Source organism: Streptomyces sp. NBC_01116, from assembly GCF_041435495.1.
Lineage (GTDB): Bacteria > Actinomycetota > Actinomycetes > Streptomycetales > Streptomycetaceae > Streptomyces.
The window spans coordinates 343704-400348 of record NZ_CP108644.1 but is presented as its reverse complement, the minus strand read 5'-3'; the positions used below and the strand labels follow the sequence as shown (position 1 = coordinate 400348).

At 72.5% G+C, this 56645-nt stretch carries 50 protein-coding genes (2 of these 50 cut by a window edge); 31 read left to right on the top strand and 19 right to left on the bottom strand.

Translation table 11 applies throughout. The features are described from left to right. The 7 genes from OG245_RS01630 to OG245_RS01600 all read left to right on the top strand — a co-directional run. Window positions 1–763 carry the 3' portion of a thiolase domain-containing protein gene (locus OG245_RS01630; protein ID WP_371621735.1) on the top strand. Its footprint begins 290 nt before the window's first position, so only the last 763 of its 1053 coding nucleotides appear in the window; its start codon lies beyond the left edge, outside the window; it ends in the stop codon at window positions 761–763. Next, entirely contained in the window at window positions 756–1922 is a 1167-nt protein-coding gene (locus OG245_RS01625; protein WP_371621734.1) for a thiolase domain-containing protein, read from the top strand. Before OG245_RS01630 ends, OG245_RS01625 begins: the two co-directional genes overlap by 8 nt. A gap of 77 nt (window positions 1923–1999) precedes the next feature. Then, a complete protein-coding gene (locus tag OG245_RS01620) occupies window positions 2000–2500 on the top strand; it encodes a hypothetical protein (RefSeq protein ID WP_003971159.1) in 501 nt (166 codons plus the stop codon). A 267-nt stretch (window positions 2501–2767) separates the two neighbouring features. Next, complete coding sequence (locus tag OG245_RS01615) at window positions 2768–4018, top strand: MFS transporter (protein ID WP_371621733.1); 1251 nt, start codon at window positions 2768–2770, stop codon at window positions 4016–4018. A gap of 80 nt (window positions 4019–4098) precedes the next feature. Continuing rightward, window positions 4099–4656 carry a TetR/AcrR family transcriptional regulator gene (locus OG245_RS01610; RefSeq protein WP_371621732.1) on the top strand — a complete coding sequence of 186 codons (558 nt, stop codon included), beginning with the start codon at window positions 4099–4101 and terminating at the stop codon, window positions 4654–4656. An 89-nt stretch (window positions 4657–4745) separates the two neighbouring features. Continuing rightward, entirely contained in the window at window positions 4746–6488 is a 1743-nt protein-coding gene (gene paaN / locus OG245_RS01605; protein ID WP_371621731.1) for a phenylacetic acid degradation protein PaaN, read from the top strand. 61 nt (window positions 6489–6549) lie between these two features. After that, entirely contained in the window at window positions 6550–7842 is a 1293-nt protein-coding gene (locus tag OG245_RS01600) for a LuxR C-terminal-related transcriptional regulator (RefSeq protein ID WP_371621730.1), read from the top strand. A 110-nt stretch (window positions 7843–7952) separates the two neighbouring features. Here OG245_RS01600 and OG245_RS01595 read toward each other — a convergent pair whose 3' ends face one another. The 6 genes from OG245_RS01595 to OG245_RS01570 all read right to left on the bottom strand — a co-directional run bounded on the left by OG245_RS01595 (window position 7953) and on the right by OG245_RS01570 (window position 22339). Continuing rightward, window positions 7953–8834: an SDR family NAD(P)-dependent oxidoreductase gene (locus OG245_RS01595; RefSeq protein ID WP_371621729.1), complete on the bottom strand. Its 882-nt coding sequence runs from the start codon at window positions 8832–8834 to the stop codon at window positions 7953–7955. Further along, on the bottom strand, window positions 8821–10023 hold the full coding sequence (locus OG245_RS01590) for an FAD-dependent monooxygenase (protein ID WP_371621728.1): 1203 nt from the start codon (window positions 10021–10023) through the stop codon (window positions 8821–8823). Before OG245_RS01590 ends, OG245_RS01595 begins: the two co-directional genes overlap by 14 nt. A 1-nt stretch (window position 10024) precedes the next feature. After that, the gene (locus OG245_RS01585) at window positions 10025–17218 is read right to left on the bottom strand and encodes an amino acid adenylation domain-containing protein (RefSeq protein WP_371621727.1); all 7194 of its coding nucleotides are present in this window, start codon (window positions 17216–17218) and stop codon (window positions 10025–10027) included. Between the two features lie 411 nt (window positions 17219–17629). Continuing rightward, the gene (locus OG245_RS01580; protein ID WP_371621726.1) at window positions 17630–19843 is read right to left on the bottom strand and encodes a germacradienol/geosmin synthase; all 2214 of its coding nucleotides are present in this window, start codon (window positions 19841–19843) and stop codon (window positions 17630–17632) included. A 208-nt stretch (window positions 19844–20051) separates the two neighbouring features. Then, window positions 20052–20726, bottom strand: coding sequence for a transglycosylase SLT domain-containing protein (locus OG245_RS01575; protein ID WP_371621725.1), 675 nt, complete (start codon window positions 20724–20726; stop codon window positions 20052–20054). A 476-nt stretch (window positions 20727–21202) separates the two neighbouring features. After that, window positions 21203–22339: an aminoglycoside phosphotransferase family protein gene (locus OG245_RS01570; protein WP_371621724.1), complete on the bottom strand. Its 1137-nt coding sequence runs from the start codon at window positions 22337–22339 to the stop codon at window positions 21203–21205. A 231-nt stretch (window positions 22340–22570) separates the two neighbouring features. Here OG245_RS01570 and OG245_RS01565 point away from each other — a divergent pair, with 231 nt between their 5' ends. After that, window positions 22571–24061 carry a hypothetical protein gene (locus tag OG245_RS01565; RefSeq protein WP_371621723.1) on the top strand — a complete coding sequence of 497 codons (1491 nt, stop codon included), beginning with the start codon at window positions 22571–22573 and terminating at the stop codon, window positions 24059–24061. 53 nt (window positions 24062–24114) lie between these two features. Here the strand turns inward: OG245_RS01565 and OG245_RS01560 are convergent, their stop codons facing one another. After that, entirely contained in the window at window positions 24115–25542 is a 1428-nt protein-coding gene (locus OG245_RS01560; RefSeq protein ID WP_371621722.1) for a PP2C family protein-serine/threonine phosphatase, read from the bottom strand. A 320-nt stretch (window positions 25543–25862) separates the two neighbouring features. On the opposite strand from OG245_RS01560, the gene rpmG reads away from it, so the two are divergent. Then, window positions 25863–26027, top strand: a complete 165-nt coding sequence (gene rpmG / locus OG245_RS01555) for a 50S ribosomal protein L33 (protein ID WP_044369837.1) — start codon at window positions 25863–25865, stop codon at window positions 26025–26027. 76 nt (window positions 26028–26103) lie between these two features. After that, the gene (locus tag OG245_RS01550; protein ID WP_371621721.1) at window positions 26104–26364 is read left to right on the top strand and encodes a type B 50S ribosomal protein L31; all 261 of its coding nucleotides are present in this window, start codon (window positions 26104–26106) and stop codon (window positions 26362–26364) included. Window positions 26365–26731: 367 nt separating this feature from the next. Here the strand turns inward: OG245_RS01550 and OG245_RS01545 are convergent, their stop codons facing one another. Next, window positions 26732–27232 (bottom strand): tetratricopeptide repeat protein, encoded by a 501-nt coding sequence (locus OG245_RS01545; protein ID WP_371621720.1) that lies wholly within the window; start codon window positions 27230–27232, stop codon window positions 26732–26734. A gap of 148 nt (window positions 27233–27380) precedes the next feature. Here OG245_RS01545 and OG245_RS01540 point away from each other — a divergent pair, with 148 nt between their 5' ends. Together OG245_RS01540 and OG245_RS01535 are read left to right on the top strand one after the other, a co-directional pair. Next, window positions 27381–28142 carry a VanZ family protein gene (locus OG245_RS01540; RefSeq protein ID WP_371621719.1) on the top strand — a complete coding sequence of 254 codons (762 nt, stop codon included), beginning with the start codon at window positions 27381–27383 and terminating at the stop codon, window positions 28140–28142. 111 nt (window positions 28143–28253) lie between these two features. Beyond that, window positions 28254–29051 (top strand): DUF4389 domain-containing protein, encoded by a 798-nt coding sequence (locus tag OG245_RS01535; RefSeq protein ID WP_371621718.1) that lies wholly within the window; start codon window positions 28254–28256, stop codon window positions 29049–29051. Here the strand turns inward: OG245_RS01535 and OG245_RS01530 are convergent. Continuing rightward, window positions 29024–30046: a helix-turn-helix transcriptional regulator gene (locus OG245_RS01530; RefSeq protein WP_371621717.1), complete on the bottom strand. Its 1023-nt coding sequence runs from the start codon at window positions 30044–30046 to the stop codon at window positions 29024–29026. The genes OG245_RS01535 and OG245_RS01530 overlap by 28 nt on opposite strands. A gap of 98 nt (window positions 30047–30144) precedes the next feature. Between OG245_RS01530 and OG245_RS01525 the strand changes: the two genes are divergently transcribed. From OG245_RS01525 to OG245_RS01500, 6 genes are all read left to right on the top strand, one after another. Beyond that, window positions 30145–30714 (top strand): DinB family protein, encoded by a 570-nt coding sequence (locus OG245_RS01525; protein ID WP_371621716.1) that lies wholly within the window; start codon window positions 30145–30147, stop codon window positions 30712–30714. A 67-nt stretch (window positions 30715–30781) separates the two neighbouring features. Next, window positions 30782–31882, top strand: a complete 1101-nt coding sequence (locus OG245_RS01520) for a winged helix DNA-binding domain-containing protein (RefSeq protein WP_371621715.1) — start codon at window positions 30782–30784, stop codon at window positions 31880–31882. A gap of 134 nt (window positions 31883–32016) precedes the next feature. Then, window positions 32017–32721: a DUF4230 domain-containing protein gene (locus OG245_RS01515; protein WP_371621714.1), complete on the top strand. Its 705-nt coding sequence runs from the start codon at window positions 32017–32019 to the stop codon at window positions 32719–32721. Between the two features lie 274 nt (window positions 32722–32995). Next, on the top strand, window positions 32996–33511 hold the full coding sequence (locus OG245_RS01510) for a lytic polysaccharide monooxygenase auxiliary activity family 9 protein (protein ID WP_371621713.1): 516 nt from the start codon (window positions 32996–32998) through the stop codon (window positions 33509–33511). A 205-nt stretch (window positions 33512–33716) separates the two neighbouring features. After that, entirely contained in the window at window positions 33717–33935 is a 219-nt protein-coding gene (locus tag OG245_RS01505) for a hypothetical protein (RefSeq protein WP_371627777.1), read from the top strand. 158 nt (window positions 33936–34093) lie between these two features. After that, window positions 34094–35122, top strand: coding sequence for an alpha/beta fold hydrolase (locus OG245_RS01500; protein ID WP_371621712.1), 1029 nt, complete (start codon window positions 34094–34096; stop codon window positions 35120–35122). Here the strand turns inward: OG245_RS01500 and OG245_RS01495 are convergent. Continuing rightward, window positions 35082–35453: a DUF1801 domain-containing protein gene (locus tag OG245_RS01495; RefSeq protein ID WP_371621711.1), complete on the bottom strand. Its 372-nt coding sequence runs from the start codon at window positions 35451–35453 to the stop codon at window positions 35082–35084. The genes OG245_RS01500 and OG245_RS01495 overlap by 41 nt on opposite strands. Before the next feature lie 47 nt (window positions 35454–35500). Here OG245_RS01495 and OG245_RS01490 point away from each other — a divergent pair, with 47 nt between their 5' ends. The 3 genes from OG245_RS01490 (at window position 35501) to lepB (ending at window position 37255) form a co-directional block, all read left to right on the top strand. After that, entirely contained in the window at window positions 35501–36010 is a 510-nt protein-coding gene (locus tag OG245_RS01490; protein WP_371621710.1) for a DUF664 domain-containing protein, read from the top strand. 123 nt (window positions 36011–36133) lie between these two features. After that, window positions 36134–36424 (top strand): hypothetical protein, encoded by a 291-nt coding sequence (locus OG245_RS01485; RefSeq protein WP_371621709.1) that lies wholly within the window; start codon window positions 36134–36136, stop codon window positions 36422–36424. A 108-nt stretch (window positions 36425–36532) separates the two neighbouring features. Next, window positions 36533–37255 carry a signal peptidase I gene (lepB, locus tag OG245_RS01480; RefSeq protein WP_371621708.1) on the top strand — a complete coding sequence of 241 codons (723 nt, stop codon included), beginning with the start codon at window positions 36533–36535 and terminating at the stop codon, window positions 37253–37255. Window positions 37256–37353: 98 nt separating this feature from the next. Here the strand turns inward: lepB and OG245_RS01475 are convergent, their stop codons facing one another. The 6 genes from OG245_RS01475 to OG245_RS01450 all read right to left on the bottom strand — a co-directional run bounded on the left by OG245_RS01475 (window position 37354) and on the right by OG245_RS01450 (window position 42519). Beyond that, window positions 37354–37785 (bottom strand): protein-tyrosine phosphatase family protein, encoded by a 432-nt coding sequence (locus tag OG245_RS01475; RefSeq protein WP_371621707.1) that lies wholly within the window; start codon window positions 37783–37785, stop codon window positions 37354–37356. A 61-nt stretch (window positions 37786–37846) separates the two neighbouring features. Further along, window positions 37847–38119 (bottom strand): HPr family phosphocarrier protein, encoded by a 273-nt coding sequence (locus OG245_RS01470; protein ID WP_371621706.1) that lies wholly within the window; start codon window positions 38117–38119, stop codon window positions 37847–37849. A gap of 46 nt (window positions 38120–38165) precedes the next feature. Next, window positions 38166–40235, bottom strand: coding sequence for a fructose-specific PTS transporter subunit EIIC (locus OG245_RS01465; RefSeq protein ID WP_371621705.1), 2070 nt, complete (start codon window positions 40233–40235; stop codon window positions 38166–38168). A 144-nt stretch (window positions 40236–40379) separates the two neighbouring features. Further along, entirely contained in the window at window positions 40380–41327 is a 948-nt protein-coding gene (gene pfkB / locus OG245_RS01460; RefSeq protein WP_371621704.1) for a 1-phosphofructokinase, read from the bottom strand. After that, window positions 41324–42085: a DeoR/GlpR family DNA-binding transcription regulator gene (locus OG245_RS01455; RefSeq protein ID WP_371627776.1), complete on the bottom strand. Its 762-nt coding sequence runs from the start codon at window positions 42083–42085 to the stop codon at window positions 41324–41326. Before OG245_RS01455 ends, pfkB begins: the two co-directional genes overlap by 4 nt. A 185-nt stretch (window positions 42086–42270) precedes the next feature. Then, entirely contained in the window at window positions 42271–42519 is a 249-nt protein-coding gene (locus OG245_RS01450) for a DUF6296 family protein (RefSeq protein WP_371627775.1), read from the bottom strand. A 197-nt stretch (window positions 42520–42716) separates the two neighbouring features. Here OG245_RS01450 and OG245_RS01445 point away from each other — a divergent pair, with 197 nt between their 5' ends. Next, window positions 42717–43517 carry a PepSY domain-containing protein gene (locus tag OG245_RS01445; protein WP_371621703.1) on the top strand — a complete coding sequence of 267 codons (801 nt, stop codon included), beginning with the start codon at window positions 42717–42719 and terminating at the stop codon, window positions 43515–43517. Between the two features lie 256 nt (window positions 43518–43773). Here the strand turns inward: OG245_RS01445 and OG245_RS01440 are convergent, their stop codons facing one another. From OG245_RS01440 to OG245_RS01430, 3 genes are all read right to left on the bottom strand, one after another. After that, on the bottom strand, window positions 43774–45072 hold the full coding sequence (locus OG245_RS01440) for a serine hydrolase domain-containing protein (protein ID WP_371621702.1): 1299 nt from the start codon (window positions 45070–45072) through the stop codon (window positions 43774–43776). 126 nt (window positions 45073–45198) lie between these two features. Further along, window positions 45199–45702 (bottom strand): GNAT family N-acetyltransferase, encoded by a 504-nt coding sequence (locus OG245_RS01435; RefSeq protein ID WP_371621701.1) that lies wholly within the window; start codon window positions 45700–45702, stop codon window positions 45199–45201. A gap of 73 nt (window positions 45703–45775) precedes the next feature. Then, window positions 45776–47809, bottom strand: a complete 2034-nt coding sequence (locus OG245_RS01430) for a regulator (protein ID WP_371627774.1) — start codon at window positions 47807–47809, stop codon at window positions 45776–45778. 210 nt (window positions 47810–48019) lie between these two features. Between OG245_RS01430 and OG245_RS01425 the strand changes: the two genes are divergently transcribed. The 9 genes from OG245_RS01425 to OG245_RS01385 all read left to right on the top strand — a co-directional run. Continuing rightward, window positions 48020–48730 carry an alpha/beta fold hydrolase gene (locus OG245_RS01425; RefSeq protein ID WP_371621700.1) on the top strand — a complete coding sequence of 237 codons (711 nt, stop codon included), beginning with the start codon at window positions 48020–48022 and terminating at the stop codon, window positions 48728–48730. After that, window positions 48727–48957: a hypothetical protein gene (locus OG245_RS01420; protein WP_371621699.1), complete on the top strand. Its 231-nt coding sequence runs from the start codon at window positions 48727–48729 to the stop codon at window positions 48955–48957. Before OG245_RS01425 ends, OG245_RS01420 begins: the two co-directional genes overlap by 4 nt. Before the next feature lie 121 nt (window positions 48958–49078). Next, a complete protein-coding gene (locus tag OG245_RS01415) occupies window positions 49079–49618 on the top strand; it encodes a DUF6630 family protein (RefSeq protein WP_371621698.1) in 540 nt (179 codons plus the stop codon). 173 nt (window positions 49619–49791) lie between these two features. After that, window positions 49792–49953: a hypothetical protein gene (locus OG245_RS01410; protein ID WP_179889959.1), complete on the top strand. Its 162-nt coding sequence runs from the start codon at window positions 49792–49794 to the stop codon at window positions 49951–49953. Between the two features lie 800 nt (window positions 49954–50753). Then, on the top strand, window positions 50754–52106 hold the full coding sequence (locus OG245_RS01405) for an ABC transporter substrate-binding protein (protein ID WP_371621697.1): 1353 nt from the start codon (window positions 50754–50756) through the stop codon (window positions 52104–52106). 7 nt (window positions 52107–52113) lie between these two features. Then, complete coding sequence (locus OG245_RS01400) at window positions 52114–53082, top strand: carbohydrate ABC transporter permease (protein ID WP_371621696.1); 969 nt, start codon at window positions 52114–52116, stop codon at window positions 53080–53082. Window positions 53083–53099: 17 nt separating this feature from the next. Then, window positions 53100–54053 carry a carbohydrate ABC transporter permease gene (locus tag OG245_RS01395; protein ID WP_371621695.1) on the top strand — a complete coding sequence of 318 codons (954 nt, stop codon included), beginning with the start codon at window positions 53100–53102 and terminating at the stop codon, window positions 54051–54053. 163 nt (window positions 54054–54216) lie between these two features. Continuing rightward, on the top strand, window positions 54217–55818 hold the full coding sequence (locus OG245_RS01390; protein ID WP_371621694.1) for a glycoside hydrolase family 13 protein: 1602 nt from the start codon (window positions 54217–54219) through the stop codon (window positions 55816–55818). Window positions 55819–56022: 204 nt separating this feature from the next. Further along, on the top strand, window positions 56023–56645 hold the 5' portion of the coding sequence (locus OG245_RS01385; RefSeq protein ID WP_371621693.1) for a lysophospholipid acyltransferase family protein. 43 nt of this gene lie beyond the right edge of the window; 623 of the gene's 666 nt are visible here — the first part of the coding sequence; its start codon is at window positions 56023–56025; its stop codon lies off the right edge, out of view.

Below are 56645 nucleotides of genomic sequence, written 5' to 3'. Positions count from 1 at the left end.
GACCGGCGAGGCGGACACCGCACTCGTCTACTCCTACGGCAAGTCCTCGCCCGGCCGGGTCCGCGACGTCCTCACCCGCCAGCTCGACCCCTACTACCTCGCCCCGCTCTGGCCGGACTCCGTCGCGCTCGCCGCCCTCCAGGCCCAGGCCCTCATCGACGCGGGCGCCACCGACGAAGGAGCCCTCGCCGCGGTCGCCGCCCGCAACCGCACCGCCGCCGCCGGCAACCCGCACGCCCAGCTCGCCGGCGACGTCCCCGCGGGCGACTACCTGGTGCACCCCCTGCGCACCGGCGACTGCCCGCCCATCGGCGACGGCGCCGCCGCCGTGGTCCTCGCCGCCGGGGACACCGCCCGCGCCCTGTGCGCGCGGCCCGCCTGGATCCGGGGCATCGACCACCGGATCGAGGCGCACGGCCTCGGCGTCCGCGACCTCACCGACAGCCCCTCCGCACGCCTCGCCGCAGAGCGCGCCGGAGCCTTCGAACGGCCGGTCGACACCGCCGAGCTGCACGCCCCGTTCACCTCGCAGGAGGTCGTCCTGCGCCAGGCGCTCCGGCTCGGCGACGACGTCCGCGTCAACCCCTCCGGCGGTGCGCTCGCCGCCAACCCCGTGATGGCCGCCGGACTGATCCGGCTCGGCGAGGCCGCCGCCCGCATCCACCGGGGCGAGTCCGACCGGGCGCTCGCGCACGCCACCTCCGGCCCCTGCCTGCAACAGAACCTGGTCGCCGTCCTGGAAGGGGAGAGCGCTCATGCCTAAGGAGCCCGTCGCCGTCGTCGGCATCGGCCAGACCAAACACGTCGCCGCCCGGCACGACGTGTCCATCGCCGGACTGGTCCGCGAGGCCGCCGTCCGGGCGCTGGAGGACGCCGGGCTCACCTGGAGCGACATCGACGCCGTCGTGATCGGCAAGGCCCCCGACTTCTTCGAGGGCGTCATGATGCCGGAGCTCTACCTCGCCGACGCGCTGGGCGCCGTCGGCAAGCCCATGCTCCGCGTCCACACGGCGGGCTCGGTCGGGGGCTCCACCGCCCTGGTCGCCGCGAACCTCGTCGCCGCCCGCGTGCACAGCACCGTCCTCACCCTCGCCTTCGAGAAGCAGTCCGAGTCCAACGCCATGTGGGGCCTCTCCCTGCCCGTCCCCTTCCAGCAGCCGCTGCTGGCCGGCGCGGGCGGCTTCTTCGCCCCGCACGTGCGGGCCTACATGCGGCGCACCGGAGCGCCCGACGAGGTCGGATCGCTCGTCGCGTACAAGGACCGCCGCAACGCGCTGAAGAACCCCTACGCGCACCTCCACGACCACGACATCACCCTGGAGAAGGTCCGGGCCGCCCCCATGCTCTGGGACCCCATCCGCTACTCCGAGACCTGCCCCTCCTCCGACGGGGCCTGCGCCATGATCCTCACCGACCGGGACGGTGCGGCCCGCGCGCCCCACCCGCCCGCCTGGGTGCACGGCGGGGCGATGCGCAGCGAGCCGACCCTCTTCGCGGGCAAGGACTTCGTCTCCCCGCAGGCGGGCAAGGACTGCGCCGCGGACGTCTACCGGCAGGCCGGGATCACCGACCCGCGCCGGGAGATCGACGCCGTCGAGATGTACGTGCCGTTCTCCTGGTACGAGCCGATGTGGCTGGAGAACCTCGGCTTCGCCGAGGAGGGCGAGGGCTGGAAGCTGACCGAGGCGGGCGTCACCGAACTCGACGGAGACCTCCCGGTCAACCCTTCGGGCGGTGTGCTGTCCACCAATCCCATCGGCGCGTCCGGCATGATCCGCTTCGCCGAGGCGGCCCTCCAGGTACGGGGGAGGGCCGGGGAGCACCAGATCGACGGGGCCTTGAGGGCGCTCGGCCACGCCTACGGCGGAGGGGCCCAGTTCTTCGCCATGTGGCTCGTCGGAGCGGAGCCCCCGCCCGGCTGAGGGAGAGCGGTGGGCCCGGTCCCGCGAGGCCCGGGCCCGGCTCCGCAAGGTGAGCCGGGACACGTAACATGGGCGGCATGTCCTTCCTCCGCCGCCGTAGCGCCGCAACACCTGCGGGCCCGGACTTCGACGTCCTGGCCATGGACCCCGGGGACTGGCCCGGCAACCTCGGCGCCGGTCTGCTCCCCGCCCCCGACGGCAGCTGTCAGGGCGTCTTCCTCCGTTACGACCTGTACGGCGGCCGGGGCCCGGCGATGATCATCGGCAATCTTCCGGAAGGCTCGCCCGCCCGCGAGACCGAGGAGGGCCAGGTCCCCTTCGAGGTGGCGCAGCTGCTCCTCGCCCTGGAGAACGACGAGCCGATCGAGGTCGTCAGCTCCGAGGACGTCCCCGTCATGCAGGGCGACAATCTGCTGATCGTCCGCCGCGTCAAGCTCTCCGAGAGCCGTATCGCCTGCGTCCAGTTCGACCGCAGCGACGGAGTCCTCGTGACCATCGCCAGCTGGGACCGGCCGATCACCGACGACCTGTACACCCTGCTCAAGCCTCTGCCCGCGGAGTTGTTCCAGCAGGGCTGAAACGTCCCTTCGCAAGGCCGTCCGGATGCGTCCGGGCGGCCTTCTCCCTGTCCGCGTCCCCTGTGCGTGCGCGCTCCCACGGGGGTGCCCGAGCCCTTGTCCGCGCAGGCCCGTGCGGCCCGAGCGGCCGATTCCCGCCCTGAACGCGACCGGAAATGCGCGTTGACACGGATGGCGGGGGACCCGCTACGGTGAGAAAATGTAACGACCGTTCAATGTGTAACAGTCGTTCAGATTCTTCTCCTTCCCGTCCGGAGGTCCATCCCCATGGCCAACCCCTACGGCGCCCTCTTCAAGGCGCCGGGCTCCGTAGCCTTCTCCGCCGCGGGCTTCGTCGCCCGTATGCCGCTCTCGATGGCCGGCATCGGGATCATCACGATGCTGTCCCAGATGCGAGGGGAGTACGGCCTGGCAGGAGCCGTCTCCGCCGCCTTCACCCTCTCCATGGCCCTCTGCGGCCCCCAGATCTCCCGCGTCGTCGACCGCCGGGGGCAGAGCAAGGTGCTCCTGCCCGCCACCGGACTCAGCGTCATCGCCATGGGCGTGCTGCTTCTCTGCGCCCGGTACGACGCCCCCGTCTGGACGTTGTTCGTCAGCGCCGTGGTGGCCGGGACGATGCCCAACATGGCCGCGATGGTCCGCGCCCGGTGGACCCACGTCTACCGCGGCTCCGACCGGCTGCACACCGCCTACTCGCTGGAATCGGTCGTCGACGAGCTCACCTTCGTCGTGGGACCCGCGCTCTCGGTCGCGCTGAGCACCGCGCTCTTCCCGGAGGCCGGGCCGCTGGTGGCGGCGGTGCTGCTCACCCTCGGCGTCCTCATGTTCGTCCCGCAGAAGCGCACCGAACCGCCGGTGATCCAGCCTGCCACCGACGGCGCCCGGAACGTCTCGGCGCTGCGCGGTGGACCGCTCCTCCTGCTGGCCCTCACCCTGGTCGCGGGCGGCACGATCGTCGGCACCGTGGACGTGGTCAGCGTCGCCTTCGCGGAGGAGCAGGGCTCCCCGGCCAGCGCGGGCATCGTGCTCTCCGTCTACGCGGTCGGCTCGGCCGGCGCCGGACTGGTCTTCGGCGCACTCAGGCTCACCACACCGCTGCCCCGGCTGCTCCTGATGAGCACGGCCGGCACCGCCCTGACGACGCTGCCGCTGCTGCTCGTCGGCAACATCGCCACGCTCTCGGCCGCCGTCTTCTTCTCCGGCATCTTCTTCGCGCCTACCATGATCGTGGTGATGGGACTGGTGGAGAAGACGGTGCCGCCCGCCGTCCTCACCGAAGGGATGACCTGGGCGATCACCGGCCTCAGTGTCGGCGTCGCGCTCGGCGCCTCGGTGTCGGGCAGTATGGTCGACCGCTTCGGTCCCTCCGGCGGCTTCGCCGTCGCCATCGCCGCGGGCGGCGCGACGGTGCTGCTGGCGCTGATCGCCCAGCGGCCCCTCGACCGTGGTCTGCGGGCGCGGACCGATGTTCCGGCGGACCAACCGGCGGACGAGGGACACGCGACGTCCGCCCGGTAGCCGCCGGTCCCAGCAGCCGCGGCGAAGAGGGACGGCCCGTCGTTCCCGTCCCGCCCCGACCACGACGCCCGGAGGGCACGATGCACACACCGCAGACCGACGGACGCCTGCTCAAGGGCGAGCTCCGGCGGCAGGAACTCATCGAGGCCACCCTCCAGGTGGTGGCCCGCGAGGGCGTCGCCGGCGTCAGCCACCGGGCGGTGGCGCGCGAGGCCAACCAGCCCGCCACCGCCGCCGCCTACTACTTCAAGAGCATCGACGACCTGCTCACCGCGGCGCTCACCGTCTGTATGGACCAGGACGCCGAACGGATGCGGCTCCTGGCCGAGAAGGCCGACGGCAGCCCCGAGGGCCTGACCGCCCTCGCCGATCTGCTCCGGGACGTCGTGTCGGGCCCCGGCCGCCTGCTCGCCGAGTACGAGCTCTACCTGCTCGCCGCCCGCCGGCCGGAGCTGCGCACCTCCACCGGGCACTGGCTGGACGCCATCGCCGGGTACGCGCACCGCTACACCACCGACCCGGTCCGGGTGCAGGTCTTCAAGGGCGTCATCGACGGCCTGCTCCTCCAGGGGCTGCTGACCGACACCCCGCCGACGGCGGCCGAGTTCGAGGCCGTACTGCGCCACGTTCTGCTCTGACCGCGTGGACCGCGGTCGCCGTACCGCTCGTCCGTCACTCCGCTCATCCCTCCTTCCTTGCCCTCCCCGGACCGATCCAAGGAGCTCGTGTGAACCCCATCCCCGTGCAGGACTCCTTCCCCGCGGGCGTGGCCGACGCCACCCGGCAGATCCTGGTCGACGCGCACCGGCCCACCCTGGAGCGTGCGGTGGAGACCCTGCGCACGCGGGTCCACTGGTCGCCCTACCCCGAGGACCCGGGCGCCTACGGCACGGACGCCGAGGCCGCGGGGGAGCGGGCGTTCCGCGCCCTGCTGGACCGGCCCTTCCCCCTCGAACAGCCCGGCCGGGACGGCACCGTGGGACCCGCACCCGCCGAGGGCGGCGAGATCTCCCCGTACGGCTTCTCCCTGGGCATCAGCTACCCGCACAGCGACCCCGGGACGTTACTCGCGTGCGCGGAGGCGGCCGCCGACGACTGGCGGCGGGCCGGGGCGCTGATCCGGGCGGCGGTCTGCCTGGAGATCCTCGCCCGTATCAACGCCCGTTCCGCCGAGTTCGCCCACGCCGCCATGCACACCAGCGGGCACGGGCCCGTGATGGCCTTCCACGCCGGAGCCGTGCACGCCCAGGACCGCGGCCTGGAGGCGGTGGCCGCCGCGTACACCGAACAGGACCGGCTGCCCGCGCACGTGCTCTGGAACAAGCCCCTGGCCTCCGGCGAACCCTGCGTCATGGAGAAGACGTTCACCCCCTCGGGCCGGGGCACCGCACTGCTCGTCGGCAACCGGATCTTTCCCGCCTGGAGCGGTTACGCCGGTCTCTTCGCCTCGCTCGCCACCGGCAACCCGGTCATCGTCAAGCCCCACCCCGCCGCCGTCCTCCCGCTCGCCCTGACCGTCGCCGTGGCCCGGGACGTCCTCGCGGAGGCGGGCTTCTCCGGCGATCTCGTCGCGCTGGCCGTCGAGCACCCGGAGGAAGGGCTTGCCCGGACGCTCGCGGTCCGTCCGGAGATACGGATCGTCGACTTCACCGGCACCACCGCGTTCGGCCGGTGGCTGCGGGACCACGCGCGCCAGGCCGAGGTCTTCACCTCCACCACCGCCGTCAACACCGTGCTGATCGAATCCACCGAGCACTACGCGGCCATGCTCGACAACCTCGCCTTCTCCCTCGCCCTCTACAGCGGCCAGCTCTGCACCAGCCCCCAGAACATCCTGATCCCCCGGGCCGGTATCCGCACCGACCGGGGGCGCAAGGGCTATCCGGAGGTCGTCGCCGACCTCGCCGCCGCCATCACCCGGCTCCTCGGCCGCGACGCCTTCGCCTGCGACCTGCTCGGGGCGCTCTGCGGACCCGAGGCGGCGGAGTCGGCGGAGCGGGCCGGCGCCGGCGCCTTCGGCCCGGTCGTCCTGGCCGGCCGCGCGGTGCACCACCCCCACCACCCCGGGGCCACCGTGCGCACCCCGACCCTTGTCGCGCTGGACGCGGCCCGCTCGGAGGACCGCGCCACCCTGGCACACGCACACCCCGGCCCGGTCTTCTTCACCGTGGCCGTCGACTCGGCCGACGACGGCGTCGACCTCCTGCTCGACACCGCCCGCACCGCCGGATCGCTCTCCGCCGGTGCCTGGACGGCCTCCGAGGACGTCGAGCACGCGGTCACCCACGCCTGCGCGGACGCCGGGGTCATGCTCTCCCTCAACATGACCGGTGACTGGTATCTGACCCAGAGCGCCGTCTACTCCGACCTGCACGGCACCGGGGCCAACCCGGCGTCCGACCACGCGTTCTGCGACGGCGCGTTCGTGGCACGCCGATTCCGCACGGTCGCGGTCCGCCGCCGTGTGTGACCGGTCCGCACACCCGCCTGTGCGGCGGGCGCCACGAAGTGCTCCGAGAGAGAGGCCCCACGTGTTACGTGCCCCGCTCGACCTGCCGTTCAGAGGACGCGACGACGAACTGGCCCGCGTCCGCCGTGTGCTCGACCACGCGTCGCGCGGCGGCTGTGCGCTCCTGGTCGTCGAGGGGCCACCGGGGACCGGCAAGACACGCCTGCTGCGGGCCTGCGCCCAGGAGGCGGCCCGGCTGGGCTTCCACATCCCCGGAGAGACCCGCGTACGCCGCCAACTGCCGTCCCTGGTGCGCAACAGGGGGACCGGCCCCGGCCGCCCCGGCCGGATCGGCCGCCCGGGGATGCGCCGCACACCGGTCCTCGTCCTGGTCGACGAGGCGGACCAGCTGGGTACGGACGCGGTGAACGCCCTGCTGAGGCGCGGTTCCGGGCCGCACGGCGTGCCCACCGTCTGGGTGGTCGCCCACCGCTCGGGGCGCGGCTGCGAGAGCCTGGCCGCCGCCCTCTCCACCCGCTGCGGGCTCGTCGAGCGCCTCACCCTGGGGCCGCTCGCCCCCGGCGTCGTCGCCGCCCTGGCCGCCGAAGCGCTCGGAGCGCCCCTGTCGCCTCCGCTGCGACAGCTGATCGAGAAGGCCGGCGGCCATCCCCGGCTCACGTCGGAACTGCTCCTCGGGCTCCAGGAGGAGGGCGCGGTCGAGACCGGCTCGGGGACCGCCCACCACACGGCCTCCCGGCTGCCCGAACGGCTCCACCGGCAGGTCGAGGAGACCATGGCCGGCTACTCGCGCGACTGCCGCCAACTCCTCAGCGTCGCCGCCGTGCTGGGCCGGGAGCTGGACTACGAGATCCTCGCGCCGATGCTCCGCACCGCACCCTCCGCCCTGATCCCGCTCTGCGAGGAGGCGTGCGCGATGGGGGCGGTGGCGGGCGACGGCGGGCGGACGGTGTTCCGCAACGAACTGATGCGGGAGCTCCTGGCCGGGGCGGTACCGGCCGCGCTCCAGCGGGCGCTGTGCCGGGAGGCGGAGGCGCTGCGCACGGCGCGTGCCGCCGGACCCCTCGTTCCCGTACGGGCCGGGATCCCCGCCGACCCGGCCGGCCGGCCGGAGGCGACGGCGGGGGTCCCGCTCAACGACCGGCAGGCCGCCGTGGTCCGGCTGGTCAGGGCGGGCCTGACCAACCAGCAGATCGCCCGCCGTCTCGACGTCTCCCCGCACACCGTCAACTACCACCTGCGCCGACTGTTCAGCAGCTTCGGCGTACGGTCGCGGATCGATCTGCTGCGCGCGGTCGAACAGCGCGTCCAGACCGCCCGGACCTCCCGGCCCGACACCGAGTACGCCCGCTCGTGACGACCGGCGGGCGGTTCGGAGGGACCGGACCGGGTCGGCGGGGCCGGGGTCGGCCGGACCGGGGTCGGCCGGGTCGGACGGACGAACCGGCCGACCCGGCACGCGGCCGGTCAGTCCGTGAGCGGCCGGAGATAGCGGTCCAGCACCGGATCCGGCAGCACCCGGGCCAGCACCCCGGCCCGCCGGGCGTCGTCCCCGACCCGGTAGCGGGCCCGGGGCCGCGCCGCGGTGAGGGCCTTCACCACTGCCGCGGCGAAGTCCCCGGGCCGTGTTCCGCTGGCCGCGGCCCCCGCCTCGTTCTGCCGCAGGAAGCGCAGGAACGGCACCCGGTACAGCTCCGCGACCGACTCCTCCACGCCGGCCAGCGCCGCCTCGCCGCCCGCCGACACCTTGCTCCAGATCGGCGTCATGATCGCGCCCGGCTGCACCACACTCACCCCGATGCGCTGGGACCGGAGCTCCCGGCGCAGCACATCGGTCAGGGCCTCCTTGGCGAACTGCGCGGCGGCGTAGGCGCCCAGGTAGGGCAGCGCGACGCTGCCCAGGCCCGAGGTCACGTTGACGATCCGCCCCCGGCTGCGCCGCAGGTCCGGCAGGAACGCCTGGGCGACCGCGAGCTGACCCACCACATTGGTGTCGAGCTGCTGCCGCAGCTGTTCGGGGTCCACGCACTCCAGCGGCGCCGAGACGCAGATCCCCGCGTTGTTGACCAGCCCCCACAGCGGCCGGCCACCCGTCAGGGAGGCGATCTCCTGTGCCGCCGAGGCGATCGAGGCCCGGTCCGTGACATCGACGCGGACCGCGGTGATCCGGCCGTGCGCCGACCGCCCGGCCAGCGCCTCACCGTCCGCCTCCTTCCGTACGCCGGCGAAGACACGGAACCCGGTCCGCTCCAGCCGCAGCGCGCACGCCTCGCCCAGACCCGACGAGGCGCCGGTGACCAGCACGGCCCGACCGGCCGGCGCGAGGGAGGGCTTCCTACCGGCCGCCATGGATGTCCTCCGATACGGAAGAGGCGTGGGGGAAGGTCAGCGCGCCCTCCAGCACTGCGGTGAGCCGCCCGGTGGGCAGGAACCTGAAGTAGGCGTCCCTGACCGGCCGCCGGACCGGATTCACCGACTGCTCGAAGGTGCTGATGGACCGGGAGGCGGCGACGATGCCCCGGGTGCGCTCGCGGCGCTCGTCCTCGTACCGGCGCAGCGCGACCGTGCTGTCGGAGGTCCCGGCCAGGTGGCGGGCGAGGACGACGGCGTCCTCGATCGCCATGCAGGAACCCTGCCCCAGACTGGTCAGCATGGGGTGGGCCGCGTCGCCCAGCAGGGTCACCGGGCCCCGGCCCCAGCGCTCCAGGAAGGCCCGGTCGCGCGAGGGGACGGCCAGGATCGACTCCTCCGGCGTCCGCGCGATGGCCTCCCGCACCACCTCGGCCCACCCGGCGAAGGCGCGTCGCACATCCGCCTTGGACCCCTGCCAGTTGTTCGACTCCTCGGAGGGCATGTTCTTCGTGCCCCACCAGTAGAGGGTGCCGCCGCCCATGTCGACGAGGCCGAACCGCTGCCCGCTGCCCCAGAAATGGGTGACCGAACCCTGGGAGAAGTCCGGGTGCTCGAACGGAACGAGAGCCAGCCAGCAGATGTAGCCGCTGTCCCGGGACGGCTCGTCCGGGCCGGTGAGCTGGCGGCGGACGGCCGAGTTGAAGCCGTCCGCACCGATGAGGACGTCACCGTCCGCCCGGGTGCCGTCGGTGAAGTGCACGCGCACCCCGCCCCCGGGCCGGTCCGGGTCGAACCGGTCCGCCTGCGCCCCCAGCACGATGGGGATGGACCCGGCCGCCTCCAACAGGGCGGCCTGGAGCGCGGAACGGGTGATCAGGACGCTCGGCACCCCGAGCCGCCCGATGATCTCGGGGAACGGGAACTCCCGGATCAGCCGCCCCCGAGCGGTCCTGACGTGGTACGACTCCAGGACCTGGCCGCGCTTCTCCAGACCCAGATCGATTCCGGCCGAGTCCAGGGCGGCCAGCGCGTTGCTCATGACGGAGAGCCCCGAGCCGGCGGCGCCCAGCTCGGCCGCCCGCTCGTACACCTCCACATCGAGTCCGGCCCGGCGCAGGGCCACGGCGGCCGTCAGGCCGCCGATGCCCGCACCTATCACGATCGCCTTGCGGCGTGCTTGCGTCATGTCACTCTCCGATCAGTTCGGTGACGACCCGGGCGAGGTGGGCCACATGGGGCTCCTCCATGATGGTGAGGTGGTCGCCGGGCACGTCGATGACCGTCAGTTCGCCGCGGGTCCGCTCCCGCCAGCCGTTCGCCGGGTCCCGGTGCAGTGACTCGATGGCCGTGTGCATCGAGTCCAGGACCTCGGGCAGCGGCTCGGAGGCGTGGACCAGCACCATGTCCTGGTCGACCGGTTCCGGCCGGTAGGCGAAGGCCGCCCGCCAGTTGGCCTCGTACACATGGAAGAGACGCCGCACCACCGCTCCCGTGCTCCCCGCCGGCAGCACACCCTCGTCGATGGCCAGCCGGGCGATGAAGTCGAACTTCTCCTCCAGCGTCCCGAGCCCGGCCGGAATGGCCTCCAGGGGGGAGTCCCCGCCACGCTGGAGCCACAGCAGCTCCCAGAAGAACCAGCCCAGCAGGGCGTCGTCGTCGGTGGTCAGCCGCCGGCCGGGGTTGAGCGCGGTGGTGTCCAGCAGCACGAGACGCGCGATCTCCTGTCCCTCCCGACGCAGTTGGCGAGCCATCTCGAAGGCGACGAACCCGCCGAAGGACCAGCCGCCGATGACGTACGGTCCCTCGGGCTGGACCCGCCGGATGGCCTCGACGTATCCGGCGGCGATCTCCTCCACGCTGCGCAGCGGCTCGGTGCCCGCGTCGACCCCGACCGCCTGGAGCGCGAACAGCGGCTGCTCGTCCGGGAGGTACTTGGCGAAGCGGACGTAGCACAGGACGTTGCCGCCCATCGGATGGACGAAGAACGCCGGGCGCCGGTCGCCGCCGGGGCGGATCGGCACCAGCGGGTCGAACGCCGCGCTCACACCGCCCGCCCGCAGCCGGTCGGCGAGTTGTGCCACGGTGGGCGCGGAGATGAACTCCGAGAGCGGGATGCTCACTCCGTACCGCTGCTCTATGAGCATCACCAGCCGCATCGCCGTCAGCGAGGTGCCGCCCAGATCGAAGATGTTGTCGTGGACCCCCGGCACCGGCAGCTGGAGCAGCTCGCCGAGGAGGTCGGCCAGCGCGTGCTCGTACGCGTCGCGCGGCGGCGTGTCGTCGCCCGCCCGTCCCGCGGTCAGCGGGATGCGGCGCAGCGCGGCGTCGTCGCGCTTGCCGCTGGGGGTGAGCGGCAGCCCGGGCAGCCACTCGTAGTGCGAGGGCAGCATGTACTCCGGCAGGACGGTGCGCAGTTGCTTGCCGAGCTGACCGAGATCGGTGTGCTCGCGCTCACCGACGAGGAACGCCGCGAGGAAGGAGTCGTTGCCCTCGCGCCGCCGCGCGACCACCGCCACGTCGGCGAGTCCGGGGTGATCGGCGCCGAACCGGCCCACGGCGAGCTCGACCTCGGCCGGCTCCACCCGGAAGCCCCGCACCTTGACCTGCGCGTCGGCGCGGCCGAGGCAGACCACCGAACCGTCCGGCAGGACGACACCGAGGTCCCCCGTGCGGTAGAGGCGGCGGCCCGGCGTGCCGTCGGGGTGGGAGACGAACCGCTCGCCGGTCAGCTCCGGCTGGTGGAGGTAGCCGTCGGCCAAGCAGGTGCCGCCGAGGTGGATCTCCCCCTTGACGCCCGCCGGGACCGGTCGCATCGACGCGTCGAGGACCAGCACCTCCGAGCCCGTCACCGCCGTCCCGATCGGCGGCAGCGGCGGCCACGAAGCGGGGTCGCCCGTCATCGTGAAACTCGTCACCACATGCGACTCGGTGGGGCCGTACTGGTTCTCCAGCAGCACCCCGGGCAGCGCCGCGCAGAGCCGCCGGATATCCGGGGTGACACGCAACTGCTCGCCGGAGGAGACCAGCGTGGTGAGTGCGCGGGGGAAGATGCCGAGCGTGGTGGCCGTCTCGGCCAGTTGCTGGAGGGCGACATAGGGCAGATACATCCGCTGTACCCGCTCCCGGTCCAACAGCCGCAGCAGCGCGGGCAGATCGCGCCGCTCGGTGCCGGAGAGCAGCAGCAGGGTGCCACCACCGCAGAGCGTGGAGAAGATCTCCTGGAAGGAGACGTCGAAGCTCAGCGGCGCGTACTGCACGGTCGTCCCGCCGACCGCCCCGCTCGGAACGCTGTTCTGCCAGGCGATCAGCTGGGCCAGCGAGCGGTGCGGCATCGCCACGCCCTTGGGCCGCCCCGTCGAGCCGGAGGTGAAGAGCACATAGGCCGTACTGTCCGGCGCCACGGCGGGCAGCGGTCCATCGCCGTCCGGCCCGGCGAGGGCGTCCTCCGCGAGGAGGACGGGCACGCCGTCCGGCAGCAGCTCGCTCCGCGTCCGCTGCGCGACCACCCGCAGCGGCCGGGCCTGCTCCAGCATCGCCGTGAGCCGCTCCTGCGGGTAGTCGGTGTCCAGCGGCAGCGCGGCGGCCCCCGCCTTCAGCACGCCGAGGATCACCGCGACGGTCTCGGGGGAGCGGTCCATGGCGATGCCGACACTGTCACCGGGAGCCGCGCCCAGGGCCAGCAGCCCGCGCGCCACCCGGTCGGACGCCCGCCCGAGGTCGGCGTACGTCCAGCGCTCCTCGGCGAAGGCCAGAGCGACCGCGTCCGGGGTCTGCTCCACCCGCTCCCGTACGGCGGTGACCACGTCCACCGGCACGGTGGCGGGCCCGGTCGGCACGGGCGCCAGGCCCGGGACGCCGGCCCGCAGCGCGGCGTGCGGCGGCTCCTCGGGGTGGAGTGCGAGTCGGCCGAGGACCGTGCCGAAGCGCGCCGCGTACAGCGCCGCCTGGTCCGGGGTGAAGACGCTGCCCCGGAAGTCCATGCGCAGCCAGAGACGGCCGTCCGCCGGATCGGCCACCGCGTTGACGAGCAGGGCGAAGTTGGTCTCCTCCCAGGCGTGGAAGGCGTCCATCCGCACACCGGGGAGCGACAGGACCGGGGCGAGCTGCCGGAAGTGGATGTAGTTGAACGCGGTGTCCAGCACCGTGGTGCCCAGCTCCTCCTGGACGGCGCTGAGCGGGTAGCGCCTGTGCGGGTGGCTGAGCTGCTCCTGCCGAAACGTTTCGCGGGCCACGTCGAGGAGGCTCTCCCGGTCGGTGGCCAGGCGCACCGGCAGGGTGTTGAGGAACAGGCCCACGATGCGTTCGGCGCCGTCCGTGTCGGGCCGGCCGTGGGTGACGAGCCCCGTCGTGACGTCGGTGGTGCCGGTGAACAGACCCAGGGTCAGGCAGTGCGCCGCGAACAGCACCGACTTGACGGGCAGCGCGTGCTCCCGCGCGAACGCCCGCAGAGAAGACGCGAGTTCGTGCGGAAGGTCGATCCGGCGGGTGATGAGCTCCTCGCTGCCGGGTGCCTCGTGCGGCCGGAAGCCGTCGAACTGGGGGAGGACGGAACCCTCCAGGTACCGCGACCAGTACGCCCGGCTCTCGGCGGACTCCAGCGCCGCGCGCTCGGCCGCCACATGCCCGGCCGCGGACGGCAGCCGGCCGCCGGGCACCGGTCCGATCCCGGCCCCGATCGCGTGCAGATAGTCCTGGAGCAGCTCGCCGACCACGTTGGCCACACTGCCGCCGTCCAGCAGCGCGTGGTGGAAGTTGAGCACCAACTCCACGCTGTCCGGCAGGAGATGGGCGCGGAAGTGGTAGAGCGGGGCGTCGGTGAAGACGTACGGGTGATAGCGCCGCTCGGCGACGTACCCCGCGATCTCCTCGCGTGCCGCCTCGGAGGGCAGCCCCCGCAGATCCCGGACGGAGAGCCCGCCTTCCACCTCGTCGTGGACCAGTTGCAGCGGCTCGGAGAACAGGCCGAGGTCGAAGGAGGAGCGCAGCGCCGGATGGCGGGCCACCAGCCGGTCGAAGGCCGAGCGGAACGGTCCCTCCTGCCAGGGGAGGCTCAAGGAGTACTGGAAGACGTCGCGGTAGACGGCGGACGCCTCCTCGGCACGGCTGTGGTAGATCAGGCCGAGCTGGAGGCGGGAGAGCGGCTGCGCGTCCTCGATGCCGGGCGTGCCTTCGAGCCGGGCCACATCGACCCGGGAGACCAGGGCGAACGGCTCGTACCCGCTCTCCTCCGGAGCGGCGGGCCCCTCGGTCACCACCGCGGCCAGCTCCGCCACCGTCGGGTTGCGGATCAGGTCGGTGAGCGAGAAGTGCAGCCCGAGCTTCTCGGCGGCGGCCCGCACCCGCAGCATCAGGATCGAATCACCGCCCAGCGCGTAGTAGTTGTCGTGGATCCCCACGTCGCCGCCGTCCAGCAGCCCGGCCCACACCTGGGCCAGCAGCCGCTCGGTGTCATTGCGCGGAGCGGTCGCCGCACGCGGTGCGCCGCCCTCCGCCGCCGGCTCGGGCAGCGCGCGCCGGTCGGCTTTGCCGTTCGGGGTGAGCGGGACGGCGTTGATCCGCACGAAGTGCGCCGGGACCATGAAACCGGGCAGCGTCGCGGCCAGGGCCGACCTCAGCGCGGCGTCGTCCAGGGCGACGTCGCAGACGTAGTAGCCGACCAGGTACGTGCCCCGGGCGGCGGAGTCGCGGTCCACGACGACCGCGTCGCGGACGCCGTCCACGGCGGCCAGCGCGCTCTGCACCTCGCCCAGCTCCACCCGGTTGCCGCGGATCTTGACCTGTCCGTCGATCCGCCCCAGGTACTCCAGCGTCCCGTCGGCCAGCAACCGTGCCAGGTCGCCCGTGCGGTAGAGCCGGCCCTCGCCGGAGAACGGGTCGGCGGTGAACCGCTCGGCGGTCAGCTCCTCGCGGCCCAGATAGCCGCGGGCCACCTGCACCCCGCCGATGCACAGCTCACCCGGCAGCCCGGGGGGCTGCTGGTTCCCGGCCGGATCGAGAACGTAGAGCTGGGTGTTGTCGACGGGGCGGCCGATCGGGACCCGGACCTGCGGCGTCCCGTCCGGCGCACCGGGCAGATCCTGGTAGGAGACGTCCACGGCCGCCTCGGTCGGCCCGTACAGGTTGACCAGCAGCGGACCGGAGCCGGCGGAGTGCCGGCCGAAGACCCGGTGGAACTGGTCCACCCGGGCCGGCGGCAGCGCCTCCCCACTGCAGAAGACCCGGCTCAGCGAGGCGGCGTCGGCACGGAGGGCGGGGTCCTCCTCCAGCAGGTCGAGGAAGGGGCCGAGCATCGACGGCACGAAGTGCAGGGCGGTGACCCGCCGCTCCCGCACGGTCCGCAGGATGTCCCGGGGGTCCTTCTCGCCGTCGACCGGCAACAGCGCCAGGGACGCCCCCTCGACCGCCCACCAGAACAGCTCCCACACCGATACGTCGAAGGAGATCGGCGTCTTCTGGAGCAGGACGTCGCCCGCCCCGATCGGATAGCGGGCCTGCATCCAGGCCAGCCGGTTGACCACCGAGCGGTGCTCGACCATGACGCCCTTGGGGCGGCCCGTCGAGCCCGAGGTGTAGATGACGTACGCGAGGTGGTGCGGCCCGGCGGCCGGCGGCAGCGGACCGGACGGCCCACGCAGCAGGTCCTGCACGGTCAGCACCGGTAAGGCCGGGTCCACGGCCGGCGGCAGCGGCTCGCCGGACGTCAGGACGACGCCCGCCCGGCTGTCCCGGAGCAGAAAGGCGATCCGCTCCTCCGGGTATCCCGGGTCGACCGGAACGTACGCGCCGCCCGCCTTGAGGACACCGAGGAGTGCGGCCAGCAGGTCGGGGCCGCGCCGCAGGGCCACGGCCACCCGGTCGTCCGGGCCCACGCCCCTGGCCCGGAGGGCACGCGCGACCTGATTGGCCCGCGCGTCCAGCGTCGCGAAGTCGGTCCGCTCCCCGGTGGCGTCGTCCACGACCGCCGTACGGCCGGGGTTCGCCGCGGCCTGCTCCTCGAACAGGCCGTGCAGCGTCCGGTCCGTCGGGTGGGGGACGTCCGGCCCGCGTGCCGCCCGCACCAGTTCCGCCCGTTCCGCGTCGTCGGTCAGAAGGAGGGCGGAGGCGGGCAGCTCGGGCGTCTTCGCCGCGCCCTCCAGCAGCCGGCGCAGCCCCTCGGCCACACCCGTGACCGGGAGGTCCTCGTCGAAGACGTCCAGGGCGTAGTCGAGGGCCACCCGCAGGGAACCGTCGCCCTCGTCGGCGTGGACCGTCACCGCCAGGGCGTCCTGACGGTGCACGGGAGCCAGGATGGATGCCACGCGCGTGATCCCCGCGGGGACCTCGACGGCCGGGAACCGTACGTACGACAGGGTGATGTCGAAGAGCCCGCGCGCACCGCCGGGCAGCTCCCCGACCGTGCGCAGCACCTCGCCCAGGGCGAGTCGCCCGTGGTCGCGCAGCTCCGCGGTTCTCTTCCTGACCTGCTCGGCGAGATCGTGCAGGGACGCGTCCGGGGTGAGATCCACCCGCAGCGGCAGACTGTTGGCGAACTGCCCGACGACGGAACGCGTCCGCTCGTCCGGCCGGTTGAGGAACGGCACACCGAGCACGATCTGCTCACTGCGGTGCACCCGGGTGAAATAGGTGGCGAACGCGGCGGCGACGTGGCCGAAGGGCGACCCGCCGCCTTCCCGTATTCGGTCCACCAGCGACGCGTCGACGCGGAACCCGTACCGCGCCCGGCCCGGTCCGGCGGGGGCCTCGGCGGCCGCGGAGCGCGGGAAGAGCGCGGGGACGGTGTCGCGGTGGGCGTCGCGGTGGAAGGCGAGGTCGCGCGCGTGGGCCGCCGATGCGCGGTAGGCGGCATCGGCCTCCACCACCACGCTGTGGGGGAGCGGGACCGCGTCCGTGCCGCCCCGGGCGTAGGCCTCCCACATCTGACCGCTCACCACGTTCAGGGCCCAGCCGTCGACGACGAGGTGATGGGCCTTCAGCGCCAGGTGGACCGTCCCCGCGTTCTCCCGGACCACCAGGGCGGAGACGAGCGGGGAGTCCTGGACGGTGAACGGCTCGGCGAGGAAGCTCTCCAGCCGGGCGGTGACGGCCGCCGCCGGGTCGCTCTCGGCCGACAGGTCCTCGTCCGGCACCCGGACGTCGGACCACGCCCCGGGATCGGCGGACCACTGGAACGGTATCCCCTCCCGCTCACCGAACCGGAGCCGGAAGGCCTCGTGGCCGCGGAGGGTCCGGTTCAGCGCCTCGCGCAGCGCGTTCGTGTCCACGGGGCCGGTCAGCCGCTCATGCTGGACCACATTGAACTGCGGGTCGCCCGGCGTCCTGGATTCGGCGGCCCAGATGTCTTTCTGATAGGCGGTCAGAGAAATCTCACGGTGCGTACTCACGGGTTCTCCCATTCGTCGGCACTCAGGTGCGCATCGATCAGGTCGATTCGTCCGGAACGATAGGCATCCGGTGATCGGCGAAACCACTACTCGAATAGGTAGGGGCCGGGTGCGCGCCCGGGGCAGAGCCACGTGTTACTCGTGTGAGCAGCGACAACGGCGGAACCAAGGGGAGAACGAAAGTCGTCGCTGTGGAACTGTTCACGCCCGCTTCACGATTCTCGCCATGCATGTCACGGGAGGAAACATGAGGGCGAGGAAGCGTGGCCTTCGGTCATGGCGATCGAGGACCGCATCCATTCGGCCGCGGTCCGCCGTGAGGTTTTCACGGCGGACCGCATTCCCGGAAACCGGATCTCCCGCGACGCCGCGTACGGGACTCCGTGAGCCCGGCACGATCCAGACGTGGAGTCAGACCCTGCTGCCCGCCAGTTCGGCCATCATCCGGGTCACCTGCGCCGCCGAGGTGCCCAGCCCCGTGGGGCCGCTCAGATGCCAGGGGGTGTCGTTGCCCTGTCGCAGGTCCTCCTCGCGGTAGCGGCGGCAGCCCCGGTGCCAGATCAAGATCCCCGCGATCCAGTGCTTCAGCTCCTGCACATAGCCCGCCAGAACCTCCCGTGCCTCGGCGTCCAGGCCGAAGTCGTCGTACAGCACGGGAAGTTCGACCTCGGCGACATGCAGGAACTGCCGGAGCCGCGAATTCATCAGGTCGTGCACGATCGCCACGCCGGTCGGATAGTCCACCCCGAAGAAGTTCTGCACGACCAGGACGCCGTTGTGCACCTCGCCCTCGTACTCGATCTCCTTCTGGTACGAGAAGAGGTCGTTCATCAGGCACGCGTAGTCCGCCGCCGCGTTCTCCAGGGAACGCATCGGACCACTGCGGTAGACCTCGTCCGGAACCTTCCTGCCGTGCCCGAGCCGGCACAGGCTCATCGTCAGGTCCGAACCGAACGTCGCCCGCCGCATCTCCACGTAGTCCACCGGATCGGGGATGCGGTTCTGCGCCTGGTTCGCCAGCTCCCACAGCCAGCTCTCGGTCATCGACTCGATCGCCGTCCGGAAGGCGCGCCGTCCGCTCGGATCCATCGGAGCGGACGTCCTGCGCCACAGATCGCCCAGGCTCCGCTCCAGGGCGTTCACCGGCTCCGGCGTCCCCTCGCCGTCCAGCGGCATGAACAGCGACAGCCGCTCGTTGGCGAGCCGCGCCCCCGCCAGGTCCCGGGCCCGCCCGTGCACCACCGGGAACCAGTCGTCGCCGTACGTACCCCAGGCCAGCCACCCCGAGGACAGGTCCAGCTCCTCCGGGGTCGCGTCCGGATCCAGGCCCGCCGCGCACAGCGGCAGGTCGATCGCGACGATCCGCCGCTCGTCCCAGATGTGCGAACCCGGCACGCCCGGCTGGGCCTCCAGGATGCCCATCCGCCGAGCCCAGTCGACGATCCGGACCCGCGCCCCCTCCAGATGCGGGCTCAGCGTGGTCCCGAACGGCAGGTCGAAGTCCGGCAGCAGCGAGGGGCCCACGTGCTGGTACGGCACATGGCTCTGGCTGCGGGCCCGCGCGGTCTCGGAGCGGACCGTGAACCTGATGGAGGCGGCGGACATGCCGAAGCCGGCGGCCGCCCCGCCCGCGCCTCCGCCGTTCATGTAGCGGCTGGAGCGCATGTGCCACTCGTGGCCGCCGGACTGCCAGTCCTGGAGCCCCTTGACGTACGCCAGCACGGCGGCGGCCTGGGCCGGATCCAGGCCCCTGCCGGCGCAGAGCGGGCCGAGTTCGGTCAGCGCGGTGTTCTCGAACTGCTGGAGCCGTGAGGTCAGCAGGTCGTTGACCGCCTCGGCGGCCTCCTGCGTGGAGCAGCCGAGGAACTTCTCCAGCACCAGCACGCCGTTGCTGTTCTCCCCCTCGTCCTCCACCTCACGCTGGTAGGAGAAGAGGTCGTTGCGCAGATGCACCCCGTCGGAGAACGCGTCCCGCAGAACCCGCAAGGGGCGGGCGTCGGCGACCGACGCGGGGACCTCGGCGTTCGCCGCGTACTCCACCAGCCCGGCGGACCAGGGCGCGCCGCCCACTTTGCGGCGCATCTCGATGTACTCGACGGGGTTCGCGATGCGGCCCTCGTGGATGTTGGCGAGCTCCCACAGGGACTCGTTGAGGAGGTTCTCCGTCGCCTCCGCGAACCGGGCCCGCCAGGCGTCCGACATCGAGGGGACCGTGCGGGCCCACAGATCGGCGAGCCCCGCCTCGACGGGGTTCCCGGGCTCCGGCGTCGGGGCGCCGCGCTCCATCGGCATGAAGGCCGGGAGGCGGTCGAGGTACCGCTTGCCGCCCTCCCGGTCGGGCGTGCGCTTGAACAGTTCCAGGAAGTGGTCGTCGAAGAAGAAGACCCACACATACCAGTCGGTGACCAGAGAAAGGGCCTCGGCCGAGCAGTCGGGGTGCGTGTAGGCGCACAGGAGGGCGTAGTCGTGCGCCTCCAGGTCCTTCTCCTCCCAGATGCCGGATCCCTCCAGCATCCCCATGGAGCGGGCCCACGACCTGGTGTGCGTGCGTGCCGCCTCCACATGAGGGTTGAGCCGCGCCGGATACGGAACATAGAAGTCCGGCAGTGAGAAGGGCTGTGCCATGTGCGTCAGGCCTTTCCAGAAGCCTCCGCGCGGGGAATCGCGCGGACCGGTGGTGTCCGCGCAGCACTACCCTTCGGCCACACGGAGCACGCACGACGGCGATTAGTCAGATAATCGCGGCGTTGGTGCGTGCTCGAAAGGCCTTCGTTCGGATGTCGGTCGCTCGGCAGCCGTTCGCCCAGTAGGCGTTCGCCCGGCAGCCGGTCGCTCAGTAGGCGGAGTCGACGTTGTCGATCGAGCCGTACCGGTCCGCGGCGTAGTTGGCGGCGGCGGTGATGTTGGCGACCGGGTCGGTGAGCTTCTTCTCTGTGCCCTTGACGTGGTAGGCGTCGAAGGTGGGCTGGATCACCTGGAGGAGGCCCTTGGAGGGAATGCCGTTCTGCGCGTTGATGTCCCAGTCGTTGACGGCGTTCGGGTTGCCGCTGGACTCGCGCATGATGTTGCGGTGCAGCCCCTCGTAGGAGCCGGGGATGTTCTTCTTCTCCATGATGTCGAGCGACTCGCGGATCCAGCCGTCGAGGTTGTTCGCGAACTTCTTGGGCGTGACCGCCTTGCGCTCGGTGGAGCGGTTGGCGGCCTGCTTCTCGGAGCGCTCCTCCGCGGCGTCCTTCTCCGCGGTCGCCTTGCGGGCGGCGGCGGCCTTCTTCGCGGCGGCCTCCTTGGCGGCGGTCTCCTGAGCGGCCTTCTTGGCCGCCGCGTCCTTCGCCGTGGGGATGCCTGCGGCGGCTACCGGCTCCACGGAGACGGAGGACCGGGTCGCCGTGGTCTGCGCTTCGCTCGGGCCGCCGGTGGCGGCTATGGCGCTGACGGAACCGGCCGCGACGAGCACGGCGGTGGCGATCTTGTGCGAGCGGGTGATGCGCAGGGTGGAGATGCGGGGCATGCGTGAGCTCTTCCTATGGGGGACGGGCTTCGCGGCCTTCGCGCCGCGTCGGCAGGAACCGGGATGTCCGGGCCGCGTTCGCCGGTGGGCGATCGGCGCCGACTCGTACTCGGTGCTTGCCGGGATCCATGGTTAGCGGGCACCGACATAGGAAGCAATGACCGCCTTTACTACTCTTCATCGTGAGATGCCAATTTATGAGCCATATGGGCGGTTCGTTACGCCGGACGGGAGGGCTCACGCCTCCTACCGGAGGTCGTAGGTGACGTGGGTCTCGTGGCGGGCCTCACCCGCGCGGGACCCCGGGGCGGCACAGGGTCAACGCCCGGTCACGGGGAGGTGCGGCCCGGAACGCACAACAGCGCGCCGCGGGACCGGTGTGTCGGCACCGGTCCCGCGGCGCGCTTCTTCTTCACAGTGGTCTCGTCACTGTGGTCCTTGTCGGGCGGGCCGTATCCCCGCTTCCTCGTCCGGTCTCAGCGTGTGCCGACCGCGGCCCGCACCGCCCGCCGCGCCATGGCGCAGTCGTCGTGCAGCCTCCGGAGCAGCAGCCGCTGCTCCTCGCCCGAGGAGAGCGCGCCGGGCCGGTCGGCCCCCGCTCCCACCGCGGGCGCTTCGCGCATGGTGCGCTGGACCGCCGTCTCGTAGTTACGGATCTCGCGGGTCAGCACCAGCATCAGGTTCACCAGGAACGCGTCCCGTGCGGCCGGCCCTCTGGCCTGCGCCAGCTGGCTGATCTGGCGGCGCGCCACCGGGGCGTCGCCCAGCACCGCCCACAACGTCGCCAGGTCGTACCCCGGGAGATACCAGCCCGCGTGCTCCCAGTCGACGAGCACCGGCCCGGTCGGCGACAGCAGGATGTTGGAGAGCAGGGCGTCCCCGTGGCAGAACTGGCCCATGCCCTGCCTGCCGCCCGCGTGGGCCAGACCGTGCAGCAGCTTCTGCAGGTCACCGAGGTCACGGTCGGTGAACAGACCGAGCTCGTGGTAGCGCGCGATCCGCGACGCGTAGTCGAGCGGCGCCTCGAACAGTCCGGGCGGCGGCCGCCAGGCGTTCACCCGGGCGATAGCTCCGAGCGCGGCCCTGATGTCGGCCCGCGGCGGCGCCTCCGCCGGGTGCCGGGTGAGGGCGGCGACCCGGCCGGGCATCCGCTCGATCACCAGCGTGCAGTTCTCCGGATCCGCCGCGATCAGCCGGGGCACCCGAACCGGGGGGCGGTGCCGGACGAACGCGCGGTATGCCGCTATTTCGTGCCGGAACCGCTCGGTCCACGCCGGCGAGTGGTCCAGTAAACACTTCGCGACGGCGGTGGCCCGCCCGGTGGTTCCGACGATCAGGACCGAACGGCCGCTGCGGCGCAGTACCTGGACCGGGTTGAACTCGGGGCAGATGCGCTGCACGGAGGCGATGACCATCCGCACCTGCGCGCCCTGGGGCCCGGACAGGTCGATCCTTCCGCTGAGCGGTCCGGCGCCCGGTCCCGCGGCCCGTCGGGCCCGGCCCGGACCCTGTGCCGGTGCGCCGGCGTGAGGAGCGAGATAGGGCCCGCCGCCCGCGCCCATCGGGCGGAGCGGACGGGGCGGGGCGGACACGGAGGACGATGCTGTGTACATGGGCGAGACAGATCCCTTCGTGCGCCGACAAGGTACGTGCGCCAACCCGGCCGACGGCCGTTCGGCACCCTGGGGAGTACCTAGGGCTGCCGGGCGGGGTGGCGCTTTCCTACCTGACACCGGAGCGCGGGTGGCAGACCATCTGGCGGACCCTGGCGAACCCTGGCGAATAGTCACAGCGCATCTGACAGGGGGTTAGTGTCAAGTCAGCCGAGAACCTGGGGGCTTGAAGTGACCGGAGAACCCAACACCCGCCTTTCTGACCTGTTCGGCCTGGCCGGCTGGTCCAAGGGCGAACTCGCGAGAATGGTGAACCGGCAGGCGGCGGCCATGGGCCATCCGCAGCTGGCCACCGACACCTCGCGGGTCAGGCGCTGGATCGACATGGGGGAGTCCCCCCGTGATCCCGTGCCCGAAGTGCTGGCGGCTCTGTTCACCGAGCGGCTCGGCCGTGTCGTGACCATCGAGGACCTCGGGTTCGGCCGACGCGGGCGTGTGGGGAAGCGGCGTGACTCCGGGACGGAAGACGATCCCGATCAATTGCCGTGGGCGCCCGAGCGGACGGCAGCGGTCCTCACCGAATTCACGGGAATGGACCTCATGCTCAACCGACGTGGCTTGGTGGTGGGTGCGGGCGCCGCGCTCACCGCCGGCTCCACCATCGCCGGCCCCATGCGCGACTGGCTGCACAGCGACCCCGCTCCGGCCGCCGACGCCCCACGTGCCAACGATCCCCTGCACGCCGACACAGCCGGTCTCGACCGGTACGAGGCCGCACCGGTCGGCTCCGAGGAGATCGAGGCCCTGGAGCATTCGGTCGAGGTGTTCCGCGCCTGGGACGCCTCCCGGGGCGGCGGACTCCAGCGCAAGGCCGTCGTGGGCCAGCTCAACGAGGTGGGCGGCATGCTCGCCTACCGTCACCCCGACCATCTCCAGCGCCGTCTGTGGGGCGTCGCGGCCAACCTCGCCGTCCTGGCGGGCTGGATGTCCCACGACGTCGGCCTCGAACCCACCGCCCAGAAGTACTTCGTCATCGCCGCCCACGCGGCCCGCGAGGGCGGCGACCGGCCGCGCGCCGGAGAGGCGCTCTCCCGGGCGGCACGCCAGATGGTGCACCTGGGCCGCCCCGACGACGCACTCGACCTGATGAAGCTCGCCAAGTCCGGATCCGGCGACGAGACCCTGCCCCGTACGCAGGCGATGCTGCGCACCATCGAGGCCTGGGCCCAGGCGTCGATGGGGCGCGGACAGGCCATGCGGCGCACCCTCGGCGAGGCCGAGGAGCTCTTCACCTCGGACAAGAGCGATGTGCCGCAGCCCAGTTGGATGCAGATGTTCGACGAGGCCGATATGCACGGGATGCAGGCACTGGCCTTCCGTACCCTGGCCGAGCACGAGCAGGGCGCCGCGATCATCGCCCAGCGCCACGCCAAACAGGCGCTGGAGCTGCGGGACAAGGATCGCCGGCGGTCGAAGATCTTCGACTACATCTCGCTGGCCTCGGCCTGCTTCATCGCCAACGACCCCGAACAGGCCGACCGGTACGCCCGGCTCGCGCTGGTGTCGATGGGGGAGACCTCCTCGCACCGCACCTGGGACCGGCTCCGCGAAATGTACCGGCTCACCGGTCAGTTCGCCGGATACGCGGGGATCCAGGATCTGCGCGAGGAGATCGAGCTGTCGATGCCGAGCCAGAAGAAGGCCAAGGACACGCGGATCTGACCCCCGGCAGCGTCACTTCGCGCTCACTCACGCCCTGACACGTCCGCGCTTCCTCACGCTCCGATGCGGGCGACCAGCACGCACGCGTCGTCCGGGCGCTCGGTCCCGCCGAACTCCTCGACGACGCTCCGGACGCACTCCTGTGCCGTCCGGGCCTCTGCGAACCGAGGGGCGAGGGCGAGCAACGCCTCCGGGCCCGCACCCCGGTCGCCGCGTCGTGCCAGGCCGTCGGTGTGCAGGACGAGCACGTCACCCGGGCACAGCCGTACCTCGTCCTGCTCGAAGACGACGTTGGACGCGGCACCGAGCAGCATCCCGTCCGGCGGGGGCAGGGGCCGTCCCGAACCATGGCGGAAGAGCAGCGGTGCGGGATGTCCGGCCTGCGCCCAGGACAGAACGGAGGTGGCGGGGTCGAAGCGGCAGCACAGGGCGCTGCCCAGCGCGGGCTGCACCGACGTTTCGAGCACCTGGTTGAGGTGCCCCATCAGCGCGCCCGGCTCGATGCCGGCGACGGCCATGCCGCGCAGCGCTCCCAGCATCATCGCCATCGCCGAGGTGGCGGGGATGCCGTGCCCGGTGAGGTCGCCGACGGTGAGGAGGGTGCGTCCGTCCGGCAGTTCCATGGCGTCGTACCAGTCGCCGCCGATGAGGCCGCTCGACTCGGAAGGGAGGTAGTGCGCGGCGATGTCCAGGGCGCCGGGGCCCTGCGTCGGGAGCCGCAGCGATCCGCGCCACGGGGGCAGGACGGCCTCCTGGAGCTCCACGGCCATGCGGTGCTCGGTGCGCTCGATGTGCTCCTCGCGCCGCACCGACGCGCGGTTCCTGCTCACGGCCTGCTCGCTGCGGCGCAGCTCGCTGACGTCCCGCAGGACCGCCCACATGGAGGCGGTGCAGCCCTCGGCGTCGAGGACCGGCTCGCCCGTCATGTGCAGCGTGCGTGTACGGCCGTCGGGCCGCACGATACGGAACTCGCCGTCCATCGGCCGGCCGTCGACGAGGCAGCCCGTCACCATGGCGGTCAGCGCCGGCTGGTCCTCCGGCAGCAGGACGGACGGCAGGTCGTCCAGGGAGAGGGGTGTGGACCCGGGCGGCCTGCCGAAGATCTCGTACAGCTCCTCGGACCAGCTGGACTCGTCGGTGAGGAGGTTCCACTCGGCGCTGCCCACCCGGTTCAGCAGGGAACCGGCCGCTGGCTCGTCCGGGACCCCGACGGCCCGGGGGACGTCGTCGGGGCTCCGGTCCGGCAGGCCCGCCCGGAGCTGTCCCAGATGCTCGTCGAGGTTGTCCAGGTGCTGCACGGCGAGCTCGCACAGAGCGTGCTGCCAGCGTCTCTGGGGGTCGTCCTCGTCGAACACGACGGCGTCCCGCCGTACGGCGTCCACGTCCCCCCGCAGCCGACGCGTCCGGTGGATCAGGGCGTCGACGGCGTCGGGCGCGGGCGCCTGTGGTGCGGGGCGGTCCGCGAAGAGGGGGGACGGCATCTCGTACTCCGATACGGGCGCGGCCTAGCCGGTTCTGAAGGGTGGACCGCTACCGACTGTCGCACAGGGCCGGGCGAGCCGTAAGGGATTTGGCAACACTCGATGCGTTCTTGCGTCTGGCATATGCCAGCGGCTCTCCGAGGCGGTGGCGATCCGAACAGGCTTACGGATGACGGCAGTTGACGGCGCGCTGCGGAGTGCGGGGCGTGGTGGGCATCGGGCGGGAATGCCGGGGGAGTGGCTCGTGTTACCTCACCAGAACGAAAACGAATCCCATTCTCGATAGGAGAGCGGGGTCGGCAGAGGCAGAAGGAGGCGCCATGGCGCGCAGTGAGACCAGGCCGGTCGTCACTCTCCGGTCCACCGTGGGCACGGGCCGGAGCTATGTGACACGCAAGAACCGTCGCAACGACCCCGACCGGCTGGAGCTCCGCAAGTTCGACTCCGCGGTCGGGCGGCACGTCCTGTTCCGTGAGGTCCGCTGACCGTCCGGAAGCGGTCCACGCCCCGCACGTCCCCCTTGTACGTCACCGCTGTCCGCGGTGAGGAAGGAACGCATCGATGAAGTCCCGAATCCACCCCGTCTCCCGTCCCGTGGTCTTCCGCGACCGCGCGGCCGACGTCGCCTTCCTGACCCGTTCGACCGCCGACTCCGGCGAGCGCGTGGCGTGGGAGGACGGCAACACCTATCCCGTCATCGACGTGGAGACCTCCTCGGCGAGCCATCCGTTCTACACCGGCGGCGGCCAGGTGCTCGACACGGCGGGCCGCGTCGAGCGGTTCCGGCGCCGCTACGGCACCGGCGAGACGCCCGCGAGCTGACCGAACGAGCGCTGACCAGGCGGGACGCCCGGGATTCCGTGCCATGGATCACATCCGTGGGGGCGGACTCCCGGGAAGGACCCGGGATGGTTTATCGTTCATCTATACGTGGGAGTGAGAGGGGCGGTGTCCCCGGGCCACACCAGCAGCCCACGGGGAAGATCGCACCGGCCAACCCCGTGGAGCCCTCCGCCGAGAGGCGACCGCCCTTCACCCCGCACATGAGCCGCCCCGGCTGGATTCCCCCGATCCGGCCGGGGCTTCCCCCTGTCCGGCGCCGTGAGCGCCGCACAGGAAGACGGACACGCGCCCGCCGCGCCGGAGTCCGCGGACGGCGGGAGCGGCGCGGCGCACGGCCCCGCACGGGTCACTCGATCTCGTCGAGGTCCTTCGCGTAGTGCTCGATCGCCCGCCGGTACCGCTGGACGTACGGGTCCTGGCTGGTCGCGGCCGTCAGCTCCAGCAACAGCCGCATCGCCTCATGGTGCTCGTCGGTGTTGTACAGGGCCATCGCCAGGAACGTCCGGAGCGAGCCGTCGTCCGGGAACTCCCCGACGCCCCGGCGCAGCGTCTCCACCGCCTGCCCGTACCGCCCGAGGGTCCGGTACGTACTGCCCAGCCCCAGGAGCGCCCCGCGCCGGTCCTCCGCGGCCAGCTCCGGATGGGCCAGAGCGCGCTCGTAGTAGGGCACCGCCTCCGACTCCAGGCCCAGCACGTCATGGATCCACGCCGTCCGGTAGGCGACCTCCGCGTCGTCGGGGTGCTCGGCGGTCAGGGCGAGAAGCCGCTCGCGCGCCTCCTCGGGCCTGCCCTCCGTACGCAGCCGGTCGGCCTCGTCCATCAGGTCCCTCTTATTGCGTGCGCTCATGCCGCACATCGTCGCAGGCGGGCGTGGACGTCGCGTGGAATTTTCGCTCCACGGTGCCGTCCGGGCGTGTGGTCCGGCCGGTCGGGGGCATCCGTCGCCCATGACAGCAGAGGCGAATCCCCCTACACGCCAGGGGACATGGGTACGTGTGCTGGTGCGCGGGGCGGTCCTGACGGTGGCGCTGCTGGGACTGGTGGCCTTCTCCGTCCTCCTGGCCAAGGTGACGCTCACGCCCTCACCGGCCTCCGAGGACCTCGTCACCTCCAATCTCCGCCCCGGGCGCTCGCTGCGCCAGTACGCCGAGGACTACACCTTCCTCGCCGCGTGCAAACAGGCGGGCGGAAACCTGCTGCTCGGCGTGCCGTTCGGACTCCTGCTGCCGTTCTTCGTGCCACGGCGCCTCCGCATGATCCGTACGACGCTGCTGACCGCCCTCGCCATGGTCGTCGTCGAACTGATCCAGGGGGCCCTGGTCGAGGGGCGCGCCTTCGACATCGACGACGTCATCCTCAACACGACGGGCGCGCTGCTCGGGTACTTCGTGCTGGGCCGCCGGATCAGCCACCGCTACTACACCTACACCGAGGACAAGGGCTCCCCGGGCCCGAAGGCGGAGGAGCCCGCGGCAGAGCCGCGGCGCACGCCGAAGCCGGCCGGCCGCACGGAGGACTCCGACGCGAAGGCCGCCCTCACGAAGGACTCCCGTACGAAGGGCTCCACGGCGACCGCCGCCACGAAGGCCGCCCGTACCGAGGCAGGACAACGGGCCCGGCCGAAGCCGGCGGCCGCGACTCCGGCGAAGGAGCGCGGCTCCCGCGCCGGGAAGCCCGACGGCCCGGCGAGCGGCGGGCGGAACACCGCGGGATCCGGCGCCGTCCGCGGCCTGCTCGGCCGCCTCCGCGGGCGCTGAGCCGGGCACCCGTTCGGGCCGGGCCGTTTGCGGGCGGCCCGGCCCGGACGCACGGTGGGGACACGTCCTGCGCGCGGATGCCGTACGGATCCCCTGCCGAGGAGGAGCGACATGGCCGAAGGCCAGTGGAGCCCGGGTCGCACGGAGCCGGACGCGGACGAGTTCCGGCCCGTCCTGGACATCGTCGAACCGGCCCGCCAGCGACGGCTGACCGTGTTCTTCCGACTGCTGCTGCTCGTCCCGCACTTCATCGTGCTGTTCGTCCTGCACATCGCGGCGTTCTTCACCGTGATCGTCGGCTGGTTCGCCGCCCTGGTGCTGGGACGGCTGCCCGACCCCGTCTTCCGCTTCCTGACCGGTGTCCTCGGCTACGACATGCGCGTCTCGGCCAGCGACATGCTGCTCATCGACCGCTACCCGCCCTTCGCCCTGACCCCGCCGGCCGACTACCCGGTGCGGATCGAGGTGCGGCCCACCCCGCTCAACCGCCTCGCGGTGCTGTTCCGCGTCTTCCTGATGATCCCGGCCGCGATCGTGCAGAGCCTCGCCGTGTACGGGTGGTGGGCGCTGGCGTTCGTCTGGTGGCTGATCACGCTGTGCCTCGGCCGGATGCCCCGGCCGCTGTTCGAGGCGACGGCGGCCACCCTGCGCTACCGGATGCGGTTCTCCGCGTACGTCATGATGCTCACCCCCGCCTACCCCAAGGGGCTGTTCGGCGACGACGACCTCGCCGTGGCCCCGGAGCGGTCGCGCTCCGCCACCCGCCCGCTGGTCCTGAGCAGCGCCGCCACATGGCTCGTGGTGCTGTTCCTGGCGCTGGGCCTGGCGGGCCACATCGCCTCGTCCGTGACCGCTTCGACGTCCGACGACATCGACGACACCTACGACACACGTCTTGTGGGCTCCTGAGGGCCGCCGCGCCCCGCCCCCGCCGCGTCGGCGTACCGGCGGGCCAAGAGGGCGAAGGCGTCCCTGAGGTCGTCGGGCCCGACGACCTCCATGCCCACGTCGAACCTGCCGAGTTCGGCGGCGAGGCCCGGCCACGACCAGGCGCCCAGGACCACCCGGCAGCGGTCCGGACCGTGCTCCTCGACCACCCCGTCGCGGACGTGGCCGGCCACCGCGGAGGCCGGCGCGTCGAGGATCACCTCGCCGCGGCAGGGCCACGCGCCGGGGGCGTCGGAGCCCTGGAACCGGGCGGCGACGAAGGCGGCCACATCACCGCCCGGCACCTCGCGCGGCGTGAACCTCGGGCCCGTGGGAGTGCGCGGGGTGATCCGGTCCGCGCGGAAGGTCCGCCAGTCCTCGCGATCCAGGTCCCAGGCGACGAGATACCAGCGCCCGCCCCAGGTGACCAGGCGGTGCGGCTCCACCCGCCGCACGGCGGGCGGGGCCTCGGCGGCGTCCGGCGCGTACGCGGGGGAGTGGTCGAAGCGCAGCACCTCGCGGGCGTGCACGGCGGTGCTCAACGCCACGAGCACCCGCGGATCGGCCTGCGGCCGCGGCGGGCCTCCCGTGCGTTCGACGGCGGTGACCCGCAGCGCGTCGACGCGGTGGCGCAGCCGGTCGGGCATGACCTGCCGGACGGTGGTGAGCGCGCGGGCGGCGGCCTCCCCGATCCCGGCGCCGGTCGCGGCGGCGGTCCGCAGCGCGACGGCGAGCGCGACGGCCTGGTCGTCGTCGAACAGCAACGGCGGCAACCGGGCGCCCGCGTCCAGCCGGTATCCGCCGTCGGGCCCCTTGGACGCCGCGATGGGATAGCCCAGCTCCCGCAGCCGGTCGACGTCACGCCGCACCGTGCGCCGGCTGACCTCCAACCGCTCGGCCAGCAGCGGGCCCGGCCAGTCCCGGCGGGTCTGGAGCAGGGAGAGGAGAGCCAGCAGTCGCGCTGAAGTCTTCGGCATGGCGCCAGTATGAGCCGAGAAGAGGACACATCCTGACCTCTTCCCTTGAGATGGTTGACCCGTACCGCACGACAGGAACACCGGAAGGCCCGATCACGATGACCACGCACCCCACCTCCCCCGACGCCGAGCGCACCGACCTGCTCGCCGCCCTCGCGGACGCCCGGACCGCCCTGATCCGCTCGGTCGAGGGCCTCGGCGACGAGCAGGCCGGTGAGCGCCCCACCGTCAGCGCGCTGTGCCTGGGCGGCCTCGTCAAGCACGTCACGGCCATGGAGGAGAACTGGCTGAAATTCGCGACCGAGGGCCCGTCGGCGATGTCCTTCGCCCTGCCCGAAGGAGTCACCTGGGACGATCTGGCGGCCGGCACCGCCGTCGAGTACCCGAAGTGGGCGATCGAGCGGGAGAAGGAGTTCCGGATGCTGCCCGGCGAGACGACGGCCGGGGTCCTCAGCGCCTACGCGGAGGTCGCCGCCCGCAGCGAGAGGATCATCCTCGCGGTCCCCGACCTCTCGGCGACCCACCCGCTCCCCGAGGCGCCCTGGAACGAACCGGGCGCCGAGTGGAGCGTGCGGCGGGTGCTGACCCACGTCGTCACCGAGACGGCCCAGCACGCCGGGCACGCGGATATCCTGCGCGAGACGCTCGACGGGCGGCGGGCGACCTGACCGCAGGCGCATCGCGCGAGGACGCGCGGAATCCGACGGCAGGCGACCGAGAAGGAGAGACCACACGGTGACCGTCCTCGACAACAGGGCGCTCAACCGCGCCATGCTGGCCCGCCAACTGCTGCTCGACCGGGCCGATCTGCCGGTCGTGGACGCCGTGGCCCACCTCTGCGGCCTCCAGGCGCAGGAACCGCAGGAGCCCTTCGTCGGGCTCTGGTCCCGGCTGACCGCCTTCGATCCGGCGGTCCTCTCGGACCTGCTGACCCGGCGGAGCGTGGTGCGCACCCACCTCATGCGACGCACGGTCCACCTCGTCACCGCCGACGATGTCCTCGCCTGGCGGTCCCGCCACGACGCGATGCTGCGCCAACGCGTGCTCGGCGTCTACCGCGACGACCTGAGAGAGGTCGACCTCGACGCGCTCGCCGCGGACGCCCGGGAGCTGATGGCCGACGGCGAACCCCGTACCGCGGCCGGGATCGTCGCCGCGCTTGCCGGGCGCTGGCCCGGCCCGGGGCCCCGACCGCTGGGCGAGGTGGTGGTCGCCGCCCTCGTCCCCATGGCGCAGGCGCCGCCCCGGGGGCTGTGGCGCGCGAAGGGCGGGGTGCGCAACGTCGCCCTCTCCTCCTGGCTGGGCCGCCCGGTCGACCCGCCCGCACCCGACGGCGCCGACCCGGTCGGCCGGGCGCTGGTCCGGCGCTATCTTGCCGCCCACGGACCGGCCGCGACGGCCGACCTGCGCGCCTGGTCCGGGCTGGCCGGACTGCCCGGCGCGGTGGCCGCCGTCCGCGACGAGCTGGTCGGCTTCCGCGACGAGCGGGGACGGGAGCTGCTCGACCTGCCCGACGCGCCGCGCCCGGACCCGGACACTCCCGCCCCGGTGCGGTTCCTGCCGGCCTTCGACAACGCGATCCTCGGCTATCAGGACCGCGGCCGGATCATCGACGACGCCCACCGCGGCCTCTCGGTCGCCGGCGAGCGCGTCGTGCTGGTCGACGGCCGCGTGGCGGCCACCTGGCGCGTCATCGACGAGGCCGTCACGGTGGAACCCCTGCACGCGTTCTCCCGGTCCGACCGCGACGCGGTGGCCGACCAGGGGAGGGAGCTGGCGTCGTTCCTGACCGACGGCGTGAGCGATCGCGTACGGGTGGCCGCCGCGCCGCGCTGAGCGCACCCGGCCCGCCGGGCAGCCGCCCTCGTGTCTGCCCGGTCGTACCGGAACGGGCCTATTTTGTACGGTGGTTCCTTCCGGATCCGGGAGCAGCCGGACTGAAACCACCGGTCGCGGGTCACACGGTGAACATGACGTCCAGCGACGTAACCACAGAGCCCGCGCCGCACGGCGACAGCAAGCGCGACACCCGCCGCTCCCGTAGGTGGCCGATGGTCCTCGGGGCCGCCGCGGCCGTGCTGGTCCTGCTGTTCGCAGGCAGCCGGCTCAGCCTGCTGCCGGGACTCGACGACCTCTTCGGCGAGGAGACCCACGACCGTTCGGGCCCCGCCGTGCTCAAGTCGATCCAGGACATGAGCGCGTACGAGGCCGCCTCGGGCAACTTCCAGGTCGTCGTCGATCTGGAGAAGGACGCGAAGTTCGTCCCCGACGCCCTGCGCGGCACCCGCACCCTGTTCGTCGGTGCGGGCACGGTCGGCGCCTCCGTCGACCTGGGCAAGGTCACCGGGAGCGGCGTCGTGGTGAACGAGGACCGCACCACCGCCGAACTCCGCCTGCCGCACGCGGTGCTGGGCAAGCCGGCCCTCGATCCCGACCGGTCCTACGCGGTGTCCAAACAGCGCGGTCTCCTCGACCGGCTGGGCGACCTCTTCTCCGACAATCCCGGCAGTGAGCAGGCGGTCAACAAGCTCGCCGTCCACCACATCTCGGAAGCGGCGAAGGAGAGCGAACTGACCGCCCGCGCGGAGAAGAACACCGCCGACATGCTGAAGGGACTGCTCGGCTCCCTCGGCTTCGAGCGCGTCACGGTCCGATACGTCGACGACCAGGGATGATCGCGTCGCACGGGCGGCCGCGCGGGATGCGCGTGCCGCCCGCGCGGCTCGGAGCGGCGGGCCGCCCTCCCCTCATCGCCCTTGACGTGAACGCGTCCGTGGGTATGGTCTAGTCCAAGTGCAAGGCCTTTCCGGACACCTGGCATCAGGCTTGTCCGGTAAGGGACTTGCAGCCCTTCGCGCCTCGTTGGCCCCACACTCGCGAGGCCTCGCCGTCGAAGCCGGGCCCCCCACGGCCCGCCACCGCGCGGTGCGGTCTCTGTGAAGGAGAAGCATGCACACGAAGAGGAAGACCGCTCTCGCCGTCGGCGCCATGCTCGCCCCGGTCCTCGCCCTGAGCCTCCCGGCGAGCTCCGCCAGTGCCCACGGCTACATCTCCAACCCGCCGAGCAGGCAGGCGCAGTGTGCCGCGGGCACGGTCAGCTGTGGTGCGATCACGTACGAACCGCAGAGCGTCGAGGGCCCCAAGGGGCTCACCAGCTGCAGCGGCGGAAACAGCGGCTTCGCCGAGCTGGACGACGACTCCAAGGGCTGGTCGGTCACCCCGGTGAACCGTTCCCAGCAGTTCCAGTGGAAGCTCACCGCACGCCACTCGACCAGCACCTGGCAGTACTTCGTCGGCGGCCAGAAGATCGCCGAATTCGACGACGGCGGCGCGCAACCCGGCGCGACCGTGACCCACCAGGTCGACTTCGGCAACAAGACCGGCAAGCAGAAGGTCCTCGCCGTCTGGAACGTCGCGGACACCCCGAACGCCTTCTACGCCTGCATCGACGTCAACGTCAGCTAGGCGCCGCGTCGGTCGGGCTCCACGGCCCTCCGTCCACCACGCCCCGGTCGCGCATCGTCGCGGCCGGGGCGCGGTGCTGTTCGCGGTGGCCGGAAAGCGGCATGGCGCGGAAGCCTCGGGTAGTCGAGCCCGGCGGTGATGCCGAGCGCGGCCAGTACGGTACGCATGCGGTTCATTCAGAAGTCCCCTCGGGCACTGATGATCAATCAGGACGGCTGACGTCGAGGCGCGGATCCCCGGCGGCTACTACCGGATCGAAGGTGTCCACGAGCCCGCTCCCACCCCGCCGGACTTCCTCTTCGTCCGGCGGGGCGAGGGCGGTTGCTGGGAGACCGGGGCGTTCGAGCGCGGCGCCTACGAAGTCCTCGCCCAACACCCGGACGAGGCCGCCGCCTGCGCCCACCTGCTGAGCCTGCTCGTCTGAAGCCGATCCCCGCCCCATTGTTTTGCCGGAACGGCAAATATCCTTGTCCGTGCGGTCGTACCGGCCGAATGATCGTGAGCGGGCGGCAGGGCTCCTGCCCGGCCGCCCGTCGAAGCGTCACGACCGCCCCGCCCGCACGGGGCGCCCGAGGAGGATCCATGCCGGAGCCCGCCCCCGTACCCACGCCGTCCGCAGACCGGGCCGCCCGCCCCTCCATCCTCCTGCCCGGCGCGACGCACCGGACGGTCGACGTCCCCGGCGGCCGGATCCACTGCGTCGAACAGGGCACGGGCCCCCTCGTGCTCCTCGTCCACGGCTTCCCCGAGTCCTGGTACTCCTGGCGCCACCAGCTCCCCGCCCTGGCGGCCGCCGGATACCGGGCCGTCGCCGTCGACGTACGCGGCTACGGACGCTCCTTCGCCCCCGCCGCCGTCGACGCCTACCGCATGCTCGCCCACGTCGCCGACAACACCGCCGTCGTCCACGCCCTCGGCGAGGAGACCGCCACGGTCGTCGGACACGACTGGGGCTCGCCCATCGCCGCGAACAGCGCCCTGCTCAGGCCGGACGTCTTCACGTCGGTCGCGCTGCTGAGCGTCCCGTACGCGCCCCGGGGAGGCCCCCGCCCCACCGACGGCTTCGCGGGCATCGGGGGCGAGGAGGAGTTCTACGTCAGCTACTTCCAGACCCCCGGCCGCGCCGAGGCGGAGATCGAGCCCGACGTACGCGGCTGGCTCGCCGGCTTCTACGCGGGTCTGACCGGAGGCACGCTCGCCCCCGCCGACCACGGCAGGCTCTTCTTCGTGCCCACTGGTGGGCGGATGGCCGACCGGTTCCCCACCGGCCTGCTCCCCGGCTGGCTCGACGAACGGGACCTCGACGTCTACGCCGAGGAGTTCGAGCGCACCGGACTGACCGGCGCGCTCAACCGCTACCGCAACGTCGACCGGGACTGGGAGGACCTCGCCGCCTGGGACGGAACACCCGTCACCCAGCCCTCGATCTTCATCGGCGGCGCCCTGGACGCCTCCACCACCTGGATGTCCGACGCCATCGACGCCTACCCGCGGACCCTCCCCGGTCTGTCCGCCGCCCACATCCTCGAAGGCTGCGGCCACTGGATCCAGCAGGAACGCCCCGACGAGGTCAACCGCCTGCTGACCGACTGGCTGCACGGCCTGCGCTGAGGGCCGCCCGGGCCGCGACGCCCCCGCGTCCGCGGGCCGCCGCCGTCGCCCGCAGCAGATCGCGGACGAGTGCGAAGTCGATCCTCCCCGGGTCGCGGAAGCGCAGGCAGCCCTTGCCCATATCGTGGGAGGCCAGCCGGTCCGTGAACGCGTCGCGTACGTCCGTACGCATCAGGTAGAACGAGATGTACTGCTTCTGGTCGGCGAAGGCGATCTCGCCCGTCCCGTCCCGCTCGTAGGCGGGCATGCCGTACGCCATCACCTCGCCGAACCCCGTCAGCTCCTCCCGGCACAGCGCGCGCAGCGCCGTGAGCGCGGCCCGGCGGGCCACGGTGTGTCGCGCCCGGGAGCCGAGGGCCCCGGGGCGATGGTGGACGGATGAACACCGCAGGCATGCTGGCCGAAGCGTTCGACCGGGTCGCGGAAGCGGTCCACGCGGCGGTCGAAGGACTCACACCCGACGACCTCAACGCCCGCGTCGACGCGGGGGCGAACTCCATCTCCTGGCTGGTCTGGCACCTCACCCGCGTCCAGGACGACCACATCGCCGACGTCACCGGAACCGGACAGATCTGGCTCACCGAAGGCTGGGCGAACACCTTCGCGCTCCCGTTCGAGGAGACGGCGACGGGCTACGGACACCGTGCCGACGAGGTCGCCGCCGTCCGCGTGGACTCCGCCGGACCCCTCCTCGGCTACTTCGACGCCGTGCACGAGCGGACCCTGGACTTCGTCGCGGGACTGGAGGGCCACGCGCTGGACCGGATCGTCGACGAGGGCTGGTCACCCCCGGTGACGCTCGGGGTCCGGCTGATCAGCGTCATCGCCGAGGACCTCCAGCACGCGGGCCAGGCCGCCTTCGTCCGAGGGATGCTGGAACGCGCCTGAGGACCGGTGGAGGGACCGGCGGCGGAACCGGGCTGTCGCACACCCGTGCGTACTCCTACCGGCGGTGCCATACTCGAAAGAAGTCGGCTGGACAGGCTTGCCATCGTCCGAAAGGTGACCGTCATGAGCTGGGCATCTTGGACGACCAGCGGGGTCTTCGCGGGAACCGGCGGAGTGCGCACCGAAGAAGCGGGCATCCTGAGCGGCGATCTCACGGTCCATACGACCTGGTCCGACGGACTGGCGTCGGTGGCCGTGCAGTACAGCGGCTCGTCGGACTGGTTCACCCTGACCGGCAGCCCCGTGCCGTGCCCCTCCGAGGAGGAGAGCCGCACCTTCCACCAGAGCGTGGTCGAGGCCGTCCGCGCCGGTGAGGGGGCGACCGTCCCTCCGGTCGGCGCGGGTCCCCCCTGACCGGACGGCCCCTGGCGTCCCTCTCCGCTCACCACGCCCCATAGAGTGGATCACCGGACCCGTTCCCCCAGGCACGGGCGGGCGGTACACGGGGCGAGGAGCGGTCCAATGGGGCGAGCGGGAGCACGGCGGTCGAGGACGCGGAAGAACCGGCCGTTCTGGGTGGAGCTGCCGATCCTCGTCGGCGTCGCCCTGGTGCTGGCGCTCCTCATCAAGACGTTCCTGGTGCAGGCCTTCTCCATCCCCTCGGACTCCATGCAGAACACCCTCCAGCGGGGCGACCGGGTCCTCGTCGACAAGCTGACCCCGTGGTTCGGGTCGGAACCGGAGCGCGGTGAGGTGGTCGTCTTCCACGACCCGTCGGACTGGCTCGCGGGCGTGCCCGTGGACCCGCCCAACACCGTGCAGAAGGTGCTCAGCTTCGTCGGCGTGATGCCCTCCGCCGAGGAGAAGGACCTCATCAAGCGGGTCATCGGCGTCGGAGGCGACACCGTGGAGTGTGAGGGCGACGGGCCGGTGAAGGTCAACGGCACCGCCCTGGACGAGCCGTACGTCTTCCCCGGCAACACCCCCTGCAGCGACGACGAGGACGGCGGCCGGTTCAAGGTCACCGTGCCCGAGGGCAGGATCTGGGTGATGGGGGACCACCGCCAGGCCTCCGCGGACTCCCGCTACCACCAGGACGACCCGAACCAGGGGATGGTCCCGGTCGACGAGGTCGTCGGTCGGGCCGTCGTCATCGCCTGGCCGGTCGGCCGCTGGAGCACCCTGCCGGTACCGGGCACCTTCGACAGTGTGCCCGACAAGCCCCGGGGCCCCGCCGCTCGCTAGGCCCCCGTGTGCGGTGCAGCGTAGACACCTCCACCACACCGGAGGTCTTCGTCATGATCAAGCCTGACCAGCGTTAACAACGCTCGTGATCAATACACCTAGTGCGCGAAGGTCCGTACGTAGCGGCGCTGCCAGGGCGTCTCCACCGCCCGCGGGTGGTAGCCGCCGCGCACGAACGCCACCGCCTCGTCGGCGGGGACCCCGTCCAGGACGGCCAGGCAGGCCAGTGCCGTCCCGGTGCGGCCCATCCCACCGCCGCAGGCCACCTCGACCCGCGTCCCGGCGGACCGCTCCCACACCTCCTGGAGGAGTTCCCGTGCCGCCGCCCGGTCCGCCGGGAGCCGGAAGTCCGGCCACCGCAGCCACCGCGACTCCCAGGCGACCGGGGGCGGGGTGCGCCCGAGGAGGTAGACGGCGAAGTCCGGTTCGGGGCCCGTCGGCAAGGGTTTGCGCAGTCCCCGGCCGCGTACGAGCCGTCCGGAGGGGAGGGCCAGGACGGCCGGGTCGTCGGCGTTCCACGTCTCGATCACGTTTCCCAACCTAACGGCCCGGCAGCCATCGGCGGTTCGTATCGGAGGAAGAGACCCGAGGTCAGACCGCGGCGTCGAGATCCCGCGCGAGCAGCTCGGCCAGCTCCTCGACCGCCGCCCGCGCCCCGTCGCCCTCTGCGCTGAGCACCACGGTCTCCCCGTGCGGGGCGGCCAGGGCCAGCACCGCGAGCATGCTGCGCGCGTCGACCGGGTCGCGGCCCTCACGGGCGATGGTCACCTTGACCGGCTGACGGGCGGCGGCCTTGACGAACAGCGACGCAGGACGGGCGTGGAGCCCGCTGCGGGAAGCTATGGCGACGGTCTGCTGGTGCATGGATCACTCCTGGGAAAGGGATGGTCGGGGGGCGTGTGTGCGGATTTCAGGCGGCGACGGTGACCCGGGAGTCGTCGGAGCCCGCGGCCCCCGGATCCCCGGCCGCCGCCGGAGCCGTCCCGCGTGCGCCCTTGAGCAGGACGACGAGCGCGGTCGCGACCAGCGTCCCGGCCGCGATGGCGAGCAGGTAGAGGAACGGCTCGCCGATCAGCGGGACGACGAAGACGCCGCCGTGCGGAGCGCGCAGGGCCGCGCCGAAGGCCATCGACAGGGCGCCGGTGACCGCGCCGCCCGCCATCACCGACGGAATGACCCGCAGCGGATCGGCGGCGGCGAACGGGATCGCGCCCTCCGTGATGAACGAGGCGCCCAGCACCCAGGCGGCCCGGCCGTTCTCGCGCTCGGTCTTCGTGAACAGCCTCCTGCGTACGGTGGTGGCCAGCGCCATCGCCAGCGGCGGCACCATTCCGGCCGCCATGACCGCGGCCATCACCTTGAGGCTGCCCGGCGTCGGGTCGGCGAGACCGCCGACCGCGAAGGCGTACGCCACCTTGTTGAGCGGGCCGCCCATGTCGAAGCACATCATCAGCCCGAGGACGACGCCGAGGATCACCGCGTTGGAGCCCGACAGACCGTTCAGCCAGTCCGTGAGCGCGTTCTGCAAGGAGGCGATGGGCTTGCCGACCACGATGAACATCAGGAATCCCACGACCGCCGACGCGATCAGGGGGATCACCAGGACCGGCATGATGCCGCGCAGGGTCGGGTGGACCGGGACCCGCTGGATGGCCATGACCACCGCACCGGCCAGCAGACCGGCGACCAGACCTCCGAGGAACCCGGCGTTCACCGTGAGCGCGATGGCCCCGCCGACGAAACCGGGCACCAGCGCCGGCCGGTCCGCCATCCCGTACGCGATGTACCCGGCCAGCACCGGCACCAGGAACCCGAAGGCCGCCGAGCCGATCTGGTTGAGCAGCGCGGCCCAGCTGTCCGCCTCGCCCCAGACGAAGTGGTCGGCGACCGACTTGGCGTCCGCTATCTCATAGCCGCCGATGGCGAACGACAGGGCGATCAGCAGCCCGCCCGCCGCGACGAACGGCACCATGTAGCTCACGCCGGACATCAGATACGTACGGAGCCGGACGCCGAAGTGCGCGTGATCCTCACCGGATCCGTTCCCGTCCCCGCCCGGACCCTCGTTCCCGGGGCCGGCTGCCCTGCCGGTTTCGGGCGCGGCGATCTCCCCGCGCTCCGCTTTGCGGCGGGCCTCGGCGATCAGCTCGGCGGGCCGGTTGATGCCCGCCTTGACCCCGACGTCGACCAGCGGCTTGCCTCGGAAGCGGGCCTTCTCCCGGACCTCCACGTCGTGCGCCCAGATCACGGCGTCCGCCGCGGCGACGACGGCGGGGTCCAGCTTCTCGAAGCCGGCCGAACCCTGCGTCTCCACGGTCACCTCGACGCCCTCGGCGCGGCCCGCCGCGGCCAGGGACTCGGCCGCCATGTAGGTGTGGGCGATGCCGGTGGGGCAGGAGGTGACGGCGACGATCCGGAAGGGGACGCTCCCGGTGACTCCGGTGACTCCGGTGACTCCGGTGACTCCGGTGGCTTCCGTCTCCGGGGCTGTCGCCGCTTGCTCCTGTGCCTGTTCCCGCCCCTGGCTCTCCTCCGTCGGCTCCTCGCCCCGGATCAGCGCTGCCACCGCTCGCGGATCCGTTCCGGCGCGCAGGGCGGCGGTGAACTCCGGGTCCATCAGCCTGCGGGCCAGGCCCGACAGGATGGTGAGGTGGTCGTCGTCGGCCCCGGCAGGGGCCGCGATGAGGAAGACCAGGTCGGCCGGACCGTCGGCCGCCCCGAAGTCGATGCCCGCACCGCTGCGCCCGAAGGCCAGCGTCGGGGCGCTCACGTGCTCGCTGCGGCAGTGCGGGATGCCGATGCCGCCGTCGAGGCCGGTCGGCATCTGCGCCTCGCGGGCGGCGACGTCGGCCAGGAAGCCGTCGAGATCGGTGACGCGGTGCGCGGCCGCCATCCGCTCGGCGAGCGACCTCGCGGCGGCGTCCTTAGTGGTGGCGGACAGATCGAGGTCGACCAGTTCCGCGGTGATCAGCTCACTCATCGCGGTGCTCCTTGCTCGGGGACCGCCGTGCGGCGGCTCGGGGGGACGGGGCGGCGGGCTCGTACGGGTGGGGTCCGTAAGGGAGTTGCGGGAGGTGCGGTGGCGACGGCGGTAGGCGCGGGGGCGGTGGACGGTGGTACGGGGTCATGGGGCGGGCTCGGTCAGCGGGCGGTCCAGCGGCACCTCGGAGGTCGTCACGACCGACTCCACGTCGAGGTCGGCCGGGGTGGGCATGAGGCTTCCGGCCAGCTGCACGGCCGCGGCACCGTGGGCGACGGCCGAGGTGAGCGCCTCCGGGCCCTGTCCGCCCGCCGCGAGGAAGCCGGCCAGGGAGGCGTCCCCGGCGCCGACATTGCTGCGCACGGCGGCCACCGGTGCGGTGGCGAAGTAGGCCCCCGACGCCTCGACCAGCAACTGCCCGTCGGCGCCCAGGCTCGCCAGCACCGACCGGGCGCCGCGCTCACGCAGCTCCTCGGCGGCCTTCAGCGCGTCGCCCACCGTGGCGAGCGGCCGGCCGACGGCCTCGGCGAGCTCCTGGGCATTGGGCTTGACCACGTCGGGTCCCCGGTCCAGCGTGGCGGTCAGCGCCGCTCCGGAGGTGTCCAGCGCGATCCGCGCTCCGGCCCGGTGGCTCTGCTCGACCAGCTCCGCGTACCACTGCGGCGGCAGTCCGCGCGGCAGGCTTCCGCAGCAGGCGATCCAGTCGGCGGCGGCCGCGTGGACCCGCACCGCTTCCAGGACGTCCTCCGCCTCGGCCGGACTCAGCTCGGGTCCGGCCGCGTTGACCTTGGTGAGGGTGCCGTCGGGTTCGACGAGGGTGACGTTGATCCGGGTGTTCCCGGTGATCGGCACACCGGCCGCCTCGATGCCCAGGTCGCCGAGCAGCCGGGTGAGCAGCGCGCCCTCCGGTCCGCCCATCGGGGCGACGGCGACGGTGCGGTGTCCGGCCGCCGCGACCGCGCGGGAGACGTTGACACCCTTGCCGCCCGGATCGACGCGGTCCGCGGTGGCACGCAGCACGCTGCCGCGGGTCAGACCCGGCAGCTCGTAGGTGCGGTCCAGGCTGGGGTTGGGGGTGACGGTGAGGATCATGCGCGGACCACTTCCGTGCCCCGGCTCTCGATGGAGCGGGCGTCGTCGGGGCTGAGGGCGGTGTCGGTGATGAGCAGGTCCACATCGGTGAGATCGCCGAAGCGGGCGAAGTGCTCCTGCCCGAACTTGCCGGAGTCGGCGAGCAGGACGACCCGGCGGGCCGCCCTGATCACGGCCCGCTTGACCGCCGCCTCGGCGAGGTCGGGCGTGGTGAGGCCGCTGTCGGGGGAGAAGCCGTTGGTGGCGAGGAAGACCACGTCGGCGTTGATCTCCGCGTACGAACCCAGCGCCCAGGCGTCGACCGCCGCGCGGGTGCGGTGCCGGACCCGGCCGCCCACCAGATGCAGCGCGATGCCCGGATGGTCGGCGAGACGCGCGGCCACCGGCAGCGCGTGCGTCACCACGGTCAGCGTCGCGTCCACCGGTACGGCGGCGGCGAGCCGCGCTGTCGTCGTACCGGCGTCCACGATCACATTGCCGTCGACGGGCAGTTCGGCGAGGGCGGCCTGCGCGATGCGGTCCTTCTCGTCGGCGGCGACGGCGTCGCGCTCCGCGAGGTCGGGCTCGAAGTCGAGCCGCCCGACGGGGATCGCCCCACCGTGCACCCGGCGCAGCAGCCCCGCCCGGTCCAGAGCCTTCAGATCGCGCCGTACGGTCTCGGCCGTCACCTGGAACTCCTCGGCCAGGGACAGTACGTCGACCCGGCCGCTCTCCTGGGCGAGGCGGAGGATCTCCTGCTGACGCTCCGGTGCGTACATGTGGTTTCGTTTCCGTTTCATGCCCGAATCTGTGGTTTCACGCTCAGATTACGTCCGGGGTGCCGGAATGTAAACACAATCGGGCGAAGGATGGGCATGGACGGAAGGGTGAGCTCGCGCCCGGACCTGGGCGCACGGCAGGGCGGGGCGCACCACGCGCGGTGCGCCCCGCCCTGCGGGTACGGTCACGGCGTTCGGGGTGCGTCCTCGCTCAGGGGCCGGGCCAGCAGGGGAGTGCCGGGGACCTGGTGGCCTCCGCTGGCGAGCATGCGGACCTCGCCCCGGTCGCTGATCTCGGCACGCACGATCCCCGTCTCGTCCTCGTACACCGGGAATCCGCCGGCGCCCAGCCGGTCGGTGAGCCGGACGCGGACCACGTCGTCCGCGGCGCCGGACAGCTGGAAGATGAGCTCGTAACGCTCGGTGTGCACCATGTGGTCCATGACGGCCTCCCGGCCGGGCGCGGAGAATACGGCCCTGCCGCCATTGTTTCGCACCCAGGCGTCGACCGCCCGGGGAGCGAGGGCCAACGGGCGGACCTGCCCGGTCGATCGGGTGACTCCCCGGTACGACAACATGACCGATGGTGTGGAGGGCTAGGCATGCGTACATGAGACTTGAGCCTCGACGAATGAACAGTGCCTCCTCCCGTTCCCGCACCCTCAAGACGGTCGGCGCCCTCGGCATGGCCGCCGCGACGGCCGTTCTGATGGCCGGATGCGGTCAGAGCTCGGACAGCGCGACGAGCACGGCCACCTCCGAAGCCGCGAAGGTCGTCCCCCAGAAGCAGACGACATCACCCTCGGCCAGTGCCCAGCTGACCGAGGACCAGAAAGAGCGGAAGAAGGTGCTGGACGCCACGAAGGTCACCTTCGACGACGCCGCCACCACCGCCGCCGGCGAGGTGGCCGGGGGCAAACTGGTCGATCTGGACCTGGAGGGCGTGGACGACGACGACAGGGACCAGAGCCCCAGCCCGACCGGATCAGGCAGCCCGTCCGGCTCGGCCAGTCCGACGGGGTCCGCGAGCCCGAGCGGGACCGGCACGTCCAGCCCGAGCGCGAGCCCTGGTTCCGAGGGCCCGGTCTGGGTCGCGGAGGTCGCGGAGAAGGACGGCACGGTCCACACCGTCCGGATCAACGCGGTCGACGGCAAGGTGATCGAGGCCCGGGTCGACGCGGATCAGGACGCGGACGACAAGAAGCAGACGGCCGACCGGCTCGCCCAGGCCACCCAGACCCCGCAGCAGGCGGCCAAGGTCGCCACCGAGAAGAAGAAGGGGACGGTCACCTCCGTCGGCCTCGACGACAACGAGAGCGGCGACGGCGTCGTCTGGCAGGTGGACGTGGTCGGCTCGGACTGGAAGAAGACGACCTTCGACGTGGACGCGAAGACCGACGCCATCGTCCGCGAGGAGACCGACAACGACTGACCGCGGGCCCGCCCGACCACGATGACTGCCCGACCCGCGAAGGGGTACGCCGGATGCCCGGCGTACCCCTTCCCGCCGTTCTAGGTCCTGTCGTCGGAACTGCCGCCTGCCCCGCGGCGCCGTGCACGCGCTCCCGCCGCACCGGGCACAGGCCCGAGTACGTCCCGTACGAGGACCCGCCCCCGGCACACCGGGAGCACGCACCTGACCCCGCAGGGCCGCCCTTCGGGCGACGACGGCAGTTCGGCGACAGGACCTAGCGCGCGCCGCCCTGCTTCCGGCGGTCGAGCAGCCGGCAGACGAAGTCCTCCTGGAGCTCGCGGAGGGTGGCCAGCAGGCGGGGGTTCGTGGTGCTGTTCACCTGCGAGGTGAGGGAGACGGTCAGCGACCGCTTGCCGTCCTTGGTCCCCGCGGCCAGCTGCGTGTAGCCGGGGAGGTTGCCGGTGTGGCCGTACACGGTGCCGCAGCGCGTCGCGTACGAGAACACGGCGAGACCGGCCCTGTTGCGCCCCGGGCCGGCCGGCTCGGAGCTGCCGGCCACGAAGGACAGCTGCTGCCGGCGGACCTCGGGGCCGAGACCCAGCCCGCCGGCGTAGCCGCGGATGAAGCCTCCCAGGTCCTGGGGGGTGGAGACGATGCCGCCCGACGCCCAGATGCCCGACGTGCCGAGAGCCGTGCTGACGTCCTCCGGCGCGTCCGGCGGGTCCACCGCGTAGCCGTGCAGATAGGGATCGGGGAGGCGGTAGCCCGGCGGGAGGCTCGTGGCGCGCAGGCCGAGCGGCCGGTACACGAGCTCGGCGAGCAGCTTCTCGTACCGCTGCCCCGTGACCGCCTCGGCCATCAGTGCCACGGCGATGTTGTCGGAGTTGGAGTAGTGGTACGCCGAGCCCGGCCGGAATCGCAGAGGGTCCCCGGCGACGTAGTCCAGCAGTCGGCGGGAGTCGAAGCGCCGCCGCGGGTCGGCCGTCAGCTCGGCGATGAAGGCCGGGGCCTCGGTGTAGTCGGGCAGTCCGCTGGTGTGGTTCAGGAGCTGGCGGAGCGTCACCCGGTGCCAGGCGGCGGGGAGCCGGGGCAGCCGTCGGCCGATCGTGTCGTCCAGGCCGAGCGCGCCCCGCTCGGCCAGCTGCAGGGCGACCGAGCCGCTGAAGGCCTTCGCCACGCTCGCGATCCGCATGTGGTCGGTGGTCCTGGGCGGACGCCCGGTGCCGAGCTGCGACGTACCCGCCCGGTACACCTCGCTCCGGCCGTTCGCCGTGAGGACGGCGATGGCGCCGGGCGGCCCGCCCGGGGTGTCCACGAGCGCCTGGAGCTTCCGCCGCAGCGTGGGGTCGTCCGGCCCGTGCGGGCCGTCGCCCCCGTCGCCGCCCGCGTGGGCCGGGCCGGTCATCAGCCCGGCGAGCGATGCGGCCGCCAGGGCCGCGACGACGGCTCTTCGCCGCCGGGGCCGACGGCGGGGGAGCGGAACGTCAGGACGGGTACGTACGGGCACGGGGGCCTCCTGAAGGCGGTGGGCGTCGGGCGGAGCGGTGGCGTCCGCTCCCGCGAGCCCCAGCATCGGGCGACCGGGCGGGGGTTGCCCCCGAGGTAGACCATCCGGCCGATCACCGCCACACCGCCGGTGCCGGGCTGTGCTCCGGTCACCGCCGCGCTCCACGCCCCCCGCATCCTCCAGCGGCGCAGCTCAGCGGGCCGGGGGAGCGCCCGCGCTCAGATCCAGGACGTACCGGCGCCCGGGGCGGTCGCCGAACATGACGTCCTCCAGCGGCTCGAACCCGGAGTGCGCCAGCACCGCGCGGGATCCCGTGTTGTCCAGCGTCGTCTCCGCGCGCAGCGCGGTGAGCCCGTACTCCCGGACCGCCAGGGCGCAGACCTGCTGGACCGCCCAGGTGGCCAGTCCGCGCCCCGCGGCCTTCTCGGCTATCCGGTAGCCCAGCTCGGCCGAATGCTCCCGCACCCCGAGGAGGTTGATCCGGCCCAGGACGCCGCCGTCGTCGTCCTCGATGAGGTGGAAGTGGTGCAGCCCCGCGTCCTGCTCGGCGAGCAGCTCGCGGTGGCGTTCGGCGAACGCGGCGAAGTAGTCGTCGCCGCGGTCGGGAATGGACGCGGCGAAGTAGGCCCGGTTCTCCCGCTCGAAGGCGAGCAGAGCCTCGGCGTGGTCGGCTCGGAGCCGGCTGATGGACGTCATACGGGGATGCTAGGTGCTGTCTCGACGCAGTGTCCGGCGCCCACCCCGCCGTCCGGCCGCCGGGCTGCTCCGGCTATCCGGGATGCCCGCGCTCCAGCGCGTGGGCCAGGCCGCGTTCGGCGTCGTCGGCCGAGGCGCGCCGGTAGGCCCGCTCGTACGCCGAGTCGCCCGCGACCTGCCGGGCCCGGAGCTCCCACTGCTCGCGGATCGCCCCGAGCTCCGGGGTGCCCCGGTGCGGGTGGCCGATCATGCGCCAGTAGGAGTGTCCGGTACCGGAGGCACGGGCCGCGGCCACCCCGTTCCCCTGCGCGGCGATGGAACCGGCGAGCAGATCGAGGCCGAGCGCTATCCCGAGGCTGTCATGGAGCTCGTGCTTGCTGGCGAGCATCGCGCGCGCGTGGCTCTCGGCATGGCGCGGACGGCCCTGGAGCAGGTGGATGAGGGCGAGTTGGTGATCGGCGTACGCCCGTGCCCAGTGCTCGCCGAAGCGCAGGCTGATCCGCTGGAGCCGCAGGGCCTCCTCGTACGCCTCGTCGAGCCGTCCGAGCGCCGACAGCGCGAACAGGCGTATCACCCGGCAGCGCAGCTGCGAGGGCGCGTCGGCGGGGTCGCCGTCGTGGTGGCTCAGCGCGCGGTCGCTGACGGCGTACGCGGTGAGCGGCCGGCCCATCATCAGATACGTGAAGCCCACGGAGTGGGCCGCGAGCAGCACCGCCTCGGGGTCCTCGTCGCGGTCCGCCGCGGCCCGGCACTCCTCGCCCGTGCGGCGGGCCGCCTCGTGGTCGCCCTGGAGGGTCAGCGTGATGCCCAGCGCCCACAGCGCCCGGGTGCGGTGAGGACCGGCGGAGAGCGGCAGGGCGAGCACCCGTTCCAGATACGCGCGGGCCTGGTGCAGATGACCGCAGCAGCTCCAGAACAGGCCCGCGCACCCGGCCATCTCCATCGCCATCTCCGGGTCCTCGGCCAGCAGGTGGTCCAGGGCCGCGCACAGGTCCGCGTGGGTGTCGGCGATCCGGTGGTACCAGAGGACCTGCGAGGGCCCGAGCCAGCCCGCGTACGCCTGGACGGCGACATGGGCGAAGTGCCGGGCGTGCCGGTCCGAGAGGAGCGCCTCCTCCCCCAGCTCCGCCAGCCACATCGCCCCGTACTCGCGCAGCGTGTCCAGCATCCGGTAGCCGTTCCCGGTCCGCCTGAGCACGGACTGGTCGGCCAGGCGCTCCAGGGCAGGGGCGACGGCCCCGGCGTCCAGCGGCCCGCCCGCGCACACCGCCTCCGCCTCCGGGGACGTGATGACGCCGCGGAAGACGGAGAGCCGCGCCCACAGCAGTCGCTCCAGCGGTGCGCAGAGCTCGTGGCTCCAGCCGATCGTGGTGCGCAGGGCGCGGTGGCGGCGGGGCCAGAGGGTGTCGTCGGTGAGCTCCTCCATCCGGGAGGCCAGCCGCCCGGCGATCTCCTGCGCGCTGCTCTCGCGGAGCTGGACGCAGGCCAGTTCGACGGCGAGCGGTATCCCGTCGAGCCGACGGCAGATCTCGGCGGCGGCGGCCGCGCTCCCGGGGTCGTCGAGCGAGCGGCCCGGGGCGACGGCGGCCGCGCGTTCGTGGAAGAGCCGGACGGCCTCGTCACCGTCGTCGCCCACGGAGAGCGGGGGCACCTCGACGCACGTCTCGTCCACCGTTCCCAACGGCTCCCTGCTGGTGGCCAGGACCGTCAACCCCGGTGCCGAGGAGAGCAGTTCGGAGACGAGCTGTCCGCAGGGACCGACGATCCGCTCGCAGCAGTCGAGAACGAGGAGCAGACGGCGGCCGGACAGCCATTCGGCCAGCGCGGCCAGGGGCCGGCGGGGGCTGTGGTCCAGGAGTCCTACGCCGTCGCAGACGGTGGTGGCGAGCAGTTGCGCGTCGTGCAGATGGGAGAGGTCGGCCCACCAGACGCCGTCGGCGTACTGGTCCCGGGCGCGCTCGGCGGTGCGCAGGGCCAGCCGGCTCTTGCCGACCCCGCCGGGGCCGGTGAGCGTGACCAGCCGATGGTCTCGAAGTGCCCGCTCGACGCCGACCAGTTCGTTGTCGCGTCCGACGAAGCTGGTCGTCACGACGGGGAGGTTGCCCATCACGGGGGACATCCTGCCTCGCCGTGGTCCACCGTCTCCGTCCATAGCGAAAAGCAGTCAGAAACGGCCGACAATGCATCCTCTCCGATCGGCAAGTCGCTTGGATCGAAAGGGTGTGGCGTGCCTGCGCCCCGAGGCCCCGTGCCGCCGCCGCTGCGGACCCGACCGCGGCCGGGAGGCACTGTCGTACCCCTGCGCTACGTTGCTGGCATGACGCAATTCGTACTGGTGGCAGGGGCCTGGCTCGGCTCGTGGGCGTGGCGCGACGTGGAGCCCGGCCTGCGCGCGGCCGGTCACGGGGTCCACCCGTTGACCCTGTCGGGCCTCGCCGACAAGCAGGAAGCGGCGGCCGGGCAGCAGACGCATGTCCAGGACATCGTCGACGAGGTCGAGCGCCTCGGCCTGCGCGACGTGGTGCTGGTCGGCCACAGCTACGCGGGCATTCCGGTCGGGCAGGCCGCCGAGCGGATCGGCGACCGGCTCGCGAGCGTCGTGTTCGTCGACTCCAGCGTTCCGGCCGACGGCGAGTCCTTCGTCTCCGGCCGGCCGGACGGCCGGGCCGCCGTCGAGGCCGCGATCGCCGCCAACGGGGGTTTCTGGCCGCCGCCTGCCGCCGCGGACTGCGCTGACCAGGGCCTCTCCGAGGAGCAGCTCGCCCGGTTCCTCGGCGGCGCGTCACCTCACCCCGGCGCCACCCTCACCGATCCCGCCGTCCTGACCCGTCCTTTGGGCCTGCTGCCCGCGACGTACATCACCTGCCTGCTCGACCGGCCCGAGCCGAGCCCCGAGGTGGCCGAGCTGCTGGCGGGCGAGCGGTGGCGGCTGGTCACGATGGACACGGGGCACTGGCCGATGTTCTCGCAGCCGGCCGAGCTCGCCCGGATCCTGCTGGACGCCGCGGGAACGGACGCCGGACGATGACGGCCTCACCCCGCCCGGAGCGGCGTTCCCCGGACGAAGCGGCCATGGAGCACCCGGAGATCACCTACATCGGTTGCGCGCGCTGCGGCACCCTGATCGCGGGTCTCGACGGGCGGTACGCCTGTTCGGGCTGCGGCTGGGTGAACGAGTGGACCGAGGGCCACCGCCCCCTGCCCGAGGCCCGGCGACGGCGCTCGGCGGACAGCACATCGGCGGACATGGCCTAGAGCACGTCCCGGCCCGGCGCCGTTCCACTCCGTTCCCCGGCTGCCGGATCCGCCGCGAGCGCCCGCTCCCGGCCCGATCCCGCTCCCGGCCCGATCCCGCTTCCCCGGAGGAGAGCACGACATGTCCGACCCGCACGACGCCGACGCGGTTCGCGCGGCCCTGGCCGAGATCGCCTCCCTGCTCGCCCCGGCGCACCCCGCCGTGGCCGAGGAAGTGCTGCGCGCCCACGACCGCCCGCACGACTACGTGAACGCCTTCGAGGGCCGCCTGGCGGACCGGGGCATCGACGAGCCGGTGGACGACCTCGCCTGGATCGCGCTCATCGACGCGCTCGACACACACGGTCTGCTCGCGGAGTTCGACTGGAAGGAGGACGCGCAGGAGATCCGGGCCCGGCTGCGGAAGCTGGAGTCGCGGCCCTCCGTGGACCCGTGGGTGCTGTTCGAGGCCGAGGAGACGCTCCTGCCGACCGAGGAGTTCCTGCACGCCTGCGGCCGCCGCTACCGGGAGACCGGTGCTGCGCTGGCCGTCCTCGACATCGAGTCCGACTGCTATCCGGTGGTGGGCCTGCGGGCGGCCCGTGCCGACGAGCTGACCGCGCTCGCCGCCCGTGCGGGCTTTCCCGTGCGGCACCTCGGCACGGGCCGGCGCGGGCGGTGACGGAGCCGCCGCCCCGCGCCCTCCGGGGCCGGGGCGGGGAGCTGTTCCAGCAGGTACGGCGAGGTCCGCGCGCCGGAATGGAATCGCGAGCGCCGCCGCCCACCACGTACACTCGCCCCCGCCTCCGCCGACCGGCAGGGGCTTTTCGCACCAGACCGACGGGGAAAAACCGTATGAGTTCCGCAGACAGCACCGAAGCACCGATCTACGCCGGCCTCGTGGAGGAGCACGGCGACGTGCCCGCCGAAGTACGCAGAGTGGCCGAGGAAGTCCTGCGCGAAGCCGGCCGCGCCATCGACTTCGGCACGGTGCGGACGGCCGCCGCCGCCCGCTGAGTGGGGCCCGGGCCGCGGGCCGGAACCCCGGTCGCAGCCGCCTCCGGGCGGACATGTCCATCACGGGACGATAAACGTCCTGCAACTATTGCCATATTCTTGCGTTCGTGACGCGATGGTTTGCTGAAGAGCCGTCGTCAGGGGAACCGGGTGAGGCCGCGGAAGGCCGGGCGTCCGACATTCGCGCCCGACGCCGCCGCGGCCCCCCGGCCCACCCGCCGCGACCGCCCGGCGGCCGTGCTTCGGCGAGCGGTCCACGCAGCCGCGTGGAGAGCGCTCCCAGCCGGCCGCCGAGGGGCGGCGCTGCCGCAGGGCCGGAGCGGCGGGCGCCCCCGGCCGGGCCTGCGCCCCTCCGGGCGGGTTCCCGCCCGTGTTTCCCGTGGTGGCCCGCCCTCGTCGCGGCTGCCCCCCCCCCCGGCTCGCCGCCCCTGCTCGCCGCCCCCGCGCGGGCGGCGCTTGCGAGTGCCGTGCGTCCCGCCGAGCGGCACCCGTCGACGGCTGCCGCGCCCCTCCCGCCCCGAAGCTCCTGCCGCCCGCCGTTTCCGTCTGCCTGGCGGTCCGGCCGTGCCCCGGTCCCACGCGGCGTCCGCGGCCCTCGGGCGACATCGTGTACGACGTCCCGACACCACGCTTCTCCGCGGTTTCGTCAGCCACCGGGGTCCGTTCCGGGCAAGGGCTGTCAAAGATTTACGAAATCAACGTGACATCTTGCGGACATTCGTCGGCGGTGGTTGAGTGTGGCTCGCCGCACAGCTCGGGGCTGTGGGCTTCCCGCACTCCTGCCCTAGAGGGGTCCACCGATGAGAAGTTCTGTTCTTCGTCGCACCTGCGTCACCGCCGTCGCCACCGTCCTGACCGTCACCGGCCTGGCCGCCTGCGGCGCCGAGGACGACGGCGCCGCGGACGGCAAGACGCGCATCACGGTCAACTGCTGGCCCCAGCCGAGTGCGAAGATCGACCACCAGCGGTTCGACGAGGACGTCAAGACGTTCGAGAAGCAGAACCCCGACATCGACGTCACCGCGCACGACGCCTTCCCGTGCCAGGACCCCAAGACCTTCGACGCGAAGCTGGCCGGCGGCCAGATGGAAGACGTCTTCTACACGTACTTCACCGACACCGAGCGCGTCGTCTCCATCAACCAGGCCGCGGACATCACCGAGTACGTCAAGGACCTCAAGGCCTACAAGGACATAGCCCGGCCCCTGCGCGACGCCTACACCGTCGACGGCAAGATCTACGGCATCCCGCGCACCAACTACTCCATGGGCCTGCTCTACAGCAAGCCGCTCTTCACCAAGGCCGGACTCGACCCGGACAAGCCGCCCGCCACCTGGGAAGAGGTCCAGGCGGCGGCCAAGAAGATCGCCGCCCTCGGCGACGGCACCGTCGGCTTCGCCGAGTACAGCGCCCAGAACCAGGGCGGCTGGCACTTCACCGCCTCGATCTACTCCCAGGGCGGCGCGGTCGTCAGCGAGGACGGCAAGAAGGCCACCGTCGACACCCCCGAGGGCAAGGCCGTCCTGCAGAACCTCAAGGACATGCGCTGGCGCGACAACTCCATGGGCGCCAAGCAGCTCCTCATCATCAACGACACCCTCCAGATGATGGGCTCCGGCAAGCTCGGGATGTACCTGGCCGCCCCCGACAACGTCCCCCGCATCGTCAAGGAGGCCGGCGGCACGTACGAGGACCTCGCCTTCGCCCCGATGCCGGGCGGCAAGGGAACCCTCATGGGCGGCGACGGCTACATGTTCAACAAGAAGGCCACCCCGGAGCAGATCGAGGCCGGCCTCAAGTGGCTGGAGTGGACCTTCCTCACCCCGGGCCAGGGCTACATGAACGACTACGCCCGCGCCGCCGAGGACAAGTCCCCGGTCGGTCTGCCCGAGCCGCGCCTGTTCACCGGCGCCACCGACGCCAAGGACCAGGAGCTGAAGAAGGCGTCCGCCAACGTCCCGGTCGAGAACTACCGGGCCTTCATCGACGGGGGTCAGCAGCTCGACATGAAGCTGGAGCCCAAGCACGGCCAGCAGATCTACGCGGTCCTCGACGGCGCCGTCTCGGCGGTCCTGACCAAGAAGGACGCCGACATCGACGCCCTGCTGAAGGACGCGCAGGCCAAGATCGACGGAATCCTGGCCCGGGGCTGAGCGAGCCATGAAGACCACGTCCCGACCCGCAGCGCCCGCGAGGCCGCGGTCCGCCGTCACGACGCCTCCTGCGGGGGACGCGGGCGCAGCGGGCCGCGGGCCCCTCGGCCCGCTGCGCAGGAAGATCGCCGACCAGGCCACCGCCTACGGGTTCCTGATCGGCGGCCTGCTCTGCTTCATCCTGTTCTCCTGGTACCCGGCCGTCCGGTCGGTGATCATCGCGTTCCAGAAGTACACCCCCGGCTCCGACCCCGAATGGGTCGGCACCGCGAACTTCTCCCGCGTCTTCCAGGACCCGGAGTTCGCCGCCGCCTGGCGCAACACCCTCACCTTCACCGTGCTCGCCCTGGTCATCGGGTTCGCCGTCCCGTTCGTCATGGCACTCGTCCTCAACGAACTGCGGCACGCCAAGGCCTTCTTCCGGGTCGTCGTCTACCTCCCGGTGATGATCCCGCCGGTGGTCAGCGCCCTGCTGTGGAAGTGGTTCTACGATCCGGGCGCGGGCCTGGCCAACGAGGTGCTCGGCTTCCTCCACCTGCCGACGTCGAACTGGACCAACGGCGCCGACACCGCGCTCGTCTCGCTCGTCCTCGTCGCCACCTGGGCCAACATGGGCGGAACCGTCCTCATCTACCTCGCCGCCCTCCAGGGCATTCCCGGCGAGCTGTACGAGGCCGCCGAGCTGGACGGCGCGTCCGTCTGGCAGCGCGTCCGGCACGTCACGATCCCGCAGACCCGCTTCATCATCCTGATGCTGATGCTCCTCCAGGTCATCGCGACGATGCAGGTGTTCACCGAACCGTTCGTCATCACCGGCGGCGGCCCGGAGAACTCCACCGTCACCGTGCTCTACCTGATCTACAAGTACGCCTTCCTCTACAACGACTTCGGCGGCGCGTCCGCCCTCAGCGTGATGCTCCTGCTGGTGCTCAGCGCCTTCTCCGCCCTGTATCTGCGACTCACCCGCACCGACTGAGAGGAGCGTCGCCCGCCATGACACGGACAGCTCCGCCCCCGGTACAGCAACCGCCCGCCGTCCGCGCCGGGAAGTCAGCCGACGCCCCGGCCGAGCGGTCCTCCCGTACGGTCATCTCGCCGCTGGCACTCGCCGGACGACGCGGCAAGGCCGCCTACTGGTCGGTGTTCGCCCTCGTCGTCCTGCTCTTCGCGTTCGCATTCCTCTTCCCCGTGTACTGGATGGTCACGGGCGCGATGAAACCGCCCGAGGAAGTGGGGCGCACCCCGCCCACCCTCGTCCCCGAGCAGTGGCGGGTGAGCGGCTACACCGACGCCTGGGACCTGATGCGGCTGCCGACCCACCTGTGGAACACGGTCGTCCAGGCGACCGGAGCCTGGGTGCTCCAGATCGTCTTCTGCACGGCCGCCGCCTACGCCCTGTCCAAGCTCAAGCCCGCCTTCGGCAACATCATCCTCGGCGGCATCCTCGCCACCCTCATGGTCCCCGTACAGGCCCTCGTCGTACCGAAGTACCTCACCATCGCGGACATGCCGCTGATCGGTGTCAACCTGCTGAACGACCCCCTGGCCATCTGGCTGCCGGCCGTCGCGAACGCCTTCAACCTCTACCTGCTCAAACGGTTCTTCGACCAGATCCCGCGCGATGTCCTGGAAGCCGCCGAGATCGACGGGGCGGGCAGGCTCCGCACCCTGTGGTCCATCGTCCTCCCCCTGTCGCGCCCCGTCCTCGGCGTCGTGTCGATCTTCGCGCTGGTCGCCGTCTGGCAGGACTTCCTCTGGCCGCTGATGGTCTTCTCCGACACCGACAAGCAGCCGATCAGCGTGGCCCTGGTCCAGCTCTCGCAGAACGTGCCGCTGACCGTGCTGATCGGGGCCATGGTCATCGCGAGCATCCCGATGGTCCTGATGTTCCTCGTCTTCCAGCGGCACATCATCGCCGGGATCGGCGCCGGCAGCACAAAAGGCTGACCACGCCGGACGGCACCGCCCGCGCCGCCCGCCCGGACCCGCCGCCGCCCCCGGCCTTCCCGCCCCGCTCCGGGGCGGCGGCGTCAGAACCTCCCGCCCTCTGTTGCGCGGACCGGCCCACACCTCGCCGGCGACCGCGCCCCGCCCGAAAGGAACCCGCCTTATGGAAGGCAGCCAGCTTGCCGCCGACGACTGGTGGCGCTCGGCCGTCATTTACCAGGTCTACGTCCGCAGCTTCGCCGACGGCGACGGCGACGGCACCGGCGATCTGACGGGCGTGCGGTCCCGGCTGCCCTACCTGGCCGAACTCGGCGTCGACGCCCTGTGGTTCACCCCCTGGTATCTGTCCCCGATGGCGGACGGCGGATACGACGTGGCCGACTACCGGGCCATCGACCCCTCCTTCGGCGACCTCGCGGAGGCCGAGAAGCTCATCGCCGAAGCCCGCGAGGCGGGGATCCGGACCATCATCGACATCGTTCCCAACCACGTCTCCGACCAGCACGTCTGGTTCAGGGCCGCCCTGGCGGCGGGCCCCGGCAGCGCGGAGCGCCAACTCTTCCACTTCCGGCCCGGCCGCGGCGAACACGGCGAACTGCCCCCCAACGACTGGGAGAGCGAGTTCGGCGGGGTGCCCTGGACACGTGTCGAGGACGGCGAATGGTACCTCCACCTCTTCGCCACCGAGCAGCCCGACCTCAACTGGGCGCACCCGGCCGTACGCCAGGAGCACGAGGACGTCCTGCGCTTCTGGTTCGAACGCGGCGTCGCCGGGGTGCGCATCGACTCCGCCGCCCTCGTCGCCAAGGACCCGGCGCTCCCGGACCTCGACGGGCACCGGGGGCCCCACCCGTACGTCGACCGGGACGAGCTGCACGACATCTACCGGAGCTGGCGGGCCATCGCCGACGCGTTCGGCGGCATCTTCGTCGGCGAGGTGTGGCTGCCCGACTCGGAGCGCTTCGCCCGCTACCTCCGCCCCGACGAACTGCACACCGCCTTCAACTTCACCTTCCTCAGCTGCCCCTGGGACGGCACGCTCCTGCGCCGCGCCATCGACGAGACCCTCGCCGAACACGCCCCCGTCGGCGCCCCCGCCACCTGGGTCCTCTGCAACCACGACGTCACCCGCACCGTCACCCGCTACGGCCGCGAGGACACCGGCTTCGCCTTCACGGCCAAGGCGTTCGGCGTCCCCAGCGACCTGGAGCTCGGCACCCGGCGCGCCCGCGCCGCCGCCCTCCTCTCGCTCGCCCTGCCCGGCTCCGTCTACCTCTACCAGGGCGAGGAACTGGGCCTGCCCGAGGCCGACGTACCGCTGGACCGCATCCAGGACCCCATGTACTTCCGCTCCCAGGGGCGGGCCCCCGGCCGCGACGGCTGCCGCACCCCGCTGCCCTGGGCGGCCGGCGAACCGTTCGCCGGATTCGGCTCCACCGTCGAACCCTGGCTCCCGCTCCCCGCCGACTGGCCGGCCCGCGCGGCCGACCTCCAGGCGCGGGACCCCCACTCCATGCTGGCCCTCTACCGCGAGGCCCTGCGACAGCGGCGCACCCTGACCGCGCTGCACACCGGACCACTGCGCTGGCTGAGCGACGAACCCGGCCTCCTGGTGTTCGCCCGCGGCGAGGGGCTGGTCTGCGCCGTCAACCTCGCCGAGGAACCCGCCCGGCTCCCCGCCCACACCGAGGTCCTGCTCAGCAGCGGCCCCCTGGACGCCGAAGGCAGGCTGCCCCGGGACACGGCGGTGTGGCTGGCCCGCTGAACCGGCGCCGCACACGGCTCGGGCGTCCCGGCACCCCGGGAGCGCCGCGAAGCGGGGGCGATCGACCAGGGAGCCTGAGTACCCGCACTCAGGCCCCGCGCCCCGGCCGCCACGACGATGAGGGTGTGGCGGGCGAAGCCGGGAACGGCGGACCCCGCACCGCCGTCACCAGGACGGCCTCGCCCGCCGAACCCCGGGAGAACCGTGCTCAGCCGTATCGCCGCCACCGTCGTCCCCTCGCTCGGACGCCTCACGGTCACCTCCGACCACGCCACGGCCCCGGCCGTCGGCAGCATCATCGTCGCCAACCACACCTCCCTGGCCGACCCGGGCATCGTCCTCGCCGCACTGCTGCGCCTCGGCGTCGAACCCGTCGTCATGGCCACCGCGGGACTGTGGCGCATACCGGTACTCGGCCGTCTCCTGGAACGCGGCGGCCACGTGCCCGTGCACCGGAACACCGACCGGGCCGCGGCCGCCCTGGACGCGGCGGCCGTCGCGCTCAGGGACGGCCGCCGGCTGCTCATCTACGGCGAAGGACGGCTGCCCTGCCGCACGGACGCGGCGGAGGCCCCGCCGGAGAGCTTCCGCAGCGGCCTCGCCCGCCTCGCGCACGCGTCCGGCGCGCCCGTCGTGCCTCTCGGCCAGGCGGGAGCCCGCCGGGTGACCTCGGGCCGCTGCGTCAAGCAGATCTCCGGGCTCCTCACCGCCCCGGCCCGCCGCCCCCGGCTCCACGTCCACGTCGGCGCCCCGCTGCATCTCCCGCCGGAGGTCGGGGCGGCGACCGCCACGGCCCACGAAGCCGTCACCGCCGCCTGGCGCACCGC

What these genes read in the sequence shown, in the direction of transcription:
- OG245_RS01400 (WP_371621696.1), top strand. Translation starts at nt 52,114, where the DNA reads ATGAAGACCACGTCCCGACCCGCAGCGCCCGCGAGGCCGCGGTCCGCC.
- OG245_RS01525 (WP_371621716.1), top strand. Translation starts at nt 30,145, where the DNA reads ATGACCACGCACCCCACCTCCCCCGACGCCGAGCGCACCGACCTGCTC.
- OG245_RS01490 (WP_371621710.1), top strand. Translation starts at nt 35,501, where the DNA reads ATGAACACCGCAGGCATGCTGGCCGAAGCGTTCGACCGGGTCGCGGAA.
- OG245_RS01430 (WP_371627774.1), bottom strand. Translation starts at nt 47,809, where the DNA reads ATGGGCAACCTCCCCGTCGTGACGACCAGCTTCGTCGGACGCGACAAC.
- OG245_RS01415 (WP_371621698.1), top strand. Translation starts at nt 49,079, where the DNA reads ATGTCCGACCCGCACGACGCCGACGCGGTTCGCGCGGCCCTGGCCGAG.
- lepB (WP_371621708.1), top strand. Translation starts at nt 36,533, where the DNA reads ATGGGGCGAGCGGGAGCACGGCGGTCGAGGACGCGGAAGAACCGGCCG.
- OG245_RS01435 (WP_371621701.1), bottom strand. Translation starts at nt 45,702, where the DNA reads ATGACGTCCATCAGCCGGCTCCGAGCCGACCACGCCGAGGCTCTGCTC.
- OG245_RS01610 (WP_371621732.1), top strand. Translation starts at nt 4,099, where the DNA reads ATGCACACACCGCAGACCGACGGACGCCTGCTCAAGGGCGAGCTCCGG.
- rpmG (WP_044369837.1), top strand. Translation starts at nt 25,863, where the DNA reads ATGGCGCGCAGTGAGACCAGGCCGGTCGTCACTCTCCGGTCCACCGTG.
- OG245_RS01465 (WP_371621705.1), bottom strand. Translation starts at nt 40,235, where the DNA reads ATGAGTGAGCTGATCACCGCGGAACTGGTCGACCTCGATCTGTCCGCC.
- OG245_RS01625 (WP_371621734.1), top strand. Translation starts at nt 756, where the DNA reads ATGCCTAAGGAGCCCGTCGCCGTCGTCGGCATCGGCCAGACCAAACAC.
- OG245_RS01545 (WP_371621720.1), bottom strand. Translation starts at nt 27,232, where the DNA reads ATGAGCGCACGCAATAAGAGGGACCTGATGGACGAGGCCGACCGGCTG.
- OG245_RS01615 (WP_371621733.1), top strand. Translation starts at nt 2,768, where the DNA reads ATGGCCAACCCCTACGGCGCCCTCTTCAAGGCGCCGGGCTCCGTAGCC.
- OG245_RS01410 (WP_179889959.1), top strand. Translation starts at nt 49,792, where the DNA reads ATGAGTTCCGCAGACAGCACCGAAGCACCGATCTACGCCGGCCTCGTG.
- OG245_RS01530 (WP_371621717.1), bottom strand. Translation starts at nt 30,046, where the DNA reads ATGCCGAAGACTTCAGCGCGACTGCTGGCTCTCCTCTCCCTGCTCCAG.
- OG245_RS01500 (WP_371621712.1), top strand. Translation starts at nt 34,094, where the DNA reads ATGCCGGAGCCCGCCCCCGTACCCACGCCGTCCGCAGACCGGGCCGCC.
- OG245_RS01445 (WP_371621703.1), top strand. Translation starts at nt 42,717, where the DNA reads ATGAACAGTGCCTCCTCCCGTTCCCGCACCCTCAAGACGGTCGGCGCC.
- OG245_RS01590 (WP_371621728.1), bottom strand. Translation starts at nt 10,023, where the DNA reads ATGACGCAAGCACGCCGCAAGGCGATCGTGATAGGTGCGGGCATCGGC.
- OG245_RS01425 (WP_371621700.1), top strand. Translation starts at nt 48,020, where the DNA reads ATGACGCAATTCGTACTGGTGGCAGGGGCCTGGCTCGGCTCGTGGGCG.
- OG245_RS01420 (WP_371621699.1), top strand. Translation starts at nt 48,727, where the DNA reads ATGACGGCCTCACCCCGCCCGGAGCGGCGTTCCCCGGACGAAGCGGCC.
- OG245_RS01515 (WP_371621714.1), top strand. Translation starts at nt 32,017, where the DNA reads ATGACGTCCAGCGACGTAACCACAGAGCCCGCGCCGCACGGCGACAGC.
- OG245_RS01450 (WP_371627775.1), bottom strand. Translation starts at nt 42,519, where the DNA reads ATGGTGCACACCGAGCGTTACGAGCTCATCTTCCAGCTGTCCGGCGCC.
- OG245_RS01535 (WP_371621718.1), top strand. Translation starts at nt 28,254, where the DNA reads ATGGCCGAAGGCCAGTGGAGCCCGGGTCGCACGGAGCCGGACGCGGAC.
- OG245_RS01405 (WP_371621697.1), top strand. Translation starts at nt 50,754, where the DNA reads ATGAGAAGTTCTGTTCTTCGTCGCACCTGCGTCACCGCCGTCGCCACC.
- OG245_RS01580 (WP_371621726.1), bottom strand. Translation starts at nt 19,843, where the DNA reads ATGGCACAGCCCTTCTCACTGCCGGACTTCTATGTTCCGTATCCGGCG.
- OG245_RS01510 (WP_371621713.1), top strand. Translation starts at nt 32,996, where the DNA reads ATGCACACGAAGAGGAAGACCGCTCTCGCCGTCGGCGCCATGCTCGCC.
- OG245_RS01575 (WP_371621725.1), bottom strand. Translation starts at nt 20,726, where the DNA reads ATGCCCCGCATCTCCACCCTGCGCATCACCCGCTCGCACAAGATCGCC.
- OG245_RS01560 (WP_371621722.1), bottom strand. Translation starts at nt 25,542, where the DNA reads ATGCCGTCCCCCCTCTTCGCGGACCGCCCCGCACCACAGGCGCCCGCG.
- OG245_RS01390 (WP_371621694.1), top strand. Translation starts at nt 54,217, where the DNA reads ATGGAAGGCAGCCAGCTTGCCGCCGACGACTGGTGGCGCTCGGCCGTC.
- OG245_RS01455 (WP_371627776.1), bottom strand. Translation starts at nt 42,085, where the DNA reads ATGTACGCACCGGAGCGTCAGCAGGAGATCCTCCGCCTCGCCCAGGAG.
- OG245_RS01470 (WP_371621706.1), bottom strand. Translation starts at nt 38,119, where the DNA reads ATGCACCAGCAGACCGTCGCCATAGCTTCCCGCAGCGGGCTCCACGCC.
- OG245_RS01440 (WP_371621702.1), bottom strand. Translation starts at nt 45,072, where the DNA reads ATGCTGGGGCTCGCGGGAGCGGACGCCACCGCTCCGCCCGACGCCCAC.
- OG245_RS01550 (WP_371621721.1), top strand. Translation starts at nt 26,104, where the DNA reads ATGAAGTCCCGAATCCACCCCGTCTCCCGTCCCGTGGTCTTCCGCGAC.
- OG245_RS01395 (WP_371621695.1), top strand. Translation starts at nt 53,100, where the DNA reads ATGACACGGACAGCTCCGCCCCCGGTACAGCAACCGCCCGCCGTCCGC.
- OG245_RS01485 (WP_371621709.1), top strand. Translation starts at nt 36,134, where the DNA reads ATGAGCTGGGCATCTTGGACGACCAGCGGGGTCTTCGCGGGAACCGGC.
- OG245_RS01570 (WP_371621724.1), bottom strand. Translation starts at nt 22,339, where the DNA reads ATGTACACAGCATCGTCCTCCGTGTCCGCCCCGCCCCGTCCGCTCCGC.
- OG245_RS01620 (WP_003971159.1), top strand. Translation starts at nt 2,000, where the DNA reads ATGTCCTTCCTCCGCCGCCGTAGCGCCGCAACACCTGCGGGCCCGGAC.
- pfkB (WP_371621704.1), bottom strand. Translation starts at nt 41,327, where the DNA reads ATGATCCTCACCGTCACCCCCAACCCCAGCCTGGACCGCACCTACGAG.
- OG245_RS01595 (WP_371621729.1), bottom strand. Translation starts at nt 8,834, where the DNA reads ATGGCGGCCGGTAGGAAGCCCTCCCTCGCGCCGGCCGGTCGGGCCGTG.